This window comes from Vreelandella maris, assembly GCF_013371085.1.
GTDB lineage: Bacteria > Pseudomonadota > Gammaproteobacteria > Pseudomonadales > Halomonadaceae > Vreelandella > Vreelandella maris.
On record NZ_JABWCV010000002.1, the window covers coordinates 113,786 to 171,456 of the forward strand.

The 57,671-nt window shown below is 55.1% G+C and carries 53 protein-coding genes and 2 pseudogenes (2 of these 55 running past the window's edge); 16 read left to right on the forward strand and 39 right to left on the reverse strand.

Features of this window, described 5'->3' with window-relative positions; genetic code table 11:
- Positions 1–149, forward strand: partial view of a helix-turn-helix domain-containing protein gene (locus tag HUO07_RS01910; protein ID WP_008957936.1) — the final stretch only. It extends 484 nt beyond the left edge of the window; only the last 149 of its 633 coding nucleotides appear in the window; its start codon lies beyond the left edge, outside the window; its stop codon occupies positions 147–149.
- A 17-nt stretch (positions 150–166) separates the two neighbouring features.
- Here HUO07_RS01910 and HUO07_RS01915 read toward each other — a convergent pair whose 3' ends face one another.
- The 7 genes from HUO07_RS01915 to HUO07_RS01945 all read right to left on the reverse strand — a co-directional run bounded on the left by HUO07_RS01915 (position 167) and on the right by HUO07_RS01945 (position 2,879).
- Positions 167–517 carry a TusE/DsrC/DsvC family sulfur relay protein gene (locus HUO07_RS01915; RefSeq protein WP_176302148.1) on the reverse strand — a complete coding sequence of 117 codons (351 nt, stop codon included), beginning with the start codon at positions 515–517 and terminating at the stop codon, positions 167–169.
- Positions 518–520: 3 nt separating this feature from the next.
- Positions 521–811: a sulfurtransferase complex subunit TusB gene (gene tusB / locus HUO07_RS01920; RefSeq protein ID WP_176302149.1), complete on the reverse strand. Its 291-nt coding sequence runs from the start codon at positions 809–811 to the stop codon at positions 521–523.
- A gap of 10 nt (positions 812–821) precedes the next feature.
- On the reverse strand, positions 822–1,187 hold the full coding sequence (gene tusC, locus HUO07_RS01925; RefSeq protein ID WP_176302150.1) for a sulfurtransferase complex subunit TusC: 366 nt from the start codon (positions 1,185–1,187) through the stop codon (positions 822–824).
- Between the two features lie 11 nt (positions 1,188–1,198).
- Positions 1,199–1,588, reverse strand: coding sequence for a sulfurtransferase complex subunit TusD (gene tusD, locus HUO07_RS01930; RefSeq protein ID WP_176302273.1), 390 nt, complete (start codon positions 1,586–1,588; stop codon positions 1,199–1,201).
- 102 nt (positions 1,589–1,690) lie between these two features.
- Positions 1,691–2,371, reverse strand: a complete 681-nt coding sequence (locus tag HUO07_RS01935) for a Bax inhibitor-1/YccA family protein (protein WP_176302151.1) — start codon at positions 2,369–2,371, stop codon at positions 1,691–1,693.
- Between the two features lie 185 nt (positions 2,372–2,556).
- Positions 2,557–2,700, reverse strand: a complete 144-nt coding sequence (locus HUO07_RS01940) for a hypothetical protein (protein ID WP_176302152.1) — start codon at positions 2,698–2,700, stop codon at positions 2,557–2,559.
- Between the two features lie 8 nt (positions 2,701–2,708).
- The gene (locus HUO07_RS01945) at positions 2,709–2,879 is read right to left on the reverse strand and encodes a hypothetical protein (protein WP_176302153.1); all 171 of its coding nucleotides are present in this window, start codon (positions 2,877–2,879) and stop codon (positions 2,709–2,711) included.
- A 151-nt stretch (positions 2,880–3,030) separates the two neighbouring features.
- Here HUO07_RS01945 and HUO07_RS01950 point away from each other — a divergent pair, with 151 nt between their 5' ends.
- A complete protein-coding gene (locus HUO07_RS01950; RefSeq protein ID WP_176302154.1) occupies positions 3,031–3,219 on the forward strand; it encodes a hypothetical protein in 189 nt (62 codons plus the stop codon).
- 87 nt (positions 3,220–3,306) lie between these two features.
- Here HUO07_RS01950 and HUO07_RS01955 read toward each other — a convergent pair whose 3' ends face one another.
- Positions 3,307–3,489: a hypothetical protein gene (locus HUO07_RS01955; RefSeq protein WP_176302155.1), complete on the reverse strand. Its 183-nt coding sequence runs from the start codon at positions 3,487–3,489 to the stop codon at positions 3,307–3,309.
- A 144-nt stretch (positions 3,490–3,633) separates the two neighbouring features.
- Between HUO07_RS01955 and HUO07_RS01960 the strand changes: the two genes are divergently transcribed.
- From HUO07_RS01960 to HUO07_RS01970, 3 genes are all read left to right on the forward strand, one after another.
- Entirely contained in the window at positions 3,634–3,960 is a 327-nt protein-coding gene (locus HUO07_RS01960; protein WP_176302156.1) for a hypothetical protein, read from the forward strand.
- Positions 3,957–4,100, forward strand: coding sequence for a hypothetical protein (locus tag HUO07_RS01965; RefSeq protein ID WP_158414210.1), 144 nt, complete (start codon positions 3,957–3,959; stop codon positions 4,098–4,100). The genes HUO07_RS01960 and HUO07_RS01965 overlap by 4 nt, the downstream gene beginning before the upstream one ends.
- A gap of 227 nt (positions 4,101–4,327) precedes the next feature.
- On the forward strand, positions 4,328–5,299 hold the full coding sequence (locus tag HUO07_RS01970) for an ion channel (RefSeq protein ID WP_281362624.1): 972 nt from the start codon (positions 4,328–4,330) through the stop codon (positions 5,297–5,299).
- Between the two features lie 37 nt (positions 5,300–5,336).
- Here HUO07_RS01970 and HUO07_RS01975 read toward each other — a convergent pair whose 3' ends face one another.
- The 3 genes from HUO07_RS01975 to HUO07_RS01985 all read right to left on the reverse strand — a co-directional run bounded on the left by HUO07_RS01975 (position 5,337) and on the right by HUO07_RS01985 (position 7,130).
- Positions 5,337–5,948 (reverse strand): flavodoxin family protein, encoded by a 612-nt coding sequence (locus tag HUO07_RS01975; RefSeq protein ID WP_176302158.1) that lies wholly within the window; start codon positions 5,946–5,948, stop codon positions 5,337–5,339.
- 38 nt (positions 5,949–5,986) lie between these two features.
- On the reverse strand, positions 5,987–6,823 hold the full coding sequence (locus HUO07_RS01980) for an MBL fold metallo-hydrolase (RefSeq protein WP_176302159.1): 837 nt from the start codon (positions 6,821–6,823) through the stop codon (positions 5,987–5,989).
- A 112-nt stretch (positions 6,824–6,935) separates the two neighbouring features.
- Positions 6,936–7,130 (reverse strand): hypothetical protein, encoded by a 195-nt coding sequence (locus HUO07_RS01985; RefSeq protein WP_176302160.1) that lies wholly within the window; start codon positions 7,128–7,130, stop codon positions 6,936–6,938.
- 381 nt (positions 7,131–7,511) lie between these two features.
- Here HUO07_RS01985 and HUO07_RS01990 point away from each other — a divergent pair.
- The 3 genes and pseudogenes from HUO07_RS01990 to HUO07_RS02000 form a co-directional block, all read left to right on the forward strand.
- A pseudogene (locus HUO07_RS01990) lies at positions 7,512–7,838 on the forward strand (transposase); the annotation flags it as partial.
- A gap of 147 nt (positions 7,839–7,985) precedes the next feature.
- On the forward strand, positions 7,986–8,372 hold the full coding sequence (locus tag HUO07_RS01995) for a cupin domain-containing protein (protein ID WP_176302161.1): 387 nt from the start codon (positions 7,986–7,988) through the stop codon (positions 8,370–8,372).
- A gap of 144 nt (positions 8,373–8,516) precedes the next feature.
- A pseudogene (locus tag HUO07_RS02000) lies at positions 8,517–9,817 on the forward strand (IS1380 family transposase).
- Between the two features lie 220 nt (positions 9,818–10,037).
- On the opposite strand, the gene HUO07_RS02005 reads toward HUO07_RS02000, so the two are convergent.
- From HUO07_RS02005 to pqqA, 20 genes are all read right to left on the reverse strand, one after another.
- On the reverse strand, positions 10,038–11,174 hold the full coding sequence (locus tag HUO07_RS02005) for an endonuclease/exonuclease/phosphatase family protein (protein ID WP_176302162.1): 1,137 nt from the start codon (positions 11,172–11,174) through the stop codon (positions 10,038–10,040).
- Between the two features lie 298 nt (positions 11,175–11,472).
- Positions 11,473–12,606, reverse strand: coding sequence for an NAD(P)/FAD-dependent oxidoreductase (locus HUO07_RS02010; RefSeq protein ID WP_176302163.1), 1,134 nt, complete (start codon positions 12,604–12,606; stop codon positions 11,473–11,475).
- Positions 12,606–13,322, reverse strand: coding sequence for a methyltransferase domain-containing protein (locus HUO07_RS02015; protein WP_176302164.1), 717 nt, complete (start codon positions 13,320–13,322; stop codon positions 12,606–12,608). The genes HUO07_RS02010 and HUO07_RS02015 overlap by 1 nt, the downstream gene beginning before the upstream one ends.
- A 7-nt stretch (positions 13,323–13,329) precedes the next feature.
- Positions 13,330–14,382, reverse strand: coding sequence for a type III polyketide synthase (locus HUO07_RS02020; RefSeq protein ID WP_176302165.1), 1,053 nt, complete (start codon positions 14,380–14,382; stop codon positions 13,330–13,332).
- Positions 14,383–14,856: 474 nt separating this feature from the next.
- A complete protein-coding gene (locus HUO07_RS02025) occupies positions 14,857–15,603 on the reverse strand; it encodes a Crp/Fnr family transcriptional regulator (protein WP_176302166.1) in 747 nt (248 codons plus the stop codon).
- A 246-nt stretch (positions 15,604–15,849) separates the two neighbouring features.
- Positions 15,850–17,193 carry an HlyD family type I secretion periplasmic adaptor subunit gene (locus HUO07_RS02030; protein WP_176302167.1) on the reverse strand — a complete coding sequence of 448 codons (1,344 nt, stop codon included), beginning with the start codon at positions 17,191–17,193 and terminating at the stop codon, positions 15,850–15,852.
- 9 nt (positions 17,194–17,202) lie between these two features.
- The gene (locus HUO07_RS02035; protein ID WP_176302168.1) at positions 17,203–19,098 is read right to left on the reverse strand and encodes a cadherin-like domain-containing protein; all 1,896 of its coding nucleotides are present in this window, start codon (positions 19,096–19,098) and stop codon (positions 17,203–17,205) included.
- A complete protein-coding gene (locus HUO07_RS02040) occupies positions 19,095–20,843 on the reverse strand; it encodes a type I secretion system permease/ATPase (RefSeq protein ID WP_176302169.1) in 1,749 nt (582 codons plus the stop codon). Before HUO07_RS02040 ends, HUO07_RS02035 begins: the two co-directional genes overlap by 4 nt.
- 88 nt (positions 20,844–20,931) lie before the next feature.
- Complete coding sequence (locus HUO07_RS02045) at positions 20,932–26,943, reverse strand: peroxidase family protein (RefSeq protein ID WP_176302170.1); 6,012 nt, start codon at positions 26,941–26,943, stop codon at positions 20,932–20,934.
- A gap of 1,194 nt (positions 26,944–28,137) precedes the next feature.
- Entirely contained in the window at positions 28,138–30,996 is a 2,859-nt protein-coding gene (gene fdhF, locus HUO07_RS02050; RefSeq protein WP_246286408.1) for a formate dehydrogenase subunit alpha, read from the reverse strand.
- A gap of 21 nt (positions 30,997–31,017) precedes the next feature.
- Positions 31,018–32,751, reverse strand: a complete 1,734-nt coding sequence (locus tag HUO07_RS02055) for an NADH-ubiquinone oxidoreductase-F iron-sulfur binding region domain-containing protein (RefSeq protein ID WP_176302171.1) — start codon at positions 32,749–32,751, stop codon at positions 31,018–31,020.
- A 127-nt stretch (positions 32,752–32,878) separates the two neighbouring features.
- Complete coding sequence (gfa, locus tag HUO07_RS02060; protein WP_246286410.1) at positions 32,879–33,550, reverse strand: S-(hydroxymethyl)glutathione synthase; 672 nt, start codon at positions 33,548–33,550, stop codon at positions 32,879–32,881.
- Positions 33,551–33,577: 27 nt separating this feature from the next.
- Entirely contained in the window at positions 33,578–34,687 is a 1,110-nt protein-coding gene (locus HUO07_RS02065) for an S-(hydroxymethyl)glutathione dehydrogenase/class III alcohol dehydrogenase (protein WP_176302172.1), read from the reverse strand.
- 162 nt (positions 34,688–34,849) lie between these two features.
- Positions 34,850–37,498, reverse strand: a complete 2,649-nt coding sequence (locus HUO07_RS02070) for an insulinase family protein (RefSeq protein WP_176302173.1) — start codon at positions 37,496–37,498, stop codon at positions 34,850–34,852.
- Positions 37,470–39,305 carry a S9 family peptidase gene (locus tag HUO07_RS02075; protein ID WP_176302174.1) on the reverse strand — a complete coding sequence of 612 codons (1,836 nt, stop codon included), beginning with the start codon at positions 39,303–39,305 and terminating at the stop codon, positions 37,470–37,472. Before HUO07_RS02075 ends, HUO07_RS02070 begins: the two co-directional genes overlap by 29 nt.
- Complete coding sequence (gene pqqE / locus HUO07_RS02080) at positions 39,302–40,480, reverse strand: pyrroloquinoline quinone biosynthesis protein PqqE (protein WP_176302175.1); 1,179 nt, start codon at positions 40,478–40,480, stop codon at positions 39,302–39,304. Before pqqE ends, HUO07_RS02075 begins: the two co-directional genes overlap by 4 nt.
- Positions 40,473–40,754 (reverse strand): pyrroloquinoline quinone biosynthesis peptide chaperone PqqD, encoded by a 282-nt coding sequence (gene pqqD / locus HUO07_RS02085; protein WP_176302176.1) that lies wholly within the window; start codon positions 40,752–40,754, stop codon positions 40,473–40,475. Before pqqD ends, pqqE begins: the two co-directional genes overlap by 8 nt.
- A complete protein-coding gene (gene pqqC / locus HUO07_RS02090) occupies positions 40,751–41,512 on the reverse strand; it encodes a pyrroloquinoline-quinone synthase PqqC (RefSeq protein ID WP_217908755.1) in 762 nt (253 codons plus the stop codon). Before pqqC ends, pqqD begins: the two co-directional genes overlap by 4 nt.
- A gap of 121 nt (positions 41,513–41,633) precedes the next feature.
- A complete protein-coding gene (pqqB, locus tag HUO07_RS02095) occupies positions 41,634–42,563 on the reverse strand; it encodes a pyrroloquinoline quinone biosynthesis protein PqqB (protein ID WP_176302178.1) in 930 nt (309 codons plus the stop codon).
- A gap of 152 nt (positions 42,564–42,715) precedes the next feature.
- The gene (gene pqqA / locus HUO07_RS21990; RefSeq protein WP_176302276.1) at positions 42,716–42,787 is read right to left on the reverse strand and encodes a pyrroloquinoline quinone precursor peptide PqqA; all 72 of its coding nucleotides are present in this window, start codon (positions 42,785–42,787) and stop codon (positions 42,716–42,718) included.
- Between the two features lie 339 nt (positions 42,788–43,126).
- Between pqqA and HUO07_RS02105 the strand changes: the two genes are divergently transcribed.
- The 8 genes from HUO07_RS02105 (at position 43,127) to HUO07_RS02140 (ending at position 51,040) form a co-directional block, all read left to right on the forward strand.
- Positions 43,127–44,959, forward strand: coding sequence for a methanol/ethanol family PQQ-dependent dehydrogenase (locus tag HUO07_RS02105; protein ID WP_176302179.1), 1,833 nt, complete (start codon positions 43,127–43,129; stop codon positions 44,957–44,959).
- 152 nt (positions 44,960–45,111) lie between these two features.
- Positions 45,112–45,600, forward strand: a complete 489-nt coding sequence (locus HUO07_RS02110) for a c-type cytochrome (RefSeq protein ID WP_176302180.1) — start codon at positions 45,112–45,114, stop codon at positions 45,598–45,600.
- Between the two features lie 59 nt (positions 45,601–45,659).
- A complete protein-coding gene (locus tag HUO07_RS02115; RefSeq protein WP_176302181.1) occupies positions 45,660–46,508 on the forward strand; it encodes a quinoprotein dehydrogenase-associated putative ABC transporter substrate-binding protein in 849 nt (282 codons plus the stop codon).
- Positions 46,505–47,137, forward strand: coding sequence for a hypothetical protein (locus tag HUO07_RS02120; RefSeq protein WP_176302182.1), 633 nt, complete (start codon positions 46,505–46,507; stop codon positions 47,135–47,137). The genes HUO07_RS02115 and HUO07_RS02120 overlap by 4 nt, the downstream gene beginning before the upstream one ends.
- Positions 47,138–47,182: 45 nt before the next feature.
- The gene (locus HUO07_RS02125) at positions 47,183–48,436 is read left to right on the forward strand and encodes an ABC transporter substrate-binding protein (protein WP_246286412.1); all 1,254 of its coding nucleotides are present in this window, start codon (positions 47,183–47,185) and stop codon (positions 48,434–48,436) included.
- Positions 48,421–49,461, forward strand: a complete 1,041-nt coding sequence (locus tag HUO07_RS02130) for a PQQ-dependent catabolism-associated beta-propeller protein (RefSeq protein ID WP_246286424.1) — start codon at positions 48,421–48,423, stop codon at positions 49,459–49,461. Before HUO07_RS02125 ends, HUO07_RS02130 begins: the two co-directional genes overlap by 16 nt.
- A complete protein-coding gene (locus HUO07_RS02135; protein ID WP_340162483.1) occupies positions 49,458–50,234 on the forward strand; it encodes an ABC transporter ATP-binding protein in 777 nt (258 codons plus the stop codon). The genes HUO07_RS02130 and HUO07_RS02135 overlap by 4 nt, the downstream gene beginning before the upstream one ends.
- A complete protein-coding gene (locus tag HUO07_RS02140) occupies positions 50,231–51,040 on the forward strand; it encodes an ABC transporter permease (protein WP_176302183.1) in 810 nt (269 codons plus the stop codon). The genes HUO07_RS02135 and HUO07_RS02140 overlap by 4 nt, the downstream gene beginning before the upstream one ends.
- Here HUO07_RS02140 and HUO07_RS02145 read toward each other — a convergent pair whose 3' ends face one another.
- The 8 genes from HUO07_RS02145 to HUO07_RS02180 all read right to left on the reverse strand — a co-directional run.
- Entirely contained in the window at positions 51,041–51,448 is a 408-nt protein-coding gene (locus HUO07_RS02145) for a c-type cytochrome (protein ID WP_176302184.1), read from the reverse strand. It lies immediately after the preceding gene.
- Positions 51,448–51,819 carry a hypothetical protein gene (locus tag HUO07_RS02150; protein WP_176302185.1) on the reverse strand — a complete coding sequence of 124 codons (372 nt, stop codon included), beginning with the start codon at positions 51,817–51,819 and terminating at the stop codon, positions 51,448–51,450. The genes HUO07_RS02145 and HUO07_RS02150 overlap by 1 nt, the downstream gene beginning before the upstream one ends.
- A gap of 95 nt (positions 51,820–51,914) precedes the next feature.
- Entirely contained in the window at positions 51,915–52,724 is an 810-nt protein-coding gene (locus HUO07_RS02155) for an ATP-binding cassette domain-containing protein (RefSeq protein WP_176302186.1), read from the reverse strand.
- Entirely contained in the window at positions 52,721–53,467 is a 747-nt protein-coding gene (locus HUO07_RS02160) for an ABC transporter permease (RefSeq protein WP_176302187.1), read from the reverse strand. Before HUO07_RS02160 ends, HUO07_RS02155 begins: the two co-directional genes overlap by 4 nt.
- Positions 53,464–54,324, reverse strand: a complete 861-nt coding sequence (locus HUO07_RS02165) for an ABC transporter substrate-binding protein (protein WP_246286426.1) — start codon at positions 54,322–54,324, stop codon at positions 53,464–53,466. Before HUO07_RS02165 ends, HUO07_RS02160 begins: the two co-directional genes overlap by 4 nt.
- 2,031 nt (positions 54,325–56,355) lie before the next feature.
- On the reverse strand, positions 56,356–56,814 hold the full coding sequence (locus HUO07_RS02170; RefSeq protein WP_176302188.1) for a hypothetical protein: 459 nt from the start codon (positions 56,812–56,814) through the stop codon (positions 56,356–56,358).
- A 363-nt stretch (positions 56,815–57,177) separates the two neighbouring features.
- Positions 57,178–57,564: a hypothetical protein gene (locus HUO07_RS02175; protein WP_176302189.1), complete on the reverse strand. Its 387-nt coding sequence runs from the start codon at positions 57,562–57,564 to the stop codon at positions 57,178–57,180.
- Positions 57,564–57,671 carry the final stretch of a hypothetical protein gene (locus tag HUO07_RS02180; RefSeq protein WP_176302190.1) on the reverse strand. Its footprint extends 807 nt past the window's final position, so the window shows 108 of its 915 coding nt (coding positions 808–915); its start codon lies beyond the right edge, outside the window; the stop codon is at positions 57,564–57,566. The genes HUO07_RS02175 and HUO07_RS02180 overlap by 1 nt, the downstream gene beginning before the upstream one ends.

The window sequence follows — 57,671 nt, forward strand, 5'->3', positions numbered from 1 at the left end:
TCATGCTCTACACCGAATTCTACGCTCCACTGGTACTGGCCGAGGGTGACAGCATCTACTTTGATAGCGACATGGGGCATGCACTCGTTTCCACCAGCCAAGATGACGCAGTGGTGCTTTCCGTATGTACTCGTGGCGATGTGGCGTAGCGAACGCAAATAGTACGTTACAGGCAATTGGTAGGTTTGGGCAGCCCGGCCAGACGGGCAATCCTTTTTGCCGGACTGCCAGGAAAGAGCTGCATAAGATAAATCGAACGCCCCTTCTCCTCTCCCAACGCATTTTTCGTTGCCTTGACGAGTGGCCGCATGGCCGGCGCCATTTCGTAGCGTTGGTAGAATGCCCGAACGACTTCAATAATTTCCCAGTGAGCAGGCGTAAGCGGCAAGCCTTCCTCTTTTGCCATTAGGTTAGCGACGGTATCGCTCCACTCTGACTGATTAACTAAGTAACCTTCCGGATCCAACCCCCATTTTTTTTCTGAATCAAGATAACGGTATATTTTTGAATCTGACATGAGTTAATACCAAGTAACTGTCTTTGTGTATTGCTCCGTAAGGGCTACAAAGCCGTCCATCTCCAGGGTAGGCAGTTGGTGCTCGGCCGCAATGCTGGCAAGGCCACGTGACCTCAGGTCCTCCAATAACAGGAAGATTCGTGAAGGGCACTGCTCCCAAGCCGCCCAAGCAGGGGCAAGCGCAGCAGTGACTCCCTCTTCAATCAACAGCACGCTGTCCTGCGCCCCCACCGCCTGCCGCATTTGAACAGCTACACTGCTATCAGGCGCTTTGGTGAGGATGTGTAGAATCATAGTGGCCCCACTAAAAATTAAGAATGTTGCTGTGCTGTTGCAATAACCCTGGCACTTGCTGTTCCGCTAGGAGAGTAACTCCTTCTACTAGGGAATCCGTGGTTAAGTGCATGCCTTGCAATGCCTCTTCCGTTACCCATAGTTTCTCAATATCGTACATTTCCAACATGTCGATAGTGGGCAGCGTCGCTTTTTGCCCAGCAGCCCCACTGCCCTGCTCTTTCAGCAAAGCCAGTATCCCCTGTCCCATGAACAGTAGATGCACGGGCTGGCCAAATGCCGCAGCCACCAAGGCAGCATCTAAGCCTTCACGCAACCAGTTTGAGTTGTGAGGAGCGTGTCGAATAATCACTAACAGCGCATTGGGCGTCGTCATGGGGTCTCCTTTCAAGCAAAGGTAATGAGGCGATCAGCACGTTGCTGTAACTCAAGCAACTGGCCAAGACCGGTCAACTCAAAGGGAGGAGAGAGATTAAACGCTTGTTTTCCATGACGCTGCGCTTCCGACTCATCCATCAACCCACGCCGCAGAGCAGCGGCAATACAGACATCCAGGGGAACCGCATGTTGCTGGTGCAGCTCAGCCCAGGCGTCGCGCATATTGAGTTCGTCTTGCGGTGGCGCCATCAGAGAAGAGGCATTATGAACGCCGTCGTGATAGAAAAAAACACCTGCGAGTTGATGCCCACGCGCCAGCACGGCATGGGCAAAACGCAATGCAGAGTGAGGGGCCGGGCTGCTGTACGGTGCGCCCATTACCAATAAGCCGTACTGCATCATTTTAATACCTAGTTGTTAATACCTAGTGACGGTGGCCCTAAAAAAAAGACAGACCCTAAAAATAGGGCCTGTCATATCATCTAGTAGCGCTGCCAGAGATCAATCGTTGCTCATGATACCCAGAATTGAAAGCAGGCTCACAAACAAATTGTAGATCGAAACGTAGAGCGTCACGGTGGCGAGAATATAGTTGGTCTCGCCAGCACGGTGAATGATCTCGCTGGTTTGATACAGGATGGCAGCTGAAGCAAACAGCACAAAACCAGCCGATACCATCAGTGAAAGCGCAGGAATGTTAAAGAAGAACCCAGCAATCATGGCAAGAATCAGCACGATGACACCTGCCATCAAGAAGTTGCTCAAGAAGCTAAAGTCTTTCTTGGTGGTTAGCGCCACCGCTGATAGACCCACAAACGTCAGACCGGTCATGGCCAGCGCGTTCATGATCAGTGCACCGCCGTTAGGCAGGGTCAAGTAAGCAGAAAGAATCGGCCCTAGCGTAAAGCCCATGAAGCCGGTGAAGGCAAACGTTGCCAACAGACCCGCTGCAGAGTTAGCGGTTTTGTGGACAAGGAACATCAGGCCGTAGGCACCAATGAAGAACACAAAGATGTTCATCTGTTGAATACCCAGTGCAACTGCGGCACCTGCGGTTACTGCCGAAAACAGCAGTGTCATTGCCAGTAGCGCGTAGGTATTTCGCAACACCTTGTTAGTACTAACACTATTAGCAACGCCGCCCGACTGGGGACGTGCCATACGTGAATCGTTGTAAGCCATGTGTTCATGCTCCCTAATGGTATTTCCAACAACTGACCAGCATGCCGTTACCGAGTTCCAGACGCAAGCCTTTGTCTATTTCACACTATCTTCTTCGTCAATGGTTATTCAACGTTGCATCAGCTTAGCAAACATTGTCTATGCTTTCTGAACACTCAATTGGACACGCTACTATGAATAAAATTCTACTCTCTGGCCGAACGTTGGTCGGCAGCGCCCTGTTCTCTTGATTGTTCCAAACCACCCAGCGTTAGGGTACGCATACGCTCTCGATCTTGGTAGAGGCGATTAATAGCAGCTCGCTTATCGTCGACCGCCTGGGGATACATGCTCTCTTTCAGCTTTGCCCTTCTTCTTTGTCATCGTTTTCGTCTTTATGCGGCGTTACTGCGGTAATCGCCGTTTGACGAACATCCTGCGGGGAGTTGTAGAGACGAGCATCAATCACATGCAGCACCGCCAATTGCGCAAATAACACCGCAAAACAGACGATCAGACCTTTTAACATGGCGGTTTTTCCAGAGAGTTAACGTTAATCGCATAGTAGCCGATTGTTGACTAAACACAATCGCTTTAAGCGAGAGATGTCGCCCTCCCCAGCCCCGCCTTTCACAAAGATGGTCTACAGTGAAGGTGACTCAAAAACCAAGGAGAGGATTATGGCGACGTTTATCGTCTACAGAGCTGTCAAGGAAGGTGCCGAGATTGATTCACAGCCCGAATGGTGGGTGGTTGATACGCGTGAGGCGAGCGCTAGAGATGGCGAGTTCGTTAGACACCGCTGCGCAACGAAGCCTGAGGCTGATCGAGAAGTGCGCCAGCTCAATGAGCAATATGAAGATACTTGAGATTCGCTGGAAAAATGTCTAACAATAGCGGTAGAGGCCGCTCTGGCCTCCATCCGCTTATTGGATCTAACTGATTATTCGTACCCGTTAGTCCTTAACCGAGACGGTACGCAGGTCATCAACGGCCACGCCTTCTGGCAAATCCGAGACTTCTGCAGGCAACCACACCGGAGAAAGATCACTGTCTTCTCTGCCATCGTCAAAATGATGGCCAGGAATTCGATAAACGACTCGATTGTGATGATGGTCCCACGCAAATACACGATCCATATGCTTATCCTGGTAAATGAACATAACCTTTATGACCGCTAGGTTTAGCGTGATGTTCCATTGACGCTGATCGATAACCGTGACCCGATGTTGCTTGATGAGCTTTGCTTGATGAACGTTGCTAAATAAATAATGGGTGATCGCTTGAAAGAACCTCATGATGGTAAAGACCCGCAAGAGGCTCTACGCGCCAGGCTCAACAAAAGCTTACAGGAACGCAGGGCCTCAGCAGTACGCAGAAGAATAGGCGCCCGAGCTACCCGGCAGCAGTTCCTGGAAGCGACTCGCAACGTGGGCGTGATCGTAGTGGCCACCTGTTTCACGGCGGGCTGGGTAGTCACCAATCCCATCTTAAATACCGACAATGTTTGGATGGGCGTGGGATTGGGTATACTCTTGATCTTTGTCGGATCATTCGGCTATGGTTATGTGGAGCGGGACAAAACCTCAGATGAGGAAAGTAAGCCATGAATGAACTTATTCTTGCCAGTATGTTGATGAGCCTTGCGGTAGTATCAGGCGGTATGGTCTGGAGTCAGTACCGCGAGCACCACGGTAAAAAATCACTTACCGAGAGCGCATTTTCCTGGATTGCCAAGCGCTTCGCTTAATAGCTACAGCTTATAAATAACAAAGGGTCGCTACTAGCGGCCCTTTTTGTTTATTCCCTATACGCTTAAACGCTCAATTCTCGACTTCCGCGCCACCAAACAAAGAACATGCGCACTTATTACGCTAAGAGACCCAAATGCCTGTAATCCAGCGACTGCTTCGCGTCCTCAAAGCATCAACTCTTCAAATCTCATGGACATTTCTTCTGCTAGTAGTCCTCGCACACATGGGCACTACCTGGGCGTTTTTTTCCATGGTCGGCGAAACAATGGCCGACTCCATTACCGATTGGGTTTATTTTTATGTGGTGGTTGCCAGCACCGTCGGTTTCGGTGATTTCAGCCCCGAAACAGTGGCCGGCAAATGGATCACCACGCTCTATCTCATTCCCGGCGGCATTTCGCTGTTTGCAGCGTTGATTGGTAAAGCCACTGTCACACTTTCAGTTTTTTGGAGACTGCAGATGCAAGGAAAAGGCGATTTTAGCCACCTAACCGGCCATACTCTCGTTATCGGCTGGCACGGCGAAACCACAGAACGTATTTTGGATATTCTCAAAGCCGATAAAAGCCTACCTGACGAAATAGTGCTTTGCGTTACCAAAGAGATGAGCAATCCACGCCCAGCCGATCTTAAATTTATTAAAGGTGAGAGTTTTTCCAATGCTGATCTTCTCAAGCGGGCGGGGGTTGAGAACGCCAGCCGTATCATTATTTATGACACAAGCGATGACCGGGTGGCCACAGTCGCACTGAGTGCCTACAGCCTAAAAGGGAAAGGTGCCCATATTGTCGCCCACTGCGCAAATCCTGACACCGCGGCGATGCTACGTCGTACCTTACCCGGTATCGAATGCACCCAGGCGCTGGCACTTGAAATGCTGGTACGCTCTGCTTCAGATGCCGGTATTTCGCGAGTGGTTAATGAGCTACTTGCCGTCGATCGCGGTGCTACGCAGTATCAAACGAAGATAAGTAACCCGCCTACTGGTGCCACTTTTGGCGACCTTTTTATACAGGCGAAAAGAATCTGCAACGCCACTGTTTTAGGGCTCGCTAGCGGCCAGGACGATAGCGAAGACAACATGCTCAACCCTGCCACAGACCGTCCACTAAAAGATGGCGATATCGTCTACTACATGGCCAATACACGGCTTTCGGAACAACAAATGGGAGGTTTGCTCAGCGAGTCCCACTAGAGCAATCCCCCTTCGCTTCGCCTAACGCACACAGGTGTCAGCTATCTTGATTAGGATATGGAGCTTGCTTCAGTAGCGTTGCGAGGTGAACACAGTTACGGGCAAGTCCCGCCGTTGCGGTTTGAACGACCTCTGGCGTCTGCTTCAAATCTTTGAAATCGGTTGACTGCATTGCTTCGCCTACCCAGTAGGTAGAAGCATTCGCTGGAATAGTGAAACCGACATCGTTCAAGCCCTGGAACAGTTCAGCGATAATATGATGCGCGCCATCTTCATTACCCACTGCCACGACGCCCGCGACACAACCGTATGAGACGAGCCGCCCCTGGCCATCTGTCTCACCCAGGAAAGCATCAAGCCGCTCTAGAACGCGCTGGCAAACACTGGAGTGATGCCCTAACCAAACTGGGCTACCCAAGATGAATATATCGGCGTCTAGGATTCGCTGGCGAAGTTGAGGCCAATCATCCCCCTCTCCTTCATCAGAAGTGACGCCAGGTTTAATGTTAAAATCGACTGCGCGGATCTGCTCGCCGGTGACACCGTGTCGCTCAAGCTCTGTTAGCGTCTCCGCTATAAGCCGCTCGCAAGAGGACTCGGCGGGTGAAGGTGTAAGGGTACAGTTAATTGCAAATGCCGTGAGTGCCATGTGCTACCTCCATGTGACTGTCACTTCAATTACTAACGCTATTGAACACTCTTGCCGTGCGAAGGCCGAGCAATGTGGTCAAAATCTCGGGCTAGCGCCGCTAAATCACGCCCCAAAGCCTCACCCTCCATGGGCCGCCCATGACCGGTCAAGACCACACGGGGGTTAAGCTCTGCTAGACGTTGTACGGAGTCGCGCGCGGCGTCCCAGTCAGGTGTAAAATAGCGGGGCGGCCCGCTAAGCTCTTGATGTTGAGTCAGTACTTGATATAGCTCATCTTGGCGAACGGTTACAAAAGCGTCACCGACGATCATAGCGCGGTCGCTATCGCGGAAAAACGAAACATGCCCTTGAGTGTGGCCTGGGGTTGCTATCCAGCGCCAATCGGGCATACCGGGTACGCTGCCGTCGTCGGACAAGGAGTGAATGCGGGGTCGCAGGTCTATCGGCGTATTAGGAAAAAGACCTGACAGCTTGGCAAGAAGTCCGCCTTCCACCTGGGTATCAGGATAGGGATAGTATTTTTCCCCAGTGAGATAGGGCATCTCTAAGGGGTGAGCGTAAACCGGCACATCCCAATATTCGGCCAGCTCTATAGCCGACCCAACATGATCGAAGTGGCCGTGGGTCAGTAAAATAGCCTTAGGTCGAGCATTTTCTCCAAAACGAGATACTGCTACTTCGGCTATTAATTCTTTGCTGTTGGGCATGCCAGCATCAATCAATACCCAATCGCTGCTACCGGGGTGTCCGACAAAGCAAACATTGACGATCTTCACCGTCAGCCCAGCAACATCAGGTCGCACTTCAAAGAGGTCACCACTCTTAATCGATGTCAAAGGCATCATTTTGCTATTAAGTGGGTTATTAGGCATAGAGCCCCTCCATGGGCGAAAATAAGAGCGTCATAGCAATCATCGCCACCATCTCCCCTACATTTGGCAAAATGATAGCAATGGCGATACGAAAGCGTGTAAGTTCCGGTTATTACTTCTTCCGCATAAAAGGAAAAATCTTTGCCATCGTGTCAGCCAATACTTGATCCAGCGGTTTATGGTCCAAGCTGATAGCCGCCCTTGCCGCCGTGTAGGTTCCTTTGTACTCTTGGGCAATCTCGCTATCCGTCATCGATTCCGGTAGCTGCTCTTTGGCGCGGATAGCATCAATGACCTCCTTATCCATACAGCCTCTCCTTTAAACTGGGCATAACACCCAGCCTAGTACACATAGGAACGTGGTGATGGAGTAAAACGATTAACAAATTTTAGAGTTCAACATCTTTATAATTAGCACTAGGTTATCAAAGAAAGCCTATATCATTCTTAATGAAAAGATCGTGTTTCGTACTGGCTAAAAAAACCAATGTTACTGATGCCTGCGCATGCTTCAATCAAGCGAATTTAAATAAACCTATCTGCAAATAGAGTGTTATCTACACTATAGCTAAATGCTAGCCCGAATTTCTCAAAGGGGATAATAGAAAGCGGCTGATAGGGTTATGATTTCAGGACGTTACACCAGAAAAAACACCAACAGCCGCTATCCAAAACGGCACCTGAAAAACTGACCTTCTCGCCACTATCTCGCCGTCAAATTGAAGCCGATTTTTCCGGCGGTCACATCACCTCCGATGCCGGACTGATTTTGCTGCGCGAGGTCAATAAACAACATCGCCTGACTCGCCGACTCACCTCATTACTTCACGATCACCGGGACCCAGAACAGGTACACCACCGGCTAGACACCATGGTTCGTCAACGGGTATTTGGCGTGGCCGCTGGATACGAAGACCTGAACGATCATGACGCCCCTCGCTTTGATTAAGCGCTGCAAACGGCAGTTGGCCAGGACGACTCCCTGGCAGGCAAGTCCACACTGTGCCGGATGAAGTAGCAGGCGGATCGGCAGGCGATTAGCTGCACTGCATTAAGCAGGTATTCTGTAACCAGTGTGACTCACCAGCATGGCTATTACCCTCCGCTCAACTACACTTCTTATGGGCAAATTGGATTTGTACCCTGGAAAGGAGGGTGCGCTATGCATATTGCGAAAGAAGACATTCCAGTCCAGATAGATTTACCCGGTGCAGTCGCCCGACAGCAAAAGGATTTTGGTGATGTAACAGGGTTTGGAAAAATGGGCGCTGAGTATTTCTCATTTGGCAATGGTACTGATATCACCGAGTTGTTACATGGCCTAGAAGGGAATAGTTGTCAAAGTCCTCACTGGGGTTACGTGGTAAAAGGTGCCATTACCGCTTTGTATTCCGATAACACTGAGGAAACTTCCCGAGAGGGTGACATGTTTTATTGGCCCCCAGGGCACAGCGTTCGGGCGGAAGAAGATACAGATATCGTGATGTTCAGCCCTCAACATGAGCATGGCTTGGTCATCGACCATATCAAGCGCAAAACGGCTAGATAATTCACTCCCGAGACTATGGGGCTACTACCTCTGTGGTAGAAGTCCCTTAACCCGGATTTCTCATGGGGTATAAAAGAACGCGGCTGAAAGTGATAACGTTTCAAGGCCTTACACCAAAAACCAACACCAACAGCCGCTTACAAAATGGCACCTGAAAAACTGACCTTCTCGCCACTCTCCCGCCGTCAAATTGAAGCCGATTTTTCCGGCGGCCACATCACCTCCGATGCTGGATTGCTCCTGCTACGGGAAGTCGATAAGCAACATCGCCTGACGCATCGCTTGGCCTCCGTGCTTCATGATCCCCGCGCACCGGAACAGGTTCGTCATAAGATCGACACTCTGATTCGTCAGCGGGTGTTCTGTGTCGCCGCGGGCTACGAAGATTTTAACGACCATGAGGCCCTACGCTATGATCAGACGCTTCAGACAGCGTTAGGTGAAGATGAAGTCTTGGCGGGTAAGTCTACACTGTGTCGGAGCGAGCAGAAGGTAGACCGGCAAGCGATGGTGAAGGCCCATGAGTTACTGTGGCATCACTTCATTGAGCAGCATGACCAACCACCCAAGGAGATCGTGCTGGACTTTAATGACAACGATATTCCCGTGCACGGCGAGTAACCCGGCAAGTTCTTTAACCGCTATTACGATCACCACTGCTACTTCCCTCTGTATGTTTCCTGTGGCCGCCATCTGCTAGTGAGCTATCTGCGTACCAGTGACTACAGCGACAGCCATCACAGCTGGGCCATCCTGGCGTTACTGATGCGGTTTATTCACCAGTACTGGCCCGATACGCGCATTGTGTTACGAGGTGATAGTCACTTTTGTCGCCCCCGGATGCTGAGCTGGTGCGATCGGCATCACGTTGACTATATCGTGGGTATCGGTAAGAACAGACGGCTGCTCAAGGAAGTGGACGTGCCCATGATGCTGGTGCGCAAGACCCAATGGCAGGTGGGAGGGAAAGTGGCAGAGACGTTCCGCTTCCCGTATCAAGCACACTCTTGGAAATACCCACGCTGGGTGGTCGCTCGTATAGAAGAAAGCGAGCAGCGCTCCAACCCCCGGTTTATCATCAGCTCCCGTTACGACGACGGCTTCAAGCTTTTCTACGAGCAGTACTGTGCTTGGGGCGACATGGAAAACCGAATCAAGGGTCAACAACTGAGCCTGTTTGCTGACCGGACCTCCAGTACGCACTGGTGGGCCAATCAGTGGCGGCTCATCTTGTCGGGCTTTGCCTATACGCTGTTCGAGCGCTTACGCACTTACCTGAAGAAGCCCCCTTTCAGCGCATGTGCCCAAGCAACCTAAGGCTCAAACTCATCAAAGTGGGCGCGGTCATCATCCGCAATACGCGCCGAATCCGGGTGTTGATGAGTGACAGCTACCCCTATAAAGCGGAACTATCCGATCTCGTCAGGCAGTTGGTGCCGAACTGAATGCTCGGGCGCCCCCGGCCCGACGCAATGGGGGAAAGGGGGAAGTGTGTCTGAACGGCGGAAAGTGGTTAAAAAGTAGGCAATTTAAGCCGTGCCAATAGATTTTAGTGGCATTACGTCTTGGGTGCGGTACTGGCTGAGGTGCTATGAGAAATCCGGGCTAGGAAGCCTCTGATTAACGCAATGCCAGATCAAGCACTTAGCTCAATCATAAGCTGCCCTACTCTGAAGCACCCGCATCATGCTCGGCGGCGTCTTCTTCACCCTCTTCGACCATTTCTTGTGCTTCCTCCTCTTCTTCCTCTGACGCTTCGGGCTTTTCCTGGTCTTTGCGCCCAACGGCAAGCGTCGTAACGATCCCGAAGTGGTCGGAGCCAATCACTTTGACCCGTTCAAGCTCAACAAGGTGAAGCCCGTCAGAAACAAACAGATGGTCGATTGGGTAGCGCCAAAACGGGTACGCCGAATGGTAAGTACTCAGCAATCGTCGGCCACGACGTGGGTCTTTTAGATCGCTCAAATCGGCAAACAGCCGCGTGGTATGCGACCAGCCCACATCGTTAAAATCACCGGTTACGAGCCAGCGGTTATCCGGGTCTTCTTGCACACGATTTGCTATTAGCATCAGTTCCGCATCGCGTTCACGGCTGTCCCGTCGGGCCTCGGTATCTTCGTCGCTCTTGATATCTTCTTCAAGGCCAGGTGGCACAGGATGAGCTCCCACAAACCGCACGGACCCCATACTGGGGACATCAAGTGTGGCGAAAACCGACGGCCTGCGCTCAGAGACTAAGTGTTCCACTTGCTCATCCAGAAACGGATAACGTGACCAAAGCACCAGCCCCTGGCCTTCGTCACGCACCTCTCCCACCCGATAATCGTAATAGTCGTCCAGCGGTGCCAACCCTTCTTCCCACGCGCTATCAACTTCAATCAACAGTAAGAGATCTGGATCCTCACGCCGCACCATATCTAACAATTCGGCATAGTGATTGTTTTTGAAGGTAATATTCGCGGTCAGCACTTTTAATGTTGTCCGGTCATCATCGGACCTCATCTCCGCCGACGGAACCTCGGTGGGCCAAACGGGGGTAAAGGGCAAGATGTGGTAAAGGTGCCACCCAGCAATGGCCAGGATAACGGCTACCCAGGCGGCATGCTCTTTTCGTGGACGCTTGAGCCACGCATGGATAGCTAACAGAAGAAGCGGAAACACCAACGCGGCGGTTAACTGCAAACGAGGAAAATCCCATAGCCTGACCCACCACTCACCACTGGGTAACAAAGGTAGAAGGCATACCACCACCATTAAAAGAACCAGCACTCGACTGGCCCACAAAAGAAGCTTTAAAAACATGAAACCTCTCAAACGCAGCAACGGCGACCGAAGGGGTTTCGGTCGTACTTAGCCAGGTTGCCGCAAATATTTTACGATTTATGCATTCCACTTTAGTGAATGCTCCATACACTTACGATGGGGCTTGCTTAATGATAGGCCGCTAACCTCGCATAAATGTAGCCTAATGCGTAGTAATTAATAAGAAAAAATCGTGAATTCCGCAACCTAGGTGATGATCACTAACCTGCATCTGTTTAGTAAGCAAATCGTCTTAGCAAATCGCTTCAATGCCGATTTTACAACAAGCAGGCAGCTATCAACTGCGGTAAGATAGGCCAACCCGCGTTTGAAGTATCGTTTCTCTCAACACTGTTGGCCATAGCCGTGCACATAGGAAGGCTACCTTTCGGCCTAAGCGGTAAGAGAGCACGCTCGCTAGTCGCTCCGCATTGCGGACTGGTCGCGTTAGATCGTTGTAGGCCAAGCGTTGATACATATAGGAATCGCCACCCGAGGCGTGCACGCGGGCTGCAAGCGATGCCGTGTGCAGGGCAATCGCAATGCCATCACCAGCGAACGACGGGATAACCGCTGTTTGATCCCCCAGCGGGAACAGGCCAGGCTGTGAGTCACCGGGAGAGCGGAGATAACCATAAGGAACACCAGACACTGCCAAGGGCTCACGCCAGCACGGTGTTAAACTGGCGAGGCGCTGCTTCATGTGGGATGACGTATTACTCAACCATTCAAGCAAACCAGGCCAATGGCTGCCACACGCCTTGTAGACATCCTGCCTGACTAAAAAACTAAGATTAACACCGCCCTTCTCTATCGGCTCCAAACCGGCGTACCCCCCCTCAAATAAATGAACCTCAACCGTTTCCTGCCATGGGTTCTGCTGCATTGCACTGAGACTAAAGTGCATTTTAAAACCAATGAAATCAGGGTGGCGAGTGGCGCGCCCCCGGCGCTTCCAATCGCGCAGTTCATGCTTGCCAGTGGCGAGAAACACCGTTTTTGCTGAAATTGCTGCGCGGGCGCTAAGTCTGTTTCTGGTAAGTAGCCTCCACCCATCGTCAGTGCGCGTTAAATGTCTGACTGCTGTGCCACGTTCAACGGCTGCTCCCGCAGTTTTGGCCTGCTCAAGCAGTGCGTTATCCAATCGGTATCGGGATAAACTCCACGCGGTAAAAGGCAATTCGAAGCGAAGCTCACTCTCGCCGTTGTAAAACCGAGCGTAGCGAATGGGTTCGGCCCCTAATGCCGCTAAACCTATCCCTAATTTTTCAAGGTAGTGAGCGGCTTCAAAGCTAATGAACTCGCCGCACACTTTGTGGTGCGGGCCCGGTTTACGTTCCAATACGCGTGCCGGAATACTGTGCCTGGATAGCTCAATAGCCACCGCTGCACCCGCTGGGCCGCCGCCTATAATGACTCCTTCTTCATTCATTAGCAGTGAGCATCTTTATGGCAGGAAACACAGATACGAAACGGAAAAAACCACTTTACACGCACATGTTGATCGAGCCCCGCTTGGCTAATCAGGCGTTGCCAGTCAGCCACGGTAAAGGCACGCGCGACCGAGACGGCGGCGTCATGACGAATCAAACGGTTGCGGCTAAACAGGGCAGTCGCTGACTTAATAAAATAATAGGGAACAGGATGCCGATGTAGATCATTGATAAACCAGCCTTTGCGCGCACGATGGTTCATCCAGCGCATAAATTCAATAATCTGGTTATCGGTAAGATGGTGCGTAAATAACGACGATATAATCAGATCAATGGACTGGTCTGGCTCGAACTCAAACACATCCGCGGTTTGATAACGGATTGCTGTAGATGACGGCCATGATTCGGCAGATTTTTTAGCCCAGTGGTTTAGATCAACACCGACCATACGGCAGCCGTTTGCGGCCGCTGTTCGCTCAGGCCACTCCTTGGCGATCTGTCGCAACATGTCCCCACCGCCGCTGGCTACATCCAGTACCATGAGGCGTTCACTGCTTTCGACCCAAGGACGAAGCCATTGCAAGGTCGGACGATACGCTAACGTTAAATGATTGATACGCTCTAGGCCGATGAGGCAATCGTGGAATTCTTCGAAGGAGATATCTTCTTCATCCATAAGCTCCTTCTCATCGCTGCGCTGACTGAAATCCGGCATGACTGCCTTATCCCTTAAGGTCAAAAAGTATGCTTTCGACCGTTAGTCCAGGACCAAAGGCCATGGCGAGGCCTGGGCCCGGCTTCTTAGGGTTGTTCATCATTGCCTGAAGCACAAACATGATAGTGGCCGACGACATGTTGCCAAACTTTCTAAGCACCTCACGCGATTCCGTCAAGTGATGCTCCTCAAGCTCCGCCCCTGCTTTTACAGCATCTAATACCGTGCGCCCACCGGGGTGAATTGCCCAGTGCGCGATATCACTGCGTTGATAACCATCCAGCAGCTTAGTCATCATCAGCGGTAAGTGGCTGGCAATAATGCCAGGTACTTTCCCTGACAACTGCATATCGAAGCCTTGATTGCCAATACGCCAGGTAATTAATGCTTCCGTTTCCGGTAGTACATCCGCGTTGAAACGCTGTATTTCGAGACCAGCTGGCTCCGCCGTCACGATGCTTGCAGCACAACCATCGGAAAAAATGGCGAACGACAAAATCTCTTCGAGCGTGCCCGTGGGTTTAAGATGCAGAGTGCAGAGTTCAAGGTTGAGTACCAACACTTTTGCGTCTGGCTCCGAGCGCACAATGTGTCGAGCTAACTTAAGCGCATTAATCGCAGCATAACAGCCCATGAAGCCGACATTAGTGCGTTCGATATTCGCTGGTAACCCATAATGATGAATCAATTGATGATCCAACCCCGGCGCATAAAAGCCAGTGCAAGTAGTGGTCACCAAATGGGTGGTGTCAGAGAGATCAAGTTGATCCAGTGCGCGCTTCGCCAAGATGAAAGCAAAGCGTTCATAAAACTGCATGCGCCCCTGAGTGTCAGGAAATGCTTCATTTTTATAGAAGCCTTCTACGTCCAAATTATCTTCATCTAAATGGGGTTCCAGGAACGAGTATCGATGCTCTATCTGCGCCCTTTCTGCCATCCGCTGAAACACTTTTACCGAACGCTTATCCGGCAGCAGGCGCGGGCAGTATTCGATAAATTTGTTATGTATATCAAAGTCTGGAACAGCAGTGGCAATGCGATTGATAAATACTGAAGTCATTTCACCGCTCCTTGATTACCTCAGGCTTATCCGCTGTGTCAGTGATTTAGAATGACCTGTTCAGTTCGATCCAGGCCATTTGTGTTCTTGCACATCAGCCCAAGTCTTGCTGGGGAATGTTAGGGACGCTACTAACCAAGGCAGCCCTACATCCCTGAAAGTGTGAAATCACTGCCTAGTATTTTCCAAGGTAGACAATACAGATACCTTTGCAAGAAAATGCCACCTGGCCAAGCACCTTGTTTAACTGAAACGTTTAGCTGCCCCCTCTTATACTGGCTAAATGAACAAAGCGGCATCACAATAGCTATATAATATTAACTAAAATCAAAAACCTTACTCCATTCTTTTGGATTTCTTACGTACATAAAGGCGAGATAAAAAATACGCAACATTTTCCTGCGAAATTCAAAAGAGAATTATATTCACCCTATTAGCAAATTGACAAAATAGAAGTAGGAATAAAGAGCTAAATCAATCTTGTGCTGTTTCTGGCACTAAATGCAGATAAAGAGGATCGAACTCCCCCGCTTCCTTTAGTTTTTGCCAATCAGGTACGGTTATCTGGTTTTTATTATTACTAATTAACCCATCAGTACGAAGCGCCTGGAGTACTCTATTCATGTGAATATGCGTCATACCTGTCGCATCCGCTAACTCGGCCTGGGTTACAGGCATATCAAAGGTGGATTCTGTCGCCAAACCCACCGCTTCAAGACGTACTAACAGTTCGCAGATAAGGTGGGCAATTCGGTTATAGGCAGGCCGCTGTCCGTTATTCAAAAGCCACTCTCGTGTGATGGAAGCGCTCATCAATGTCTCACGCCAAAGAGCGACAGAAAGGCGCGGGTGGAGCTCACAGAGGTTACGTAAATCGTCGTGCTCAATAAAGCCAAGTATACAGGGGGTGATTGAGGCAATATTTATATCCAGAAAAGGCAAATGTAAGCTTTGCAGATCAGGAATGTCGCCGGGTATATACAGGGATATTATTTGACGTTTGCCTTCAGAAGTTAGCTTATAGGCGCATGCAAATCCGTCAATAACAAGACAACATTGCGTAGGCTGATCGCCAGCTTTCATTATATCTTGATCTGAATGAAGAGTTATCGTCTTTATTGACAAATCTTTTATTGCTTGTTTCTCTTTATCCTTAAGAAGCAAAACGTTTTCCAACTTGCGGATAATAAGCAGGTTAGGCGTAAGGAGCAGGGTTTCCATAGGGGTCTCCATAATTTGCAGATATGAAGCCGGATGCAACATTTTGACTGCTCGTCAATAGACGATGAAAAATAGTTCTCATCATGCGCTTCGTAGGTACAAATTGATAGCGACAATATTAACTGGCTTACCTAAGTACGCCTTGCCAACATGAGTATTGCGTTAAGCCAGCCCTGAGGCTGGCAATCCTGGCTAGCTTACAGCTTCGTCTGAGAAAAGCCTAGCTCCAAAGCAAATGACGCTGCTTTACTCTTCTCGGAAGGCCCTGCTGAACTGATCGGTAATAGGCTTAACAAAGTACGTCAGTGCGGTGCGCTCTTCGGTCGTGATAAAGACTTCGACTGGCATACCAGGCAGCAGCGTGGTAACCCCCAGCTTCTCAAGTTCTTCTGCAGAAACGTCAACATCGCCCAGGTAGTAGATCTCGCCAGTCACGTCATCGCGTGACGTCGCTGGAGAAACATAGACGATCTCGCCTTTGAGCTCCGGCGTCGTTCTCTGGTTGAAGGCAGTGAAACGGAGCCTGACCGGCTGGCCGACCCACACTTGGTCGATAGTTATCGGCGCCAGTTTCACCTCGACCTTCAATTTGGCGTCTTCGGGAACGATGGTGGCAAGCTCTTCGGCTGGCGTGATCACGCCTCCTACCGTGTGGATGTTCAGCTCATTGACGGTTCCAGAAATCGGCGCACGAATGTCCGTTCGCGCCAGCCGATCCTCGATGGCGATGTGCCTGTCACGCAGCTCCGAAAACTCCGCCTCTACAGCACTTAATTCCCGCTGCGCCTCGGTACGGGCGTTCTCGTCGACCGCAATAATCTGGAGGCGAATTTCACTCATGCGGGTTCTCGCTCTGGCGATGGATGCGTGAATCTCGCCGCGCTCACCCGAAATGCGTGCTCTGTCACGCGCCATCGGAACAAGGAGTGTGCGTGCGATCATCCCTCTCTCAGCGAGGCCTCTGCTCGACTCGTATTCGGACGCGACGAGACGGAACTCCTCGTCTTTCGATTGCTGCTGAGCTTCCAGCCCCTTTATCTCCTCCTCGATCTGCGCGATGCTGAGCTCAAGCTGCTGCTTTTTACTTTGGCGACTGATGCGATTACCGTCGAAGAGGCGTGTTTCGCCGAGAAAGACATCCGGCGCCTCGTCTGCGTCCAAATCGGATGGGAACTCGATGGCCGCAAGCCCGTCCCGCTCTGCCAGAAGGCGCGCTCTCCTGATCGCCAATTCCATGAGTTTGGAACGCACGATCGAAAGCTCCGCCTTCGTCTGTGTGTCTTGGAGCCGGATCAGTACCTCTCCAGCATTGACGAAGTCCCCCTCCCTGATGCCTATCTCGCTGACGATGCCGCCGTCACGGTGCTGTATCGACTTAAGGTTCTGATCCACCGTCACAGACCCCTGCGCGATGACAGCCCCACTTAGTTGAGCGCTCGCGGCCCAGCCACCGGCGCCCAACAGCAGAAACAGGGCAAGCGCCGTGCCCACAAAAATACGCGGACCGAGCCGAAAAGCATTTTCTGGATTCGGTAAGCGCTTGGCTTTTTCCTCTAAAAGAGGCGCGCCGGAAGGATCATATGTGCTCATTGTGTGCTCCTAAGATAGCCACTCGTGACCATCGTCACGCTCTGTTGACCACGACAGCTTGTGCCTTCCGTGCAGTGTGACGGTCGCCGCCCACATCTCATCGTCCTCGAAGTCGGTTTCGATCACGGTCCACTCGCTTCCATCGTCCCGATCGTGCCGATAGCGTATAGGTGAATCGTCATCGTCGTTATCGCGGTAGATATGTTCGAAACGATCTTCCGGCTCGTCGTCGACCTTCCAGAAAATCTCGTATTCAGAGATTCGGATACGGTCTCCAACCCCAAAATCCATAATCACGTGCGAAGCGGCATTCGGTTGAACCCCACCGGCGCTGGCGAACGCAAAGACGTCATCACCCGTGCCACCTGTGAGCGCGACCGCTTCACTGCCGACAATGAACTGGTCGGCTTCTCGGCCACCAAGCACTTTCTCGAAACCAGTGATGGCGTCATGGCCGATTTCCACGCCGCTGGCGACGCCGTTCACAAGATCGACCACGAGACTTTCCGTCGCGTGGCTGTAGTCGAGGGTGTCCGAATTCTCGCCGCCGTCGTACACGTCATCGTCAGCATCAAGCGACGCCACCACCCGATCGCTGCCCATGCCGCCGAACACCTTGTCGCGACCCGCACCATCGATAAGTACGTCGTCACCCTCGCCCCCTAGCAGCAAATCATCGCCGTCTCCACCGCTCAGGTGATCCTCACCGGCGTTGCCGAAGATCACGTCATCGCCATCATCGCCGAATAGCCTGTCGTCGCCTGCGCCACCGAAAAGGTGGTCGTTCCCCGCGCCGCCAAAAATAATGTCATTGCCATCGCCGCCGAACACCACGTCATCACCGTCTCCCGCAACGATGTGGTCGTCGCCCGCTCCTCCATTAATGACGTCGTTGCCAGCCCGTCCATCAATGTTGTCATCGCCACCTGCGCCGTCGATATCATCGGCACACAGGCTGCCGAGAAGCATGTCGTTTGCCGCGCTTCCTGCGATAACAGGTGGCTCAACAACAGAAAAGTGGGCGACGGCATCGGTCGTAAGGTCGCCGTCGGTGATCTGATAAGTAAGGGTCACGGGCCCCGGTTGCCCGCTTTCGCTCTGGAACACCCAACCGCCTTCCGTTTGCGTCAGCATGCCGGAGGATACCGTCACATTTTGTACCGATAGGGCGTCGCCATCCGGGTCCTCTGCCTTGCTCAGCAGATCACTGAGAGCGATGACGAGTGCCGCGCAAGGTGCCACATCCAGCAGATAAACGGGGCCTGACACACGCGGAGCACGGTTGCCGCCAGGTGGCGCCTCGGCATCGTCGTCCTCCCCTTCGGGGTCGAGTGGGTCGCTATCCGTAAAATCCTCGCTATCCGCAGAACCATCGCCATCCGTGGGGTCATTGCCTTCGGCGGGCGGGTTGTCGTTCCGGGGTGAAGAAGAACGATGACCGGCGGGATTAGCACTGTTGATAGACAGTGTGCCTGGGCTGCCGCCCATTCGATCCATCCTGTCAGCGGCTGCATTGCCGCTTGCCGTTCTGACTGCGGGTGCGCCTTCGCTTTCGCCCTGATAGCGTAGGGGCGATGACCCTGGAGCATCGGCGACTGGCGGCCTTGCGGAACCGGAAGGTTCGGGATCGGGCACATCAGGCGATGTTTGTGGGGAGGCAATGCCGTCAACCATGCCCTCTTGGCTTTCGGCCTCCGCCGCACTGGCGGCTGGCTCTTCCGGCTGCGCTTGGGGTTCACTCTCCCGGCCCCAGGAGAAGATCGAACCTAGATAAGCAGCGATCCCCATGAGTAGACCACCGACCATTAGCGGCGTCCGAGAGACCTCGTCCCCGCTTTTTAGAACGTAGCGCTGAGAGGTGTCAGTTTCGGGTAAGGCGTTCTTGGTACCTTTGACGTTAATCATGATCCGACGGACGCCTCCTTCATCGGCGGCTTGGTAGAATGCACCGCTCGCACGTTGGACTTGCCGATGACTTCGTCCTTCGGTCCGAAGGCAGCCAACCGGCCGTTCTGAATAACCGCCACGAGATCGACGGCAGCCAGAGCGCTTGGGCGATGGGCGGCCACAACGGCGACGCCGCCACGCTGCTTCACGCCTTGAATGGCCGCTGTCAGCGCTGCTTCGCCTTCGGCGTCGAGGTTAGAGTTGGGCTCGTCCAGGACGACAATGAAAGGATTACCGAACAGTGCGCGGGCGAGTCCGATCCGCTGCCGTTGGCCGCCGGACAGGGAGGTACCCAGCGAGCCGAGCTGCGTTCGATAGCCGTTGGGCAAACGCACGATCATCTCGTGGACACTTGCGGCCATCGCTGCCTCCACCACCGCATGGGAATCCGGTGTTTCCTGAAACCGCGAAATGTTCTCTTCGATCGTGCCATTAAGCAGCGCGACCTCCTGCGGCAGATAGCCGATGAACTGACCGAGCGCCTCGTCTTGCCATTGCGATAGTTCCGCGTCATCGAGCCGCACGCTCCCACGCAGCACGGGCCAGATGCCTGTCAACGCGCGCAGCAACGTGGTCTTGCCGCCACCGCTAGGGCCGATGATCCCAATTGCTTGGCCAGCCTTGAGTTCGAAGCTCAGCTCGCTGAGCAGCACTTGTCCGGAATCGGGGGCTGCGACGGTGATGTTCTCGACCTTGAGGGATGAACTCGGGCTGGGCAGCTCCATCGGCTCGTCAGTCTCCGCCAGCGCCATGACGGTTTCCTTCAGCCGTGCGAACGCGGTTCTTGCAGCGACGACGTTCTTCCAGTTGCCGATGGCAAGATCGATGGGGGCAAGCGCCCGCGCGGATGCAACGGAAGCGGCGATGATCGCGCCAGCGCTAAGCTCTCCCTGAATAGTGAGCAGCGCTCCGAGGCCAAGAACGGCCGACTGCAGGACCATCCGCAGCACCCGTGAAACCGCTCCGAAGGTGCCGCTGACATCGTTGGTTCGCGTCTGCAACTCAAGATGATCGTCGTTCGCCCGATTGAAGCGCGCCACCGCGCGACCGGCAAAGCCCATCGCCTTGAGGATCTCCGCATTGCGCGCATTGGAGTCGGCGATGGTGTTGCGGGTGACGGCAGCCTGCTGCATGGCGCTGCTCAGCTTGGACGTCTTCAGCTCCGTGATAATCGCGAGCATGGCCAGGATGAATCCGCCGAGAAAAACCAGCGCACCAAGGTAGGGGTGCAGGATGTAGACAAACAACAGGAAAAGTGGCATCCAGGGAAGGTCCAGCAGCGCCACAGGGCCCTGGCTTCCCAGAAAGCCGCGCACCGTATCCACGTCGCGGCCACGCTCCAGTGATTCAGCGGTCGAAAACCCGAAGCGCGGCATGTCGATAGCGACCCGATGGGCCAGCGGCGCGACCCTTCTGTCGAGGCGCGCGCCGACGCGAACAAGAATTTGGGAACGGATGGTGTCGAACATCCCCTGAAAGCAATACAGACCGAGCGCCAGCACGGAGATGGCGACCAGCGTCGAAATGCTCCCGCTGGTCAGCGCTCGGTCATAAATTTGTAGCATGTAGAAGGCACCAGTCAGGGCGAGGATGTTGATGATCCCTGACATGCCAAACAGGAAGAAAAAGATTCCTCGGAAACCTTTGGTCAGCTGTTCTGCGCTCTTGCGCTTAGCCGACGTACTGGCGTCTTTTTTGCGCATGTGAACTCCCCTTGCACCCTATGTTGAACGGGCGTTCCCTGCGGGCGGGTACGCCCGCAGGGTGCGTTATTGTTATCGCTGTCGTTCGTTATAGGTTGAAGTCGCTCACTCCCAGCTCATGCCGACCCTTGATACTGATGGAGAAATCGGCATCGTCGTCTCCGTTCGTGTTGCCCTGAACAACGGTATAGTCCTCGCCGTCGCGCGTTTGATGGCTGAACATGAGCTGACCGGCGCCGGTGAAAGCCTCCGTCACTAACGTGAAGCTCTGGTTCCCCGTTGCACAGCCATTCCCGTCCACACCGCTGAGATCGATACGGTCGCCCGGCTGAAATCCCATGATGGTATCGCCGTCCGCATCCGCTGCGGAGAGGAAGCGGAACGTGTCGTCGCCCGCCCCGCCGTCCATCACGTTGGCCGCGCGGCTCGCCGTGATCGTATCGTCTCCCGATCCCGTGACGATGTTCTCGACACCCCACAGCCCATCATGGCCAGACTCGGCGCCTGAGACGCTGCCACGTCCCATGAAACCGGTGCCAAGATCTGCCGTGATCGCTGACATAATGGCTGACATGTCCAGCGTGTCGCTGTCGCTGGCACTGCCGCCCACCATGTCGTCACCGTAGTAGGTGTCATTACCGTCATCGGCTTCGGCCACGAACATATCGTCGCCATCGCCGCCGAAGACCGTGTCATCGCCATCCCCGGCATTGATGAAGTCGTTGCCCTCCTCGCCAAGAATGCGGTCGTCGCCGTCATCGCCATAGAGCATATCCGCGCCGTCGCCGCCGAGGATGTCGTCGTCGCCGCCATGACCAAAGACGACGTCTCGACCGCCCAAGCCCATGATGGTCTCGCTCTCCGCCGTTCCGACCAGCGCATCAGCGCCTTCGCTGCCAGCCATGGCCGCAGCCGGGATCACTTGCGTTCCGTCTTCCTCCTCGTACTCTTCTTCGTCTTCCTCGTATTCCTCCTCGTATTGTTCTTCGTCTTCCTCGTCCTCCGATTCATCGTCGGTTTCGGTCTCGTCTTCGTCTTCCGGCTGTTCCGACTCGGGCTCGACCTCGAAGCGGACGGAGTTCTCGCCGTCGCCTACCAGAGCCTCGCCCGCTTCGTTGGCCTCGACGGGGTGGTCAGCGAGCATCGTGCCATCGGCAAGTTCGACGACATCCTGCTCCCTGAGTGCGCCCACCACCGTGTCGTTGCCGCCCATGGTTTTGAAAACCACCCGATGCGCGGAACTCAGTGCCGAGATGTCTAAGACATCGTCGTCCTCCGCACCCATTACGTGGATGGTACTCATCGCCAGGCTGGTTCCGGTGAAGTCGCCAGCAATCGTAAATGTATCGCCGCCTCCCTGGCCGTCGATGACGATTTCCTCGATGTTGGCGAGCTCCGCCATCACCACGCCGTTACGGACGATGACGATCTCCGTTCCCGCGTCGAGGTCGGCAAAGCCTTGGGCCAGGGCATTGGTCCGGTCGAGAATCGCGAAGGATTCAGCTTCACCGGCGCTGCCGAGGATTTCTGCGGTATCGACTTGGTTGCCGCCATCAAGGATGTCGCGCCCGCCATCAGCCTCGGTGATCAGCAGGTCATCGCCAGCGCTGCCGAATAGGATGTCATCGCCCGCGCCTCCGTTCAGAACGTCATTGCCACCGCCACCGTTGAGGTCGTCATTACCGGCGCCACCTTCGAGAGTGTCGTCATTGGCATGGCCTGCGATGACATCATTGCCGTCTCCGCCCTCAAGGGCATCATCACCAAGCCCACCGCGAAGGTCGTCCGCACCGGCGCCGCCCAGCAGAGTATCGTCGCCATCCCCGCCGTTGAGGAAGTCATCTCCATCACCGCCATCGAGAGTGTCGTTGCCGTCCGCACCAATCAGGCGATCATTGCCTGCACCGCCGTAGACAAGGTCGTCGCCGCCGCCTGCGAGCAGGTTGTCGTTACCGGCAAGGCCGATCAGGATATCGGCCGCCTCAGTGCCCTCGAGGCGCGTTGCACCAACGTCGTTGCCATTGGTTCCGGTAATAACCTGCAGGTCGCTATCCCCGAAGGACAGCACTTCGATATTGCTGACGAGGTCGGTGCCATCGGAGAGACGGTTCTGCCCGCTTACTGGGTCCACCGCAGCATCGTCCACATCGACATGTGCTACGGTGAGCCGACCGGTGTCTTCATCCACCGCAATCTCATAGGCGGCGCGATCGCCCCAGTAGACGGCCGTATCGATACCGGATTCGTCCTCAAGGATCTCGCGAACCATCTGCAATTGCCCCGGGTTGATCCGGCCTTCGACCATCCACGCCGACAGCGGACGGGTAACCTCCGCGCCATCGATAGTGAGAGTCACCGGCCCGTCCATGCTATCGACCGTCGCGATCTCATCGCCGGTGCCATCGCGGTTCGTCATGATGGCGATGCGCACGTTGAGCCACGCGTCGCCGTCGATAACATCGTCGCCGCCACGGCCTTCGATCGTATCGCTGCCGCCACCGCCCAGCAGGATGTTGCCGCCGGTGAACACCGACTTCTCAGTCCCGGAACCATCAGCCCAGTATTGCGCGTTGCGCATCATGTCCGGGGTGATCAGTTGGTCGAGACCATCGATCCGGTCAATACCTGCCTGGTCGAGCTCGTTATAGATGAAGTTGCCCTCAGGCGTCGGGTCGGCAACGATCGGCGTGGCGCCCTCTTCCTCGTTGCTCCGGTTGTCGCCGCGCAGGATGTCGTCCTGCACCCAGCCAGACAGGGCCTCCACTTGGCTGAAGCGGTCCCGCAGCACTTCCAGCGGCAGCGTGGTGAATACCTCCACGTTCATATCGGCGTCGGCCGCCACGTTTTGGCCTTTGTGGATGACCCAGTCGTGCCCCCACATGCCGATGTTCTTTTGAATACCCTCTCCCGCCACCATAATGTCGTCGCCTGAGTCGGCGTCGTAGTCGGTGTCACCATTCCCGCCGTTGAGGATGTCGTGGCCAATCACCGTGGAGTTGAAGAAGAGTTCGCCGTTGTCGCCAGCGATATACTCGAAGCGACTCTTACCCTCGACCCAGTCGTGGCCCTCGTTGCCGAAGAGTACGTCAGGGCCGTCGCCACCGAGGAGGAAGTCATCACCCATGCCAGCGCGGATCTCGGATCCGTCTGGGCCGGTGATCAGGAAGTCCTTGCCACGGCCACCGAAGATCAGCGCCGCGCCGCTGCCGCCATGGATGACGTCGTTGCCCTCGTCTCCCTTGAGCATGTCGACTTCGCCGATATCGGTCCCGGAGTTGGTGATGATGTCGTCACCCTCTCCGCCGTTGATCTTGTCGACGCCATACCCGGCTTCAATCCGGTCGTCACCCGCGTCACCCCAAACGGTGTCGTCGCCACCGCCAGCGACGATGCGGTCGTTGCCGTCCGTACCCTGGATGACGACGTGGTCATCGCCGTTATAGCGCAAGTAGGCACCGTCACCTTGCGCGTCGGGCGCCCCGCGCTCGACTAGCTGAGAAGCGGATTGGAGGAAAGGATCCTCGTGTTGGGGATCGTCCACCCCGGTCATCTGCATCTGCTTGGCGTAATCGACATAGAGGATGTGATCCGGTGTCGAGAAGATATCACCCGGGATCGCAAAGCCAGTTTCTCCAAGGTCGGTATTTGCCAAAGCCATCTTGGCGAGGGAGTTGTTCTCCAGCTCCGTTAGCAGGTTCAGCCCCTGGGTCCGCGACAGGTAGTAGAACCGGTCGGCGTCCTGCAGGTTCTCGAGCTGCATTTCGAAGACGAAGGCAAAGGTGGAGCCGAGCATGCCGCCGAAGGGCATCTTCTTCTCGGCGAGACCGCCCATCCACAGGTCGATGTCGTTCACGCCTGTCTGCTCGGCTGGCGCATTGAGCCAGTCGAGGCGTGCCTCCCGATCAGCTGCGCTCTCGTTCGGGGCACCGAGAACGAGATCGGTGGCCGCCGCACGCTTGCCAGCGATGGTGTCTTCGGAAGTGACCGACGCGTGCGTGCCGTAGGCCGCGATGAAGTTGATGACCGAGGCGGGGTTCTTCATGTTCTCGGCGAAATCGGCCCAGCTGGTGTATGGCCTAAGCTGCGTGTCGCCATCCGCCATTTCCATAAACTGCGCCCGGGCCTCGTTGAGGGTGGGCATGCCGGTGTCCCGCCCGCGCGCGATGTTGATCGCGGGAAGATCGAGCGGAATGCCGAGGAGCTGGTTGCGCAGCGTGTTGGTGACGAACTCGTCGATCTCGTTGCCGACCTGGGCCGTCATACCGCGCAGGATCGCGCCCGCCGCCTCGTCATGGCTTATGGTGTCCGAGCCTAGAGCCAATGGATTCAAGAAGGCGTCGAACAGATCCATGTCGTCGCGACTGCCATCCGCATTGATGCGGTCAACCGTCTCGTTGAGCATCGAGTGCCCGAACCGGTAGACCACGTGCGCGAACTCGGAAAAGATAACCGGGTTCAGCTCGGCGTCGGGCTGCACCATGAAGACATCAATATCCGGCTGGATCTTCCGCGCGAATTCTTCGAAGACCAGGTGCTGGTACTCCATTTCGGTCGTGAAGCGCGCTGCCTGGAAAATTCTCTCGCCGTCCCACGATAGCCCCTCAATTTCAGCCGCGCTGGGCCAAGAGGTAAGGTCGGGGCCAGCCAGCCACTGGTTCAGGAAGTCGAGATCTCCACTCTCAAGCACCACTTCCTTCACCTGCTCCGCAATGCGATTGTGCTCGGAGTGGAAGATGTGGTGGATCGAGGTCAGGCCGATGTTCTCGTTGCCACGGCCGTCGCCTGTAATGTAGTGCGCGTCCAGCAGCTCGTTATCATAGGCAGTTTGAGCGCCGCGGGGGCCGAACTCGCCGCTGTAGCCGGGCTCGGAATCGTCGTCCGCTTGCAGTTCGCCGTTAGCAAGTACGGGCACCGCCTCACGGTTGATGTCGTCAAGGAAAGCCACGCCGGCGCGCCCTGCCCCGACTTCTGAGGGGTCGATCGGGTTGGCTAGGTTCCCCTCGGTTAAGATGGGGTTGCCGGCGCCGTCAAAGCCGGTGATCAGTTGGGAAAGCCCGTTCTCGCCACGCAGAAACTCGCCGTAGGGATCCACCGCGACTAGTGGCACGGCGCCCACATCCTTGTCGGTCAGCTCGATACCTAGCAGCGTGCGCGCCTGTGCCTTAATGTCAGCCCAGGTTGGCAGGCCGCGCTCACCGTCGAGCAGGTTACCGGTCGCCACAGGGCGGCCATCGACCATCGCGTACTCGCGTAGGAAAACTTGGTGCGACGGATGCGAGGTGTAGGTCTGGTTCTGATCCACCCACGGCGTGGTGACATTGCCTGCCGCATCATCGGTGGTGGCACGCGTCAATACCATGAAGTTAGTATGGGGGCTCGCAGGGTTGTACAGCGGGTCGTCCGGCGACAGTGGCATGTAGACAGTACCGTTGCCCCCTTTCGCGACCAGATCAAGCCCGTGGTCGAAGAACTGGCCAAACAGCGTGAAGACCGAGTTGTAGGAGGCCGATAATCCCTCGTCCGGAGACACGTTCGGCAACATGACGCTGACACCATCCATCTCAATCCCGTATGAGATGAGCAGCGTGTCGAGCTCCTCCTTCTGCGCCGCATAGATAGACGTCTCCTCAAGACCGGCATCGCTCAGTGCCTGCACGAGGATGTGCTGCTCGCGGATCTCGCTCAGGGCGTCAAGCATCGGCTGGCCGTTCAAACCCGCATGCTGGAGCGCAGTCGCGATCACCGCCGGATTGTCGAGGGTCTGATCGACGATCAGGTTAGAGATAAGGCGCGGCTCGGCATCGACCACGTCACCATTTTCGCCATAGTCATTGTTGGTTGGGTAGCCGGGAAATGGAAAGGCACCACTTCCTTCCCTGAACGACCCCTCGGTAATCGGACCGAAAATCTCTCCCGCAGACCCCCACTGCTCACGGCCAATCCCAAAGTTGTTGTAACTGCCATCGACCGTTCGCAGACCCGAAGGCAGAAGCGGGCTATCGATGAGCTCCGAAAGGGGCGTTCCCGCGGAATGCGCTTCCGCGATCTTGATCTGGTCCAGAATGAATTGCAGATCATGTTGGTTCAGTTTAACGGCCATGTTCCCTCCCAGGCCCCACAGGGCTCTGATACTTATTTTTTAAACTGTCGTCACACCTCGACGGACACCTCAGCTAAGGCAACTTTCCCATACCCTATGCTTACACAAGGTTACATTGAGAAATACTTTCTTACCTCCTCAAAATCACCATTAGTTAGCTTTGAGAAAGTTGATCAATAAGGATGAATTTACTCATCTGAAAAGAGGTAGATGTAGCAGTGAGGAAAAGCACTAAAGTCATCAGAAATTGAGGCTTTAGCTTGGCCAGAAAACCCTAATTGGTAATGATGCCTATGCCGCATTTGACGATGGGTAGCTCATTACAACGACTGTTAGATGTTGAACGGTATCTTCTTGAACCTTTGCTTTAGCGATAATTGGCGGGATCTTGCAGAGTGTTAAGGTAATTGGAGGGAGGGCGATGACTGCTCTAGGTCATGGCAAGATGACGGCACGAATGACAACTTGTTACCGGTCGAGTATGAACGGCGTTATTTTAAGGCTCGACGGGCGTTTAGAGTAGCAGGGAGATTAATTTGCCTGGGCGCTCTGGCATAACCACTCCATGGATACAGCACGCTGGCACGAAAAAGTACGAGGCGGCCATTGCTCTCAAGCGCTATGCTTTTGGATATAAAGTCAGAATATTAAGCCCAACACGGCTGAGGGGAAAGTGATGTCAAGATCGATAGCAGTAAAGAATGCCGATGGGGTCGATAATTATGTAATTGCCAAAGTCAGACCAGTGCACCACCGGCATTTGTCTGGAAAGGAAGTCGATCTTGCCAGAACTGTTAGCTTTTATCTTTCTACTGGGCAAGTGCTAAACCATGTATCAGCAGAGCGCTTCGAAAACCCTATGACAGAAGAATCCTACTGCGTAGTGAATGATGAGGACATAGAGTGGCTGCTCAGTTTGCAGCCGATAGACTCTGGTACAAATGGATTGTAAGTGCCCCAAACAAAACCCTTGGGACGAAGCGAATAATGCTTATGCGATCTATGCTAGATCATTCCTTGACATTGAGGATGAATAGCCCCAGTGGGGCCAATGGTTGCCGTGACATGGGCGAGGACCCTCGAAGTGCAAAAATGAGCGAAGCACCGGCCGAACGACCGGTGCTTATGCGGATTAAAAAATCGCCGCGTCTATACGCCCGTTTTCAACTTTGGCAAAGCAAACTCACTCCGCTATCAAGACGTCACCTCGGCCATCGCCTCGGGGCGGCTCAGACGACAAGCCGCGTACTTGAATTCAGGTATCTTGCCGAAAGGATCGAGAGCCGGATTGGTCAACAGGTTCGCCGCCGCCTCCGCATAACAGAACGGCACAAAGACCATGCCTTCCGGCATCTGCGGATCGACACGTGCCATCAGCGTTATCTCCCCTCGCCGGGTGGTAATCGTCAACTGCTCACCCGGCGCCAGGCCCAGGCGTGCCAACTCACTCGGCGCAACGCTAGCCACCGCGTCGGGTTCGAGATCGTCAAGTACCTTGGTGCGTCGGGTCATTGAGCCGGTATGCCAATGCTCGAGCTGACGTCCCGTCGTCAGTACCGTCGGATAGGCATCGTCAATAGGTTCATCGGGCGGCAGCGGTCGGGTGGGTGAGAACTTGGCGCGGCCACTAGGGGTGGGGAAAGCATCACTGAAGACCACATCGGCGCCCGGTGCATCGTCCGCAGGGCAAGGATAGGTGACCGTTTGCTCTCGCTCGAGGCGCTCCCAACTAATATGATCGAGCGACGGCATGCCCTTGGTCATCTCGTCGAACACATCGCGTGGGTGCTGATAATTCCAGGGCAAGCCAAAACGCTGAGCCAGCTGTTGAATGATCCACCAATCAGGCTTGGCCTGCCCAGGTAAGGGCATGGCGGCACGACCCATTTGTACTTGGCGGTTGGTGTTGGTCACAGTGCCGTCCTTTTCCGGCCAAGCTGAAGCCGGCAGGATTACGTCGGCGTATTGTGCCGTCTCGGTGACAAACAGGTCTTGCACCACAAGATGTTCAAGTTTGGCCAGGGCGGCACGGGCATGATCGAGATCGGGATCGGACATTGCCGGGTTTTCACCCAGAATATACATGCCACGGATGGTGCCTGCGGTGATGGCATCTATTATTTCGACCACGGTCAAACCGGGCTTGGCTTCCAGGGTCGTATTCCAGAGTTCCTCAAAAGCACTGCGCACCTGTGCATCCGAAACGGGCTGGTAATCGGGTAGTACCATCGGGATCAGGCCTGCATCGGAGGCGCCCTGTACGTTGTTTTGCCCACGCAACGGATGCAGCCCCGTGCCAGGCCGCCCCGTCTGGCCGCACGCCAAAGCCAGTGAGATCAGACAGCGAGCATTATCGGTGCCATGGATGTGCTGAGAAATGCCCATACCCCAGAAGATCATCGCCTTGTCGGCGTTGGCGTAAAGCCTCGCCACTTCACGTATGTCTTCGGCGGAGATACCGCAAAGGTACGACATGGCTTCCGGCGTCATGTCGATGACGTGAGTTTTTAGCGCCTCGAAACCCTCGGTGTGCTTGGCGATATATGCCTCATCGTAAAGCCCTTCCGTGACGATGATGTTGAGCATGGCATTGAGCAGCGCCACGTCGCTGCCCGGTGTGAAGCGCAGCGTCTTGTGCGCATAGGCCTCCAGTGCCTGACCACGTGGATCAATGATAATGATCTTGGTGCCCTTCTTGGCCGCCTGTTTAAAAAAGGTTGCCGCGACGGGATGGTTTATCGTGGGGTTGCAGCCGGTAAGAATCACCACATCGGATTCCAGCGCCTGCATGAATGAAGCCGTCACAACACCGGAGCCAATACACTCCATCAGCGCAGCGACCGAACTGGCATGACACAAACGTGTGCAATGATCCACATTATTGGAGCCGAAGCCGACGCGTACCAGCTTCTGAAATAGCCATGCCTCTTCATTGGAGCACTTAGCGCTGCCGAAACCAGCCAATGCATCAGGGCCATGGTCATTCTTCAGGCCGACCAAGCCCCGCGCGGCCATATCCAGCGCCTCCTCCCAGCTTGCCTCGCGAAAATGCGTAGTGGGGTTGGCCGGATCGAACTCGGGGTCGAGCCTCTTGGCCACGCCCTCGCGACGAATCAATGGGGTGGTCAGGCGTGACGGATGGCGTGGATAATCGAAGCCAAAGCGCCCTTTCACACACAACCGGTTATGATTCGACGGCCCGTCCCTGCCTTCGACGAACAGAATTTCTTGATCCTTGAGGTGGTAGGTCAGCTGGCAGCCGACGCCGCAATACGGGCATACCGAATCAACCGTATGATCGGCTATTTTCGAATTACCACGGCCCTGCTCATCAATCAGGGTCGCTGGCATCAGTGCGCCGGTGGGGCAGGCTTGAACGCATTCGCCACAGGCGACACAGGTACTCTCACCCATCGGATCGTCAAAATCGAAGACGATCTTTGATGAGGCGCCACGATGAGCCAGGCCGATGACATCATTGACCTGAACTTCACGACAGGCCCGCACACATAGGTTGCACTCGATACAGGCATCGAGATTGACGTTCATCGCGCTGTGCGAGGCGTCATGATTTGACAGCTGGCGCTTAGCTTTATGTGCCTCGACGGGATTACGGGCCGGAAGCCACGCCTTGACTGCAGTGGCATCGATGGCCAACTGATCGGCCATGGCCCAGAAATGACTGGCACAGTCGGGGCTCGCCTCACGCTCGGGTTGATCGGCGATCAGCAGCTCCATCACGCCCTCGCGGGAAATTCGCGAGCGCTCCGAGGTGGCACTCTTGACTACCATGCCGGGCTTGGCTTCGCGCAGGCAACTTGCGGCCAAGACGCGTTCGCCTTCGATCTCGACCATACAGGCGCGGCAATTACCATCGGCGCGGTAGCCGTAAGCATCCTTGAAGCATAAATGGGGGATTGTCTCTCCTGCACGCTTGGCGACTTGCCACAGTGTCTCGCCGGGAAAGGCCATGACGCTATGGCCGTCGAGGGTCAGCTCGAATGGCTCGGGCATACCTGATGTCGGCGAGGCAGGGAATACTGCGGTATTCATATCACTGCTCCTTAGCCTCTGTCAGCCCCGAACGATCACGTTCTGAGCAGCCAGCGGCTCGCGGAAGTCTTTCAAGAGCCCCAACACCGGGTTGGGTGCGGCTTGACCCAAACCACAAATCGAGGCATCCATCATCACCTGCGACAGGCGCGTAAGCTCAGCCACGTTCCAGGTGTTGCGCTTGAGCAATGCCAGCATTTTTTCGGTACCAACCCGGCACGGCGTGCACTGTCCACATGATTCATCGGCAAAGAAAGCCAACAGGTTGGTGGCCACCGCCCGGAGATCATCCTGGTCGGACACCACCATCACCGCGGCGGAACCAATAAAGCAGTCATGCGCCTGGAGGGTATCAAAATCCAGAGGAATATCAGCTTTGCTCGCCGGCAGAATACCGCCCGAGGCGCCGCCAGGCAGATAGGCGACTAAAGTGTGACCTTCCTGCATACCGCCGCAATACTCATCGATCAGTTCATTCAGCGTAATACCCGCCGGTGCCAAGTGCACGCCGGGTTTATTGATGCGTCCCGATACCGAGAAGCTGCGCAAGCCACTGCGACCATGACGACCGTGACCGGCGAACCATTCGGCACCGCGTTTCCAGATCAGCGGGATCCAGTAAACGGTCTCGACATTGTTGACCAGGGTTGGCCGATCGAATAGCCCCACCTGGGCCACATAAGGAGGACGATGACGTGGCTTGCCGGGTTTGCCCTCCAGTGACTCGATCAGCGCCGATTCTTCGCCGCAGATATAGGCTCCCGCGCCACGGCGCGTCACAATATAGCCGGGCTCGACCAGCCCCGCTGCTTCCAGCTCGGCGATCGCCTCATGCAGGACGCGATGCAAACCGGGATACTCATCCCGCAGGTAGATATACAGGGCCGTAGCGTCTATTGCCCATGCGCTAACCAACGCGCCTTCGAGAAAACGATGCGGGGCACGCTCCAGGTAGTAACGGTCCTTGAAAGTTCCTGGTTCGCCCTCATCGGCATTGATGACACAATAGCGAGGCCCCGGTTCAGCACGTACAAAGCCCCATTTACGGTAAGTCGGGAAGCCCGCGCCCCCTAACCCGCGTAAACCCGATGCCTCCAGCATCGTCATCAACGCATCGACGCTCACCTTCCCCTTCTGACAATCGCCAAGCAGTTGGTAACCGTCTTTGTCGAGATAGTCGTCGAGCTTCTGCCAGTCAATAGCCTCAGGATGATAATGGCCTGTATCCAGCACCGCGTTGACCGCATTGCGCGTCGCATAGCGAAGATGGCGATGGCCAACTTCGACTATTGGTGCGGTGTCGCAACGGCCCATGCAAGGCGCACGAATCACTCGCACCTGACTTGGATCGACGCTGGCTTGCAACTCAGCTTGCAGCGTATCGGCTCCTGCCAGTTGACAGGATAATGAATCGCAGACGCGGATAGTGGTGGGTGGAGGGGGCGCCTGATCGTCATGCACGACATCGAAATGTGCATAAAAGGTAGCCGTTTCATATACCGCCGCCATGGGCAGGTTCATGAACGTTGCCAAGGCACGCAGGTGGCGCAATGTCACGTGCCCGTATGCATCCTGTAGGGTGTGCAGATTTTCGATCAACAGATCGCGGCGGCGAAGAGAACTGTCTTCATCCGTGCCCAGCAGGGATTCGACCTCAGCCAACGCAGCGGGGTCGAGGTCTCGACCACGAGGCTTGCCGCGAGGCCCCCGCCTGCCCGACGTAGCACGCTGTGTCTTATCGATTTTACTCACCATCCGGAATTTCTCTCGCTCACTTAAAAGTTCTTGGCGCTCAAGCAATTGGCGCCGTAATAGAGAGTTATCCTATACGGCGCCAAGTGTTCAGATCATGATTACGGCTAAAAAGACATGCCGAAGACGATTACAGCACGCCTTTTGCCTTTGCCGTATGCGTCGCAATAGCATCCATCAGAGGCGGAGAAAGACAGTCATAAGGCTCCAGCCCAAGTTCCTTCAAGCGTGAGCGAACAGCGCCCATCTGTTCCGGGTCTGCTCCCGATTCGATAATTGACGAAGTAAAGGCAGCAAACTCGGGGGCGGTCCATCCTTGCTCACTGGATAGCTCGGTATGGATGAAATCCAAGCCATAAAAGGGATGCGATGTATCCTCAATACGCCCGAACATGTGCACACCGCAATTCTGACAGGCATGACGTTGGATGGTAGCGGAAGAGTCGACGACCTTCAGCTTGTCCTCATTCGCCGTGACACTCACTGCATCCCTCGGGACCACGGCCACTTGGGAGAAAAGCGCGCCTGATGGCTTCCAGCATTTGGTGCAACCACACACATGGTTGTGCATGCATTGCGCCTTGACGGTTACCTCGACCTGGTTGGAAGAGCAATGGCAATACAACTTGCCACCGCTAAACTGGTCACTGCCCGCCTTCACGCCATTATCGACCGAAGGGTGGATATTGATTCCGCTCATTTGCTGCTCTCCTTTCTCACCAATGTGTTTGTCGTTATTGTCGGCAGGCGCTGGGGCATTCTCCCCTCGCAAACTGGTCAGAATTTTTGTTAGCCACGACATACTTCACCTCATCTCAACGATGCCCCTTCAATAGTGCAGGACGGTACGAATGCTCTTGCCTTCATGGAGCAGATCGAACGCCTCGTTGATCTGTTCAAACGGCATGTTATGGGTGATGAACTCGTCAATCTTCAATTCACCTTTCATGTAGCGATCAACATAGTCAGGGAGCTGGCTACGCCCTTTAACACCACCAAAGGCCGAACCCTTCCAGACTCGCCCGGTGACCAGCTGGAATGGCCGTGTAGATATCTCTTCGCCTGCCCCGGCAACCCCGATGATGATCGATTCGCCCCAGCCCTTGTGGCAACATTCCAGCGCCGAGCGCATCACGTTGACGTTGCCGATACATTCGAAGGAGTAGTCGACGCCGCCATCGGTCAGGTCGACAATCACCTGCTGGATGGGGTCGCTGTAGTCCTTGGGGTTGACGAACTCGGTGGCTCCGAACTGGCGTGCCAGCTCAAATTTGTCAGGGTTGACGTCGATGGCGATGATCCGCGAGGCCTTGGCCATCTGGGCGCCCTGAATGACCGCCAGGCCAATGGCGCCGAGACCAAATACCGCTACCGTGGCGCCGGGCTCGACCTTGGCGGTATTGAGAACCGCGCCAATGCCGGTGGTCACGCCGCAGCCGAGCAGGCAGATCTTGTCCAGCGGAGCCTGCTTGGATACCTTGGCCAGGGAGACCTCGGGCAGTACGGTATATTCGGAGAAGGTTGAGCAGCCCATGTAGTGGTAGAGCTTACGGCCATCCAGCGAGAAGCGTGTCGTGCCGTCGGGCATCAAGCCCTTGCCCTGGGTAGCACGCACTGCGCCGCATAGGTTGGTCTTTCCGGAAAGGCAGAACTTGCACTTGCCACATTCGGCAGTATAAAGCGGAATGACATGATCACCGGGCTGCAGGCTGGTTACGCCTTCGCCAACCTCCTGTACCACGCCCGCGCCCTCATGGCCGAGCACTGAGGGAAACAGGCCCTCCGGATCGGCTCCCGAAAGCGTAAAGGCATCGGTATGGCAGACACTGGTCGCGGCAATACGCACCAGCACCTCTCCCGTCCTGGGCCCTTCGACATCGATTTCGACAAGTTCCAACGGCTTGCCGGCTTTCCAGGCGATGGCGGCACGTGACTTCATAAACTTTACCCTTTTATTATTGTAATACTGGTGTTTTAACAGCGTTCACTGTCATTGATGGTGCCGAACTCACGAGCGCGGCAGTTCAAAGTCAGTCTAGGCGAGCTTAGTCAAAAAGGGTATTGACACGGGAGTCATAAGAGTGTTGCCACAGGGCAACAATCACAATCGGCGATAACCCGCTGGCGAGTGGTACCACCACTGCCTCGGCGCTTCAGCGAACAGGGTCGCGGCAAATTCTTCCAGCGCTTCTGGAGTCACGTCCACCAAGGCATGTTCCATGACTTCCCAGGGCCGTAAAATTAGCGCCGTAGCCGTTGGCGGCATTGCTGTGGACAGGGATGAGCCAATGACAGCATGGCGCAACGCTTGCCAGCTCGCCAAGATAGCCTCGCCAGGCGTTTCGGGAGGGCCCCATTGCATGCTTAAACCATCCAGCCGCCGCGCCAGTGTGGCCTCACCCAGACGGGCCAGCGCCATGCCTTTCTGCTTAAGAAAACATTTCACCGCTTCTTGCAGGTCATCAATATCGGCATGCGGAGACTGCACCACGTAGCCCAATCGCGGCCAGCCGTCTGCCTCGCGATAGCGCACAGCTGCGACATAACCCAAACCTTGGTGAACGCGAAGCTCCTGGAAAAAAGCACTATCATGCGCATCGGCAAGTAGCCGCATCAACAGTCGGCTCACGGGGGTATCATCGGGGCCATCGATTTGTAGCATCAGCGCATGATCTTCACCCTGTGGCGCGAGCCAGCGAGGTGCTCCAGCGACGCTTGTGGATAGCGTTTCGTGGCTTGATTCAACAACACCACAACTGTAATCGAGCAATTCAGACGCTTGTGTGGCCAGGCGCTGCGAGGCGCTAAGATACTCGCTGGGCCCAAGCCAGCCCATGCTCCAACTCAATATTCGTTTACCCAACGGTTGCGCATCGTGTCTGGGAAAAGGCACCCCCAAGCATGCCAGCATACGTTGCGCCAGCAAGCCGGCTGGCGCAACGCTGGGTTGTGAAGAGCGGGGTTGTAAAGAGCGGGCTTGGCCCCGCGGCGAATCAGGCGTGACCACTGCCCATGCTGCCAATGCTTGAGAAGCCACCGACTCGAGGCCTTGAGGCTCGCCCTGCACTCTCAGCCAATCGCCTCTGGTATCACCGCCCAACGTTAATGTCACGGCAGCATTTCGTGCCGCTTGGCGAAGTGCCAACGTATGCTGGTGCCACGCCGCCAGGCGTACTTGCTGAGTCTTCCTGGGCGCAGGCCAGCCGAGACACCAACTGCTATCCTGTTGCCCGCTCCCTCCCGCCCACCAGAGGCCGAAAGACCCATGCTCGCCAAGGCACTCGGCCACTGTCGGCGAGCTGGCAACAGCGCCCCGGGTCAAATAATCCTGCAGTGCGATGCGTGGTGCCGGACAAGGCGCCAATCTTGCGGCGCTGGTAGACGCCCTACCTTCCGGCCAGCTCACTCGTCGAAACGGGGTCAATGTATTTGGCACATACTCGACATCGGCATCGAGTCCCTGCTTTTCTTCCATGATGCGACACGCCGATGGCGCCAAACAGGCCTCGAGTTCGTCGAACGCGCACTGAAAGCCATTATCGCCATGATTATCGCTATGCTCAGTGGAGGGCGGCTGGGCCAACCGTCGAGCCAGTTGTAGCGCATAGTCATCTAAATCGGTTTCGCTAATTAAGGGATATGGGCACGGTTGAATGACGAGACGCGATGGTAATTCCCTTACCGCACTCAGGCAGGTCGCCAACAGCCTGTCCACACAGCGCTCGCCCCTTGGGGTCAGCGTCAAGGTTAAGCACAGCGCGGGACCAGTACCCTCCGGCCTGACGGTCGCCGCCATGTCGGCAATGGCAGCCTGCTCCTGCAGCGTGGCGGCCAGTCGGCCATCGCATAAGGTCGTTAGCGCGTGGTCGAGAAGCGCAGCATGATGCTCCGCCAAAGAGGATGACAGTGGCCATAGCATCTCGAGTTTTGGCGCTGTCGATGCCTGCTTAGGGGGCAGGCACCATTGCAGATAGGCCGGTGACGCCCAGCGAGCGTTCGACTGTCGATTGAGAGGTCGTGCGCCGTCGGGGATAGCACTGCATGTCGGTTCCAGCATCTCGAACTGGCTAGCAAGCGATGCCGGCCCGAGCATTACCATGCTGATACGCTCGGCACGATAATGTGTGTCGTGAAAGTCGCCGAGAGCCTCGCAAAGGGAGGCACTACCTTTGCCAAGAGTGCCACGATGACCGGCATGAAAATCGGCGGCGGGATGGTCAGGCTGGAACAGCCGCGACAGAACTGCTTGGCGGTGCAGTGCCGGGTCTGCCAGGCGAGCTTGAAACTCGGCATCGATAACCTCAATTTCCCGGCTGATCGCGGATGTCACGAGGCACGGCCGTACCAGCAGGTCGATTAATCTAACAAGCCCCTCCTGCGCGGCGGCAGGTGGCAAACTCAGGTGATAATCAGTGACAAATTCATCGGTCTTGGCATTGTAGCGCCCCCCTTGCTCGCCCACCCAGGCAGCAAAGGCGCCCGGCTGAGGTGAGTTCCGTGAGCCGAGAAAAAGTGAATGTTCGAGTAGATGGGCCAGCCCGGGCCGCTCGCGGGGTTCATCAAGATAGCCCGCCCCCACCGCAGCGACCAGGCGTACCTTACGTGCGGAAGGCACCTCCACAGCCAGGATATCGGTGCCGCTTGGCAAGCGTTGACGAGCGACACGACTGCCCGTCGGCAATGCCGGCATCCCACTTAGCAGAGCCTCCTCAACGCCCATATCAACGTCCGGTGTGGGAGGTGGAGGCAAAAAAGGCGAGCTCTTCAGCGATCATGCGACGTCGATTATCCGGATGCCTAATGCCATGGCCTTCATCATCGAATAGCACTACCCTCGCCTTCACATCTCGTTGCTGTAATGCTGCGGCCATGGCGTGTGTCTGTTCCGGCACCACCACTCGGTCCTGGTCACCCTGGAAAAAAATCACTGGCGAATTGATCGAGTTGACACGGTAACAAGGGCTTTGTCTACGTTGTGAAGCGGTATCACCCAATAACCACTCAAGGTAACCGGATTCAAAGCGGTGGGTTTGTGTGGCCAAACGCGGCGCATCGGTGACGCCATAAAGGCTCGCACCAGCACGAAAACAGGTGGTTGCAGCGAGTGTATTAAGCACGGTAAAACCGCCTGCGCTCTGTCCCCGAATGAATAACTGCTCTGCATCGGCAACGCCCTGCGCAACTAGTTCATCGGCCAGAGCAATAACATCCTCGACATCCAACTGCCCCCATTCCCCCGCGAACCGTTCGCGAAAAGCGCGTCCCCAGTTGCCGCTGCCGCGTGGATTAATGTCCGCGACGGCAAATCCCTGCTGCGTCCACCAGTGTACGAGCGGATCGTAGACCGGATAGCTGGCTGACGTGGGCCCTCCGTGTACGCGAATGATCAGCGGCATAGGGCTGCCCGCCTGCGCTTCCTTACCGTCGCCGTGATAAAGGAAGGCTGTAAACCATTCATCGCCGCCCACCGTAATGGTCAGTGTTTCCGGTACAAGCGAAAGATCCAGAGTGGCTAAACTTAACAGTTTCTGGTGTTCATTATTACCAAATCGGACACGTTCCAGACGTGCGGTATGGCCGACGCCTTGAGTAATTGCATACAGCCATCCCTCGGCACTTGCCAACCCTGCCACGCGCGACGCATCGGGAAAATAGCGAGCCGACGAACGGCCTTGAGAATCGAGATGCAGAACATGCGCCGCGCCCTCTTCGAGGCGCACTACGATACCGCCATCTCCCTGCCATAGATGATGGCTTTCTCCCAGTTGCCAGGGAGTAGGAATATGATCCGCCGGCCAGTCACTGAGCAGCTTTACCGTCTCTCCTTTGAACCGATAAGGTTGCCACCAACCACCGTGATCACTCATCACGATCAATCCACCATCGCTGGCAAAACGTGGCTGACTGACGGCCGTACCGCCATCCCAGCAGTTGATGGCGCGAGCAAGCCCATCGTCTCCGAGTTCAGCAATCTTCAGTGTGGAGCGCTGCCAGGGCATATTCGGCAACTGCCATTCCACCCAGGCGAGCCAGCGACCATTGGGCGAAAGCGACGGTGCGCCATAGAAATCACTACCTTCGGCAATGACGTCGAGCTCTCCTTCGCGGATAGCCACCAGCCTCTGGCTCCCTTGACGGCCATCACCGTACTCTTCTACCGCTAACACACGACAACGATGCGGATCGGCAATCATGCCACCATAACGGGCATCCGGTCGTGACCACCAAGGGCGTGCCTCGCCTCCAGCCAAAGGCTGCTGAAGCAGTTGCTGGCTTGGGTTATCGATGATCACCACAAACTCATCGAAACAGGCATAGGCACCCCCGCCATAGCCATTGACACGGCTACCAACATCATAAAGCGGAGGTGTCAGGGCACGTGATTCACCATTCGCCCAGTGCCACAGTGTCTTGCGCCCCGTGGCTGGATTCGCCGCGAGCCAGAATGCTCCCGTCGGAGTTGCCTGCAACTCGCTCAGACCATCGGCAGGCAATGCCACCTCGCGGGGCATCGTATCGAGCAGAGAGGAAACATCGAACGTTATGTGCTTACTCATTCGCGGCAAAACACTTGCGATTCCCGTTTATTCCGTGGCGTCAGTTCCGCCACAGAGCGATTATCGGCAGCCGCCTCTGCACGTGCGGCCTCAATCAGCCCGTGTTGAGGTGATAAGCCACAAACTGGATCCGTGGCTGTCTCATCACCGGTAAGCAGGTAGGCTTGGCAGCGACAACCCCCGAAATCCTTATGACGTTCGTCACACTCACGACATGGTGAGGGCATCCATTCATCGCCTCGAAAACGGTTAAACGAAAAGCTTTCATACCAGATGCTATTGAGCGGCTGCTCACGCACCGTGGGAAATGTCATCGGCAGCTCGCGAGCACTGTGACAAGGTAGCACCGTGCCATCCGGTGTGACGGTCATGAATATCGCCCCCCAGCCTCCCATGCATGCCTTGGGACGCTCGGCATAATAATCCGGCACCACAAACAGCAAGCGCATATCCTTGCCTTCGGCAGCTAGCTGCTGGCGCCAACGCTGAGTCGTCGCCTCTGCGGCATCAAGCTGCGAACGACTCGGCAAAAGCCCCGCACGATTGAGATGTGCCCAGCCATAAAGCTGGCAATTGGCTAGCTCTACGGCATCGGCGCCCAACTCGACGCATAACGCGATGACCTTATCAATCTGATCAATATTATGCCGATGCAGCACGACATTGAGGACCATTGGATAGCCCGCTGCCTTGACGGCACGCGCCATGGCCAATTTCTTGGCATGGGCTTTTTTCGAGCCGGCCAATGCAGCCGCCATTTCCTCGTCTGCTGCTTGTAGGCTGATCTGGATATGATCAAGGCCAGCGTCGCGCAAGGCTAATATGCGCGCCTCATCGAGCCCCAGGCCAGAAGTGATTAGATTGGTATAAAAGCCCAGTTCACGCGCCTCAGCGACCAACTCTTCCAGGTCGTCACGCACCAAAGGCTCCCCTCCCGAAAAGCCCATCTGGACGGCACCCATGGCGCGCGCCTGATGCAGCACATCGCGCCACTCATCGGTGCTAAGTTCCTTTTGCTGAGAAGCGAAATCAAGGGGGTTGGAGCAGTAAGGGCACTGCAAGGGGCAGCGATAGGTAAGTTCCGCCAGCAGCCACAGCGGCGCACCGATCGTATCGTCACGCGCCTTATCGTAGGCTGTGCTAGGTTCCGGTGAACTCGAGAGTAACTTAGTCATGACGTATCCACCCCTGGTTGGCGGCGTCGAGCAGGAATTCTCTTACATCCTCCTCAAGCGTGGTGGCTTCGGGGAAACGACGCTGCAGCTCAGCGACCAACATGGCAACGTTACGCTCACCGTCCAGCAATGTCAGCACCGCGCCGGCGCTTTCGTTGAGCTGAACCATGCCTTCGGGATAAAGCAGAACATGCCGTTGTTGAGCAGGCTCCCATTGCAGGCGCCATCCCGGACGCAGCCTGTATATAGTAGTTGCCTCAATACTCGGCGTCATGCCAACCCCCGATGATAGACCCGCTCATCAGTAACGCTATGATACGGGGGACGACCAAGTTGGTAGGCCATGCTCATGGCATCAAGCATGCTCCACAGCACATCCAGCTTGAATTGCAATATATCCAGGGCGCGCTGCTGGGCCTGGTAGTTAGTGCATATATCCAGGGCAACCTCGAGACCATGGTCGACATCACGACGCGCTTCATTCAAGCGCTTGCGGAAGTAACCGTAACCGGCGGCATCGATCCAGGGGTAGTGCTGCGGCCAGCTCTCCAGGCGACTCTGATGAATTTCCGGCGCGAACAGTTCAGTCAATGACGAGATCGCCCCCTCGCGCCAGTCAGCCCGGCGCACGAAATTGAGATAGGCATCCACGGCAAAGCGGACCCCTGGGAGTACATGCTCCTGGGACCAAAGTTCTTCCCTGGTCATCCCCACGGCCTCGCCAAGAGTTAACCAGGCTTCTATGCCGCCGCCATTCTCCTGATAGCCATCATGATCCAGAAGACGCTGAACCCAACGCCGACGGGTAGCGGCATCTGGGCAGTTGGCCAACAGTGCAGCATCCTTCTGGGGTATGTTGATCTGATAATAAAAGCGATTAGCGACCCAGCCACGTATTTGCTCCGGCGTGGATCGCCCTTGCGCCATATCGACCTGGTAAGGGTGATGAATATGATAGTAAGCACCCTTGGCCATCAATGCAGCACGAAAAGCATCCCGATCGAGTGCAGGGCCGTTCTGCTTACTATCCATCTGCTTACTATCTAAAGGAGAAGCGATGGACGTCATGACGAGCTCCTTGTACTGAATACATGCCTTCTGTTATCAAGCAGCTTTTAATGAGCAATGCCGCTCGAATCAAGTCTTCTTATAGTTATAATGTGAACTTCATGCCGTCGTAGGCAACCTCAATACCGCGTTTGTCCAGTACCGCCCGCTCGGGCGAGGATTCATCGAGGATGGGGTTGGTATTGTTAATATGAATGAGGATGCGGCGTGTTGCCTCCGGCAACCGATCAAGCTCAGATAGCAATCCATTCTCGCCTTTCAGGGCGAGATGACCCATGTCCGTGCCGGTCGCCTGGCCGACACCACTCCGCTGCAGTTCATCGTTGTGCCAGAGAGTGCCATCTACCAACACACAATCAGCACGCTGCATCCAGGCACGTACGCTTTCGGTAAGCTGCCCGAGCCCCGGCGCATAGAATAGCGAGGCACCACTGCTTTCGTCTTCGATCAGCAGACCGATATTATCACCTGGCGTAGGTGAACCACGGCGTGGCGAGTAAGGCGGAGCATTACTGTCCAGGGCTATCGCCGTAAAGGTCAAGCCGGGGCACGGTTCAATCTTGAAGCGTGCCTCATGCTGGCTTTCATCAACAGGGATAGGCTGCCAACGCAGCCCCCCCTGCCAATGCGTCAGCATGGGAAATAGGGGGAAACCGGTACTCAGGTCCTGATGGACGTTCGGCGTGCACCAAACATCCAGCGGACACCCTTCCCGTAGCGATAAGAGTCCAGTGGAGTGATCGATCTGTGCATCGACCAGCAATACCCCTGCAATCCCCGTGTCACGAAATTGCCGCTTCGGATGAAGCTCAGGATTATTGGCAATTTGGGCACGAATATCCGGTGAAGCATTGCATAATAACCAGCGCTCACCATCCGTACTGATGGCTATCGACGATTGAGTGCGACTCTGTGCCATGAGGGTGCCATTGCGCACCCCATGGCAATTGGAGCAGTTGCAGTTCCACTGCGGGAAGCCGCCCCCCGCCGCCGCGCCCAATACCAGTATCTGCATGTCTTTCCCTTTAATAAACACAAACTTTATTACTTCAATTGACTAAAAATCACCAAAAAAAGTGCTACCGGTTTATCAACTTTAACAACTCCACGAAAAACGGGGCGTCCAAATAGGTACGCCCCGCTCTCCCCTAGCTTAGCAATCCTGTTTTAGCGATTAGATATATAAAGAGTTACCTCAAAACCGAGGCGGAGATCTTTATAAGCTGGCTTTGTCCACATACTAGCCTCCCAGAACAGTCTGTTTATTTGAATGCACCCTAAGTAAAGCAGTTTCCGGCAAAATCACATTACTACTAAGGTCTCGTTCTAACACACCGGCGTCTTACTGCCTTCCATAATCCTGGCCCACCTCAGCGTTTACGCGGGCTAGCGACAAGATGAAACGATTATGCACCAGATGGCAAAAGTGTTTTGACCATTAACTCGTTTTAATTCGCACCACCTGACGTGGTTATTATTGCAACTTGTGCTAAACCTTCAAAGTGTTGCTAGGAAAAATATAAAAACAAGACGTTGCGTTACTGGATTGAGCGACGCAACTTAAGTGGAGATAACAATATGCTTCCAGAAACGCGCCTCGCCATAGCGACTATAGGGCTATTGGCCATCTCGATGGCTCAGGCCAACGAGAACCAACTCGAGCTTCAACAAAACCCTGACCTCTGGGCAACTCAGCTAGGCAACTACCAGGGTCATCGATACAGCGAATTAGATCAAATCACGCGTGAGAATGTTGGGCAGTTACAGCCTCAATGGCAATTCTCCACCGGCGTACTACGCGGCCACGAAGGCGGACCGTTATACGTCGGGGATGGACGCCTCTACATTCACACCCCCTTCCCCAATAAAGTCTTTGCTCTTGATCTTGAGGACGAAGGCAGAATTATCTGGTCCTATGAACCCGATCAGGATTTCCGCGTCATCCCCGTTATGTGCTGTGATACCGTCAACCGTGGCCTAGCCTATTCAGATGGCAAGCTATTCCTCGGTCAGGCAGACAACACGCTAATCGCTCTGGATGCCGAGACCGGTGAACTGCTATGGGATGCCAGCAATGGCGACCATACCATCGGTGAATCCAACACCATGTCGCCGCTGGTCGTACACGACAAGGTCATCATGGGCATCAGTGGCGGTGAGTTCGGTATTCGCGGCCACATGACAGCCTACAATGTCGAAACGGGCGAAAGGGAATGGCGCGGCTATTCCAACGGCCCCGACGATGATGTATTGATAGACCCCGAAACCACCCTAATGATGGGCGAACCCATCGGTGAATCCGATCTCGGCTTAACTACGTGGCCGGAAGGTGAATGGGAGCGCGGCGGCGGCGCTCCCTGGGGCTGGATTACTTACGACCCGGAACTCGATCTGATCTACTATGGCACCGGTAACCCCGGCACCTGGAATCCCGAGCAGCGCACCGTCGATGGCGAGCCGGCCGACAACAAGTGGGCGATTACCGTCTTCGCGCGTGACCCCAACAACGGCGAGGTGAAGTGGGTCTATCAGAAGGTACCCTTCGATGAATGGGATTATGACGGGGTCAACGAGAACCAGTTGATCGATATTGAAATCGATGGAGAACAGCGTAAAGGACTGGCGATCATCGACCGTACCGGTTTTGGCTTCCTGCTTGATCGTGAGACGGGTGAGCTGCTGGTCGCAGAGAAGTATGCTCCTGAGACCAACTGGGCATCCCATTACGACATGGAAACCGGCCGTCCGGTGGTTAACGATGAGTTCAGCACGTTTGCCCAGGGTGTCGATGTCAATACAACCGACATTTGTCCCACGGCAATGGGTGCCAAGAACATGCAGCCGAGTTCCTACTCGCCTGATACCGGCTTGATCTACGCTGGCATCAACCGCATCTGCATGAACTATGAGCCCTTTGAAACCAATTATGTCGCAGGTCAACCCTATGTCGGTGCGACCCTGACCATGATGCCGGCCCCGGTTGAAGAAGGTGGCATGGAAGGTCGAATGGGTAGCTTTATCGCTTGGGATCCGGTCAAAGGTGAAGTCGTCTGGGAGGTCGATGAGCGTTTCGCGGTGTGGAGCGGCGCATTGACCACGGCTGGCAATCTGGCCTTCTACGGCACGCTTGAAGGCCATATCAAGGCAGTAGATATCGAAACCGGCGAAGAGCTATGGCGCTTCAAGACCCCCTCCGGCATTATCGGCAACATCAACACCTTCCGGCATAACGGCAAGCAGTATATCGGCGTGCTCTCCGGCGTAGGTGGATGGGCGGGTATCGGTCTCGCTGCGGGTCTGGAGAATCCAGAAGAGGGACTCGGTGCCGTCAGTGCCTTCTCCGGGCTGGATGAATATACCAAGCTAGGTGGCATTCTAACGGTATTCGCATTACCCGATAGCGATACCTAAAAGCACCTGCCCCCTCCTCCCGTCATGGCGGCTATCAGCCCCATGGCGGGAACCGTTAAGAACCATCTTTAAGAATATTGCGCACCACAATATTCGACATTAGCGTTATATGAAGCAATAACTACAACACGGTTTCTGACCTAGGGTGAAAGATGTTAAACAAGAAATCTCGCTCCAAGCATATCGGTATTCTGAGTATCGCAGTATTGGCCCTTAGCATCACCACGGCCTCGGCAGATAACCAGAATGTAAATAACCAGGCCCCATCTGAACAACAAGCGAGTCAAGAACCAGGCAGTTTCATCGTCAAAGACGGCAAGGTCGATCCGAATACCTACCAAGGCTATCTTACCTATACACGTCATTGTCAGGCCTGCCATGGACCTGACGCGCTGGGCTCATCCTTTGCTCCCAGCCTATCCAAGGCTGCAGAACGCCGCTCCTTTGCGGAAATTGCCAGCACTATCGCCGGAGGCCTTCAGATTCAGCCCGGCCGTGTCATGCCATCCTTCGCAGAAGATCCCAGCGTCATATCGAACATCGGTAATATTTATAGCTATCTGAAGGCACGCGCTTCTGGCGAGCTGGGTCGTGGCCGGCCAAAAGTCATCGAAGAAATGCTAAATGAGGAAGAGGGTTAACGGCTACTGCTACTGCGCTTCATTCACTATCTTCCGCCCCTGTTCCACTGGAGAGATTAATGCCCCACTCCATCCGTCTGGCCCTCTTCGTCACAGCCACCACGCTTGGCCTTATCGGTACTGGTGTGAACAGTGCTTCGGCTGACATGCCCGAGCGTGATGAACGAGAGCATCTTCGTGTCTGTGCCGATGGTAACAACCTGCCCTTTACTAACCGCGAGGAGCAGGGCTTTGAGAACCGCATCGCGCAGCTATTGGCCGAGGACATGGGCAACCCACTGACGTATGTCTGGGCACCGCAAATCATGGGTTTCGTCCGCAATACCCTCGAGTTACGTGTTTGCGATGTCATTATGGGCGTGGCCGCCGGGTATGAGTTCGTACAAGGCAGCAATGCCTACTATCGCTCCGTTTACTCCCTGATCGTGCCTGAAGGCTCCGATATCGAAATTACCAGCCTGAACGACCCCTCTTTGCAGGATCGTCGCATCGGTGTGATCGCTGAAACGCCACCGGTCGTCCCTCTGCGCAGAGCAGGCGCTAGCATCAAGGGCTATCCGCTGCAGGTCGATACTCGCGTAAGAGCGCCAGTCAAGGATGCGATAGAGGATATCGTTGCCGGCATCACTGAGGGCGCCGTTCTCTGGGGTCCGATCGCCGGCTATTATGCTGCGCAGCAGGAGCCTGCCCTGAAGGTCATACCGCTTGTCGATGACACCACCGGTGCCCACCTGCAATACCGTATTACCATGGGAATCAGACACGGTGAGCCTCAATGGAAGGACACACTCAATGATTTTATCGATCGGCGTCAGGACGATATCAACGCTATTCTAGCCGACTATAACGTGCCGCTACTGGATCGCCATGGTCAGCTTATTGATGAAGGTGCGAGGGACTCAGAATGAATTTAGTCAACCTGCGCCCGTTGAGCTTCACCCTGGGCTTCACGCTGCTTATCCTGCTACTTCCCGTTAATGCCCAAGCACAGCGTGCCGCTGCGGGCCCGCCGGACTGGCCTTGTGTGCAGCGCCTGATCCCCGAGCTTGCCTGGGGAACGCTATGGACGGGTCCCTCGCCCGATGAACTGGAACAGGAATGGTGGGAGGACGAACAAATCGGACGCACCGTACGTCTGGCAACGACCATGACCATCAGCGAAGAGCAGGCACTTGAGTACATCCAGGAATTCATCGCGGTCAGCAACCCCGATGAACAGCGCCTGACACTACTTTTCTCTGGGCTTTTCAAACAAATCAATAACGAACGAAGCCGCACCATCGAGAAGATCCGTAGTGCGTCTCGCGCTCAGGTCGCACGTTTGGAGCAGGTCTCCGAGTTAGTTGACGACCTGGAAGCAGCGCGGGATTCCTCTAGCGTCGAGCAAGAAGAAGCCGCCCGCCTGGAAGAGGAGCTGCATTGGGAGCGTCGCACTTTCACGATGCGTCAACAGGCGTTGCCGGCGCTATGTGAAAAGCCTTACTTACTCGAGGAGAGGCTTTCCAGGATGGTACGTGTCATTGATGCAGCAATGTAAAGGCCAGCAAATCATGGCAAATAATAACAACGCATAGGAGCGAAAATGAAGCACTTAACTTCCGATGTTCTAACCGCACAAGCTGGTTATTTATCAAACATTCCTCGTCTGATGCTGCTGAGCAGCTTGCTTGTCTGGTCGACCGTGACGTTGGCGCAGTCCTCTTCGCAGGAAACTGAGACGATCACCTTGGGTTATCTGGGAATCGAGCGCCCTGCGGATATCGAACCGTTATCGGTGCTTGACCCAGTTATCGATGACGAAGGCGTACAAGGTGCGCGACTTGCGGTCAATGACAATAATGCCACCGGGCAATTCCTCGGTCAGGAATTCGTGCTGGTTGAGTCTATCGTTGCGGAGCAAGGAGAAGTCCTGGCGGGTCTGGAATCACTTATCGAACAAGGAGCAGACTGGATCATAAGCGGTCTGCCTGACAAGGCCCTGCGTCAGGTACTGGAATCCTCGGCGCTGGAAGAGCGTGTGGTCTTTAATACTCTTGCCCAGGAAAATACCTTACGCGATGAAGAATGTCAGGCGAATGTCTTTCACACCACGCCCAGCCGGCGCATGTTGACCGACGCGCTCGCCCAGTTCCTGGGTTACAAGCAATGGCAGGACTGGGTACTGGTGCGAGGCAACACCGATGAAGACCAACTCCTGGCGGAGGCACTTCGCGAATCAGCCCAGCGCTTCGGTCACAATATCGTTGAAGAGAGGATGTGGCCACACGACCCCATGTCCCGGCGCGCTGAAGGCGGTTTTCACGCCATACAACGAGAAATCCCGGTGTTCATGCAGAACCTGCCACAGCATGATGTGGTGGTTATCGCCGATGAGAATGATTACTTCGGTGAATACTTCCCCTACCAGACCGAGATACCCAGGCCAGTCGTCGGTACCCAGGGGTTGAAGGCTGTCGCCTGGCACCGTACTCATGAATCCTGGGGCGCCGTACAACTACAGCGGCGGTTCGAGGAGCAGGCCGAGCGCTGGATGACACCGCATGATTATGCTGCCTGGATCGCAGTACGCTCACTGGGCGAAGCTGCGGCACGCACCGGCTCGGTAGACCGCGATACGGTCATCGACTATATGCTCAGTGATGAATTCGAACTGGCCGGCTATCTCGGCCTGCCGGTGAGCTACCGCACCTGGAACCACCAGCTGCGCCAGCCAATCCTGGTAACAGGGCCCCGTATGGTCGCCTCGGTTTCTCCGCAGGAAGGTTACCTGCACCCGCGTTCCCCACTGGATTCACTGGGCGTCGATGAAGGGGAGTCACAATGCAACATTCAGTGATTCACAGTGATAAGAAATCATTAGAACCACGTATTCGGGGAAGCAAAAAAATGCTCAAGCAAGGCTTACAGAGTGTTGCACTTGCGGCACTGTTTCTAACGCCCTTCTCAGCGCATGCAGAACGCATTTTCGTCTCAAATGAGAAAGACAACACCATCTCTGTCATCGATGCACAATCATTGGAAGTGATCGAAACCATCGAGGTAGGTCGGCGTCCACGGGCGATGGCGTTCAGCAGCGACGGTAGTGAACTCTTCGTCGCGGTGGGAGATGACGAAGCGATCGACATGATCGATCTGGAGACACTGAACGTCGTACGCAGCCAAGCTTCCGGCGAAGATCCAGAGGTCATTCGAACCGATCCCAATAAGCCCTATATCTATGTCTCGAATGAAGATGACAACATCGTTTCGATTCTCGATTATGAAAAACGCACTCATGTTGATCAAATTCCGGTCGGCGTCGAGCCTGAAGGACTGGGTATCAGTCCCGACGGCAAATGGCTGATCGCGACCACCGAGACATCCAACATGGCGCATATCATCGACGCCGAGAAACGTGAAGCGGTCTACCATCGCCTGGTAGGTGCGCGTCCGCGTCACGCCGAATTCACCCCCGATGGCAAAGAAGCCTGGGTCTCGGCGGAAATTGCCGCCACGGTGTCGGTCATCGATATGCAGGAGAGCTTTGATGTCGAACATACGATCCGTTTCGATGTTCCCGGTGTCCCGCGAGAGACCGTCCAGGCCGTAGGTATTGCCATGACGTCTGACGGCCGCTATGCCTTCGTCGCACTGGGGCCGTCGAATCGAGTAGCGGTCGTTGACCAGCAGAGCTACGAAGTGCTCGATTATATTCTGGTCGGTCAACGCGTCTGGCACCTAGCACTCAATGAAGACGAGAGCCGTTTATATACGACCAATGGTGTTAGCGGCGATGTGACGGTCATCGACGTGGATGGCTTAGAAGCGATCAAGTCGGTGCCCGTGGGACGCTTTCCCTGGGGAGTGGTCGTCGAACCGTGAGTCATGAATTGAAACCCAGTGCGCACACTCATTCCGATTCACCACCGGCACTGAATGTGCGCGACCTTGGCTTCAGCTATAGCGGCAAGCCGGTGCTCAAGGACGTCTCCTTTACCCTTGGGGCCGGCGAGTTGGTGATACTCCTCGGCGCCAACGGCGCCGGCAAGACGACGCTGTTCTCGTTGATCACGCGCCTCTATGATCACCGACAAGGGCATATCGAGATCGGCGGCTTTAATCTACGCCAGCACTCAGTGCAAGCGCATGCCCAGATGGGGGTGGTCTTTCAGCAGCCTACCCTCGATCTGGATCTGACCGTAAAACAGAACCTTGTCTATCACGCAGCGCTGCATGGCATGAACCGCCGTGTGGCGCGCGAGCGCGCTATGCAACAAATCAGCCGCGTCGGCCTGCGGGACAGCCTGAATGAGCGGGTACGGCATCTGTCGGGGGGACAGCGCCGACGCGTGGAAATAGCTCGTGGGCTGCTACATCAACCCCGCTTGCTGTTGCTTGATGAGCCCACGGTGGGGCTTGATATCGCCTCACGCCGCGCCCTGGTGGAACATGTCCATCAGCTGTGCGCGGATCAGGGGGTGGCGGTGCTCTGGGCAACGCACTTGATTGATGAAGTCTATCCTCAGGATCGTGTCATTGTGCTGGATAAAGGACGAGTTCGTGCCAATGGCAGCGTCAGCGAGATCAACGCCCAGCAAGCAACTGACACTATCGGCCAGGCCTTCGATAGATTGACTGGAGGCGAGCCAGGATGAGCCTTCTGCCTTATTTGCACTGCATGTCGGGAGTGGTAGGCCGTGAGCTATTGCGCTTCGTCCATCAGCGCAGCCGCTTCGTAGCAGCCTTGGTGCGGCCTTTGGGGTGGCTGTTTGTATTCGCAGCAGGTTTTCGCATGGCGCTGGGCGTTGCCATGACCGAGCCCTATCAGACCTATATCCTTTATGAGGTTTATATCGTTCCAGGCCTGGTGGGTATGATCCAACTTTTCAATGGTATGCAGAGTTCATTATCGATGGTTTATGACCGGGAAATGGGCAGCATGCGAGTGCTGTTAGTCAGCCCCTTCCCGCGCTGGTTCTTGCTAGTCTGTAAATTACTGGCAGGCACTTTTGTATCCATCGTACAAGTCTATGTGTTCTTGTTGATCGCCTATATCTATGGCATTCAAGCGCCACTGCTGGGTTATGTGCTGGTATTGCCGACACTGATAGTGACAGGTTTTATGGTCGGTGCATTAGGATTGTTGCTATCAACGTTCGTGCGCCAGTTGGAAAACTTCGCCGGGATCATGAATTTCGTGATTTTCCCGATGTTTTTCCTCTCATCGGCACTCTATCCACTCTGGCGCATCCGCGAAGGCAGCTATCTTATCTATCAGCTTGCGGCGCTTAACCCTTTTACCTATGCCGTGGAAATGATCCGCTTCGCACTCTATGAGCAACTCAATATCGAGGCAGTATTAATCACCCTGGCGGCAACTTGTGTACTGCTAGGGTTGGCGATCCTGGGCTATAACCCGGCACACGGGATGAGTGCACGCAAGGGCGGCGCGGGCGAGTAATCACTCCTCTGCAGACACAGATTTCAAATAGCGGATGACTTGCTCACGTTGCGGGTCACCCAGGCCCCAGAACACCATGAAGGAACCGGGAAGCATGGCAGCGGGATCCTGAAGGAAAACATCAAGAATTTCAGGCGTCCAGACGAAATCTGCCTCACGTAGCACCGTTGAGAATTCATAGCCCGGCAATTTCCCAGCAGAGCGCCCAACGACACCATACAGGCTCGGGCCGGCACGCTGCACTCTGGCCTGTATCGAGTGGCAACCGCCGCACTGTTTATCAAAAACCCGTTGTCCCTCCTCCAGCGCCGATTGATTGCCCTGCGCGGCAGCGTGACCGGTCATTCCCCAGAGCAGAGTTAGTGTTATGGCCCACTGAATTCTGAACATTAACTGAATTCTGAACATTAGAAGCACTGTAAGCTGGCATCGGCCTGTACGCTTCTGAAATTCTGAAGCTGCTCTTCAAGGCTCTTGTCAGTGCGAAACAGCACGCCTAGTTCACCGCGCGTCTCATGCATACGCACGATGGTCTCCACTTCTTCGTATTCGTCATAGGGGATCTGCTCGGCGATGACATCAATACTACAAGAGCACTTCTGCATCGCTAGATAAGTTTGTCCGTTCGACGCCATGCAGCCCAGCACATAATCCACTCGTGCTTCTGTCGGAAAATCGTTGGCTACAGCGTGTGACGATAAGCAAAGGCCCAGCATAATGTAAGTCATGAGCGCGAGCAGGCCTGTTCTTGCTACGTGCTTGGCGTTGTTTTTATACATAGCCCTACCTCTGGTTCAGCCCAATGAAAGAAGGCGTACAGCCTTCCAAGTTATTGCAGTTACCGTTTTTCTTTCCATTGCATGCGGCATGGTTTTTAGTGTTGTGGCGAGTCTCCTTCACTTGATAAAGATATCTCGATTAGACCCGATAGCAAGTCAGGATATTGCGCGGACAGTGTCTGCTGTAGCTGGGCGACAGCAGGGCCCTCCAGTTGGCGAGGGTGGGCCAGCTCAACCCGATAATCGAGAATGACGCGAGCCGGGGGGCCCGACAAGAACAGCACCCGATCCGCTACCGCCAGTGCTTCACGCAAATCATGCGTCACGTATAGCACCAACGGTCGTTGCCGCTGACAAAGCGCGAGTAACGATTCGCGAAGGCGATTGCCGGTGGGCATATCCAGCGAAACGAAAGGCTCATCCAACAGCAGCAAGCGGGGCGAGACCATGAATGCACGGGCTAACGCCGCTCGCCGCTGCATGCCGCCGGAAAGTTGTCCCGGCCAGGTATTCAGGTTATCGCCCAGCCCCACCTCGCGAAGCAATTCCACCGCCCTGGCGGTCACCTGCGACTCATTTCGTACAACGCTCGCATCACGACTCTGGGATACCAGACGCACATTATCCAGGGTACTCAGCCAAGGCATCAGGCGTGGTTCCTGGAACATCATGCCCAGTTGTGAGGGTGATTCCCCAGGCATATAAAGCGTTTCTCCATCCCAACTCACCGATCCGGTAAAATTGTGATCGAGACCGCTGATCAGATTTAACAGCGTGCTTTTACCGGTGCCTGAAGGCCCGACCAGCGCTAGAAACTCCCCTGGCCGAGCGGTGAACTCCAGACCACGCAAAACGACCTTGCCATTGAAGCGCTTTTCATCGATTCGTACTTCGAGACCTGTCACTGACGCCACCTCGTCAAGCGGTTCTCCACAGGGCGCATGAGTGCCGCTTCGATCAATAATACAACGCCGGCAAAGGCGAGGGTATATGCCAGAATACTGGTAATGTCGAAAAACTGATAATACGTATGCAATTGGAAGCCCACGCCATTGCTGCGGCCAAGCAGCTCCACCACCAACACGATCTTCCAGATCAACGCCAGACCGCTGCGTGCTGCCGCCATCAGGTAGGGATATAGCTGCGGCAGATAGATTTTTCGTAGCGTATGTAACCGGGTCAAACGATACGCCTGGGCCACCTCCAGCAAGCGCTTATCCACGGCACGCGCGCCCTCGCGAACGGTGACGATCACCGTGGGAATCTTGTTCAATGCTACCGCAATGACCGCCGCGACATCCGTCAAGCCAAACCAGATATAGCAGAGCACGATGGTGACCAGTGCGGGAATATTGAGCCCCAGCACCAGCGCCCCATCCAGAGCAATATCCAGGCGCCGATGACGGCCCATGAAGATACCGATGGCGACCCCGATACTCATTGCAAGCAGGAAGCTTACCGCGACCCGCCCCAATGTCGCGGCGAGGTGATAAGGCAATTCTCCACTCAAGGTGTGCAACCAGAAGCTGAGCAACACCTCTTGAGGACTGGGCAGTACGAAAGAGTCGGCAATCAGCGCAGCGATCCACCAGAGAGCCACCAGCACGAGTAGTGATGCCGTACGCAGCAGCCAGTTTCGTGACTTCATGGCAGATGAAACCCATCCCAGAAGATAGCCCTATCCAGGCCGCGTAGATCACCGCTAAGAAGATCGCCCCCTTGTTCCGATAAAATTATGAAGAGCTGCTCAGCCGCCTCGATCTGCGCGGGGCCGTAATGCTTGGGAATACCAGCTCGATATCCCGCTCTGATGGCCGCGAACACCTTCTCGTTTTCCGGTTTTACCATCCCTCGCAAGGATTCCCACGCCTCGTCGGAGTCGGCAAGGATCGCCTTGGCCTCATAGCTAGCTTCAAGGAACCGTGCCAAGGTTTGCGGCTGCGCGTCGGCCCACTCTTCAGCGAAGACCCATCCCAACAAGGGCGGCACCGTCTCAATGCCGAGCTCGTCGAGCATGGTTTCCACGCTGATGAGGGGTTGCATACCCGAGGCGGCGAGTCGAGCGTTGTAGTGCCAGAAATTGACCGCAACCGACAGGTCTCCCTCAAGCATAAGGCGGTTAATCATGGGCGGTGCCGCATAAGTGGGCTCGACCACTGCTTCGAGATCTATACCGGCGATCCGCTGCCCATATGCCCGCAATAGAAGCCAGGTATTGTCTAACGGGCCGCCTGCAATGCCTAACTGACGTCCCTGCAAGTCTTGGAGTGTGTCGATGCCGGACGCGGGATCAACCATCACTGCCCCGACCGATAAGGAATAAGGTGCAAATTGGTAATTGCGGCCCGCCTGTCGCTGATGCGCCACCCATAGCCAATCGGAGACGATAGCATCCACACGCCCTCCCTGTAGCGCAACGGCCAGGGCATTCTCGGAAGCCAGCGGAACGATTTCCAGGTCCAGCCCACGCTTTTTATCCAATTGGTGGGCTCCGATGATGTGCATTTCCCAACTGACAGTTCCGAAATTCAGCACTCCGACACGCAGCGACAAGGGCTCTTCGGCCCTCGTCTGAGGTATCAGACCAACCATTAGCAACAGACCGACCAGGCAGCCGAGCCTGCCCCACCAGCATGCTCGTTTAACAAGGTGAACTGCAGCATACATAATTAGTTCGTCCCTTGGTTTATTGTTATCGATGTCTACAGTTAGAGGGCAAATGATGACCAACGGTAGCCGACTTTAGTATCAGCTCTAGAACCACTACACTTGGCTCCTTATTGAAGAGGGCGTCAAGCGCCTATCCCTCACCATATCCTAGGGTACGTTCATCGACTTCTGCACGCGCACTGGACGTGCCCAGTGAAACAAGAGCGGAAAGGACGCTATCGGGATGCCGGGCGCGTCGACCTGGTACTCTGCGACATCGCGCTGCGCCTATATCAAAGTAATACAGTGAAGTGCGAAGTTACACATGCCCCAGGTATTTTCCAACGTCAGGACTGGTATGTTGCCTCGCAGGGGCAGCGCTGAGTCGGTAGCACCGAAGAAATCGATGATTCTAAGTCATGAAGGTCGAGCGCAGGCAAATTTGGCAGCTGCAGCACCAAGTGTTTGCCATCATAGGCGTTGCCCACCACGTCCACCAATGAGCAGCCCCCCCTGAGCATCAACTGTTATCGCCAATGCACTGGATCTCTAGCAGCGCATTATTTTCACGACATAATCCCAGTCTATGAACCCGTACCATGTCGTTAGCCATGTCTACACATTCTGAGTGGGCTTATCATGGCGCTGGAAGAGCGCCGCGATATCATCGCCATCCTAGCGACAAAGATCACAGACCTCGCGCAGATGGTCGATTCTGATGATTTCTTTACTCTTACCCTGATCGCAGCCAACTCGCCACCTGCTCGATGCTCGAGCCAACGTAGGATACAGGATCAGGCTTTCATCAGTGATGGATTGTCCGCTATGGGTAGAAGCTGTGTGAAAATACCCGGGCTGTCCTGAGGGAGAAACTTGTATGTGAAATCTGGAGCAAGCTTTTACCATGCAACTACTTCAGAATTTGCGAGATAGCACCAATATTGATTGATTTTTGACCAGAGTGAGGCGCTCCAAACGTTTTCATACAGCCTCGGTCATTATCAGCCACCAGCTGTTTCTCATGATTCTTAAGATGGCAATATCTGAAGGAATAGCGGCTGTCACCCATCATGAACATTAGTACGAGAAGGAAACATTGGAATGCACCAGAAATGCTGGAGAGGAGCCAGCGTCCAAAAAGATTCAGCTCTGCTCACTAGGATCAAAACCAAAGTATGGGCTGACTAAATTACAGGCACAAAAAAACCGCTGAAAATCAGCGGCTTAATCGTTATATGTGGCGGAGGGACAGTCTCTCACAAAGCCCTCTGAAAACCACACCGATAGCGGTATTCCGCTAACGACTATCACAACATGCCCCCATATATGCCCCCTTAGCGAGTGCGTCACTTAGATCGGCTCATAACTCGCTTATAACTGGCTCATACTTACCCACGCGGGCGCGGGATCAACGCACGAGACCGAAGTCCGATTTTCGGACACCGCTTAAAAGTGACTCTGAGTCACTTTGCTTTTACTCAGACTGAGGGAAAGGCATCGCCCACGCGCACGCGGCTAGTTTTTACAAGTGATTGTGAGTCACTTGTACGCCTACGCGGGCAAGTCCGGTTTGGCTTGAGTGAAGCCAGTTAGGCCTAAGTCAGGGCAACATGCCCTAGCTCGGATGCTGTCTCTAGCTTAGAGACAGTGTCTCTAAATTGGTGACAGCGTTACCAGATATTCCGGTATCGCGCACGCGGGACGCTTGCCATATTGCGGTTACACAGACTGTGGGACTGCCATCCACCCACGCGCACGCGGAGCGCTTTGTACTGAGCGCAAAATTGCGCTGATTGAATGCCCATCCCCCACGCGGGGCGCTTGACCATTGCAGGGGTGTCCTGAAGCGGGACATCCCATCCCCCACGCGCACGCGGGGCGCTTAAGTCAGCACTTCTTATTGAGCAATAGCGACATAAACCACTGGCTCTCTTCTGCTAAATCGGCGGCTGCTTCCAGATCGCCGGTGGTGTACCACACGGCCACCGCCGAAAGCAGCAGATGAACCTTGCGCGGCGTCATATCTGTCAGTTCTGCTATCTCTGGGATGGGTGAGGCAATATCGCAATACTCGAGCACCATTCTGGCGTTGATTGGGCGCAGCAAATCACGGGCTGAGGGTGGAGCCCATAGGCGGCCTGCCATCACTTTGCAGGCTTCCGTGGCATCGTCAATTCCCAGCACAGCCGCCAGCCAGTGGTTCTCATCAAGACAGCGAATAGGCGGGAAGTGAAGCGGGCGATCGGAGGTTAATCGCGCCAGCATTACGCATTTACCAAAGCCGATAACGTATGCGAGCGGATCAAGAGCGGAGGGAAATAAGAGCGGAGGTGGTCGAGTTGGCACGCGGTATCTCCACAAACATAAAGGAGCCTGGCTAAAGCAACGCGCCCCCGGCTGGGTGATGAGGGCTTGAAGCTGCGCACCAGGCCAGAACGCAGCATCAAAAAATAAGGGCCGACCACGGCGCTTGAGAAGGACCTCTGCACCTGTCGGCTGACGGGGTTTTTCGAAAAAAGGGGCACTCGCCGTCTAATCCCCTGCGCGACTATTATCTAGGTAGGCCGCGATCCACCGCAGCCGCTAACACTTTGGCCAGCGAAGGCTTACAGCCGGTCTCTTTGGCAATGCGAGTCCGCTCAGCGTGGACCCGCTCAAGAAGATCACGCGGCAGTGTAGTTGCTACCCGCTGCCGGCTATTATCATGCTTTAAATGTCCCACGAGTCTGAGCTCCATGAATTAACCCAAGTACGGCGCGGCTTATTGTCGAGACCATCTAAGGCGTGAGGCCGCGCTCCCCCTCTTTGCCGATCCGCAACCCGGGCGTTAATCAGCGTGATCGCACGGCGCATCTGCTGGTCACTCAACTTAAAGTGTTTTGCGATTCGCTCACGCAGCCTGTCCGGTTCGTCGGCGTAAAGAGGGCGAGACTCGATCAGATTCCATATCAAAGGGCGCGGGCCTGCCTCATCGTCTTGGCTGCGAAAGACCACGTCAGCAGCTTCGATAAAAGCCACCAGCTCAGGCGGTAGTGCCCGCCGGCGGCCTTGAAATAGTGAAACCATTAGTTGACTACCCAGAAATAGCGCAAGCATTAGTTGACTACCCAGAAATAGGTGTCATCCGGTAGCAGCGGCAGCAGATCCACCCAGCACGTCACCAGAAGGCGGCCATTGGCGCCCTTACGTTCAACGATTAAACG

What these genes read in the sequence shown, in the direction of transcription:
- HUO07_RS01915 (WP_176302148.1), bottom strand. Translation starts at nt 517, where the DNA reads ATGTCAGATTCAAAAATATACCGTTATCTTGATTCAGAAAAAAAATGG.
- tusB (WP_176302149.1), bottom strand. Translation starts at nt 811, where the DNA reads ATGATTCTACACATCCTCACCAAAGCGCCTGATAGCAGTGTAGCTGTT.
- tusC (WP_176302150.1), bottom strand. Translation starts at nt 1,187, where the DNA reads ATGACGACGCCCAATGCGCTGTTAGTGATTATTCGACACGCTCCTCAC.
- tusD (WP_176302273.1), bottom strand. Translation starts at nt 1,588, where the DNA reads ATGCAGTACGGCTTATTGGTAATGGGCGCACCGTACAGCAGCCCGGCC.
- HUO07_RS01935 (WP_176302151.1), bottom strand. Translation starts at nt 2,371, where the DNA reads ATGGCTTACAACGATTCACGTATGGCACGTCCCCAGTCGGGCGGCGTT.
- HUO07_RS01940 (WP_176302152.1), bottom strand. Translation starts at nt 2,700, where the DNA reads ATGTATCCCCAGGCGGTCGACGATAAGCGAGCTGCTATTAATCGCCTC.
- HUO07_RS01945 (WP_176302153.1), bottom strand. Translation starts at nt 2,879, where the DNA reads ATGTTAAAAGGTCTGATCGTCTGTTTTGCGGTGTTATTTGCGCAATTG.
- HUO07_RS01950 (WP_176302154.1), top strand. Translation starts at nt 3,031, where the DNA reads ATGGCGACGTTTATCGTCTACAGAGCTGTCAAGGAAGGTGCCGAGATT.
- HUO07_RS01955 (WP_176302155.1), bottom strand. Translation starts at nt 3,489, where the DNA reads ATGGATCGTGTATTTGCGTGGGACCATCATCACAATCGAGTCGTTTAT.
- HUO07_RS01965 (WP_158414210.1), top strand. Translation starts at nt 3,957, where the DNA reads ATGAATGAACTTATTCTTGCCAGTATGTTGATGAGCCTTGCGGTAGTA.
- HUO07_RS01970 (WP_281362624.1), top strand. Translation starts at nt 4,328, where the DNA reads ATGGGCACTACCTGGGCGTTTTTTTCCATGGTCGGCGAAACAATGGCC.
- HUO07_RS01975 (WP_176302158.1), bottom strand. Translation starts at nt 5,948, where the DNA reads ATGGCACTCACGGCATTTGCAATTAACTGTACCCTTACACCTTCACCC.
- HUO07_RS01980 (WP_176302159.1), bottom strand. Translation starts at nt 6,823, where the DNA reads ATGCCTAATAACCCACTTAATAGCAAAATGATGCCTTTGACATCGATT.
- HUO07_RS01985 (WP_176302160.1), bottom strand. Translation starts at nt 7,130, where the DNA reads ATGGATAAGGAGGTCATTGATGCTATCCGCGCCAAAGAGCAGCTACCG.
- HUO07_RS01995 (WP_176302161.1), top strand. Translation starts at nt 7,986, where the DNA reads ATGCATATTGCGAAAGAAGACATTCCAGTCCAGATAGATTTACCCGGT.
- HUO07_RS02005 (WP_176302162.1), bottom strand. Translation starts at nt 11,174, where the DNA reads ATGTTTTTAAAGCTTCTTTTGTGGGCCAGTCGAGTGCTGGTTCTTTTA.
- HUO07_RS02010 (WP_176302163.1), bottom strand. Translation starts at nt 12,606, where the DNA reads ATGAATGAAGAAGGAGTCATTATAGGCGGCGGCCCAGCGGGTGCAGCG.
- HUO07_RS02015 (WP_176302164.1), bottom strand. Translation starts at nt 13,322, where the DNA reads ATGCCGGATTTCAGTCAGCGCAGCGATGAGAAGGAGCTTATGGATGAA.
- HUO07_RS02020 (WP_176302165.1), bottom strand. Translation starts at nt 14,382, where the DNA reads ATGACTTCAGTATTTATCAATCGCATTGCCACTGCTGTTCCAGACTTT.
- HUO07_RS02025 (WP_176302166.1), bottom strand. Translation starts at nt 15,603, where the DNA reads ATGGAAACCCTGCTCCTTACGCCTAACCTGCTTATTATCCGCAAGTTG.
- HUO07_RS02030 (WP_176302167.1), bottom strand. Translation starts at nt 17,193, where the DNA reads ATGAGCACATATGATCCTTCCGGCGCGCCTCTTTTAGAGGAAAAAGCC.
- HUO07_RS02035 (WP_176302168.1), bottom strand. Translation starts at nt 19,098, where the DNA reads ATGATTAACGTCAAAGGTACCAAGAACGCCTTACCCGAAACTGACACC.
- HUO07_RS02040 (WP_176302169.1), bottom strand. Translation starts at nt 20,843, where the DNA reads ATGCGCAAAAAAGACGCCAGTACGTCGGCTAAGCGCAAGAGCGCAGAA.
- HUO07_RS02045 (WP_176302170.1), bottom strand. Translation starts at nt 26,943, where the DNA reads ATGGCCGTTAAACTGAACCAACATGATCTGCAATTCATTCTGGACCAG.
- fdhF (WP_246286408.1), bottom strand. Translation starts at nt 30,996, where the DNA reads ATGAATACCGCAGTATTCCCTGCCTCGCCGACATCAGGTATGCCCGAG.
- HUO07_RS02055 (WP_176302171.1), bottom strand. Translation starts at nt 32,751, where the DNA reads ATGGTGAGTAAAATCGATAAGACACAGCGTGCTACGTCGGGCAGGCGG.
- gfa (WP_246286410.1), bottom strand. Translation starts at nt 33,550, where the DNA reads ATGTCGTGGCTAACAAAAATTCTGACCAGTTTGCGAGGGGAGAATGCC.
- HUO07_RS02065 (WP_176302172.1), bottom strand. Translation starts at nt 34,687, where the DNA reads ATGAAGTCACGTGCCGCCATCGCCTGGAAAGCCGGCAAGCCGTTGGAA.
- HUO07_RS02075 (WP_176302174.1), bottom strand. Translation starts at nt 39,305, where the DNA reads ATGAGTAAGCACATAACGTTCGATGTTTCCTCTCTGCTCGATACGATG.
- pqqE (WP_176302175.1), bottom strand. Translation starts at nt 40,480, where the DNA reads ATGACTAAGTTACTCTCGAGTTCACCGGAACCTAGCACAGCCTACGAT.
- pqqD (WP_176302176.1), bottom strand. Translation starts at nt 40,754, where the DNA reads ATGACGCCGAGTATTGAGGCAACTACTATATACAGGCTGCGTCCGGGA.
- pqqC (WP_217908755.1), bottom strand. Translation starts at nt 41,512, where the DNA reads ATGGATAGTAAGCAGAACGGCCCTGCACTCGATCGGGATGCTTTTCGT.
- pqqB (WP_176302178.1), bottom strand. Translation starts at nt 42,563, where the DNA reads ATGCAGATACTGGTATTGGGCGCGGCGGCGGGGGGCGGCTTCCCGCAG.
- HUO07_RS02105 (WP_176302179.1), top strand. Translation starts at nt 43,127, where the DNA reads ATGCTTCCAGAAACGCGCCTCGCCATAGCGACTATAGGGCTATTGGCC.
- HUO07_RS02110 (WP_176302180.1), top strand. Translation starts at nt 45,112, where the DNA reads ATGTTAAACAAGAAATCTCGCTCCAAGCATATCGGTATTCTGAGTATC.
- HUO07_RS02115 (WP_176302181.1), top strand. Translation starts at nt 45,660, where the DNA reads ATGCCCCACTCCATCCGTCTGGCCCTCTTCGTCACAGCCACCACGCTT.
- HUO07_RS02120 (WP_176302182.1), top strand. Translation starts at nt 46,505, where the DNA reads ATGAATTTAGTCAACCTGCGCCCGTTGAGCTTCACCCTGGGCTTCACG.
- HUO07_RS02125 (WP_246286412.1), top strand. Translation starts at nt 47,183, where the DNA reads ATGAAGCACTTAACTTCCGATGTTCTAACCGCACAAGCTGGTTATTTA.
- HUO07_RS02130 (WP_246286424.1), top strand. Translation starts at nt 48,421, where the DNA reads ATGCAACATTCAGTGATTCACAGTGATAAGAAATCATTAGAACCACGT.
- HUO07_RS02140 (WP_176302183.1), top strand. Translation starts at nt 50,231, where the DNA reads ATGAGCCTTCTGCCTTATTTGCACTGCATGTCGGGAGTGGTAGGCCGT.
- HUO07_RS02145 (WP_176302184.1), bottom strand. Translation starts at nt 51,448, where the DNA reads ATGTTCAGAATTCAGTTAATGTTCAGAATTCAGTGGGCCATAACACTA.
- HUO07_RS02150 (WP_176302185.1), bottom strand. Translation starts at nt 51,819, where the DNA reads ATGTATAAAAACAACGCCAAGCACGTAGCAAGAACAGGCCTGCTCGCG.
- HUO07_RS02160 (WP_176302187.1), bottom strand. Translation starts at nt 53,467, where the DNA reads ATGAAGTCACGAAACTGGCTGCTGCGTACGGCATCACTACTCGTGCTG.
- HUO07_RS02165 (WP_246286426.1), bottom strand. Translation starts at nt 54,324, where the DNA reads ATGCACATCATCGGAGCCCACCAATTGGATAAAAAGCGTGGGCTGGAC.
- HUO07_RS02175 (WP_176302189.1), bottom strand. Translation starts at nt 57,564, where the DNA reads ATGCTTGCGCTATTTCTGGGTAGTCAACTAATGGTTTCACTATTTCAA.